At 45.2% G+C, this 57,671-nt stretch carries 44 protein-coding genes and 1 pseudogene (1 of these 45 running past the window's edge); 20 read left to right on the top strand and 25 right to left on the bottom strand.

Going from position 1 to position 57,671, the window contains the following annotated elements:
- The 10 genes and pseudogenes from BUB52_RS09840 to mutS all read left to right on the top strand — a co-directional run.
- On the top strand, positions 1–291 hold the end of the coding sequence (locus tag BUB52_RS09840; RefSeq protein ID WP_050792281.1) for a SusE domain-containing protein. It extends 1,164 nt beyond the left edge of the window; the window shows 291 of its 1,455 coding nt (coding positions 1,165–1,455); its start codon lies beyond the left edge, outside the window; it ends in the stop codon at positions 289–291.
- Between the two features lie 12 nt (positions 292–303).
- Positions 304–1,761 (top strand): hypothetical protein, encoded by a 1,458-nt coding sequence (locus BUB52_RS09835; protein WP_009121969.1) that lies wholly within the window; start codon positions 304–306, stop codon positions 1,759–1,761.
- A gap of 61 nt (positions 1,762–1,822) precedes the next feature.
- Positions 1,823–3,307, top strand: a complete 1,485-nt coding sequence (locus tag BUB52_RS09830; RefSeq protein WP_009121968.1) for an alpha-galactosidase — start codon at positions 1,823–1,825, stop codon at positions 3,305–3,307.
- A gap of 29 nt (positions 3,308–3,336) precedes the next feature.
- Positions 3,337–5,498, top strand: a pseudogene (locus BUB52_RS09825) (glycoside hydrolase family 97 protein).
- 3 nt (positions 5,499–5,501) lie between these two features.
- Positions 5,502–6,377, top strand: coding sequence for a FimB/Mfa2 family fimbrial subunit (locus BUB52_RS09820; protein WP_139259707.1), 876 nt, complete (start codon positions 5,502–5,504; stop codon positions 6,375–6,377).
- A 24-nt stretch (positions 6,378–6,401) separates the two neighbouring features.
- The gene (locus BUB52_RS09815; protein WP_009121964.1) at positions 6,402–8,039 is read left to right on the top strand and encodes a fimbrillin family protein; all 1,638 of its coding nucleotides are present in this window, start codon (positions 6,402–6,404) and stop codon (positions 8,037–8,039) included.
- A 281-nt stretch (positions 8,040–8,320) separates the two neighbouring features.
- Positions 8,321–10,495 carry a glycoside hydrolase family 97 protein gene (locus BUB52_RS09810; RefSeq protein ID WP_039950751.1) on the top strand — a complete coding sequence of 725 codons (2,175 nt, stop codon included), beginning with the start codon at positions 8,321–8,323 and terminating at the stop codon, positions 10,493–10,495.
- A 117-nt stretch (positions 10,496–10,612) separates the two neighbouring features.
- Positions 10,613–12,919: a glycoside hydrolase family 31 protein gene (locus BUB52_RS09805; RefSeq protein ID WP_254302474.1), complete on the top strand. Its 2,307-nt coding sequence runs from the start codon at positions 10,613–10,615 to the stop codon at positions 12,917–12,919.
- A gap of 244 nt (positions 12,920–13,163) precedes the next feature.
- The gene (locus BUB52_RS09800) at positions 13,164–13,589 is read left to right on the top strand and encodes a DUF3836 domain-containing protein (protein WP_009121961.1); all 426 of its coding nucleotides are present in this window, start codon (positions 13,164–13,166) and stop codon (positions 13,587–13,589) included.
- A gap of 274 nt (positions 13,590–13,863) precedes the next feature.
- Positions 13,864–16,479 carry a DNA mismatch repair protein MutS gene (gene mutS / locus BUB52_RS09795; protein WP_039950749.1) on the top strand — a complete coding sequence of 872 codons (2,616 nt, stop codon included), beginning with the start codon at positions 13,864–13,866 and terminating at the stop codon, positions 16,477–16,479.
- Positions 16,480–16,644: 165 nt separating this feature from the next.
- Here mutS and lgt read toward each other — a convergent pair whose 3' ends face one another.
- The 4 genes from lgt to BUB52_RS09775 form a co-directional block, all read right to left on the bottom strand.
- Complete coding sequence (gene lgt / locus BUB52_RS09790; RefSeq protein ID WP_039950833.1) at positions 16,645–17,499, bottom strand: prolipoprotein diacylglyceryl transferase; 855 nt, start codon at positions 17,497–17,499, stop codon at positions 16,645–16,647.
- 187 nt (positions 17,500–17,686) lie between these two features.
- The gene (locus tag BUB52_RS09785) at positions 17,687–18,631 is read right to left on the bottom strand and encodes a ketopantoate reductase family protein (RefSeq protein ID WP_039950747.1); all 945 of its coding nucleotides are present in this window, start codon (positions 18,629–18,631) and stop codon (positions 17,687–17,689) included.
- A gap of 28 nt (positions 18,632–18,659) precedes the next feature.
- The gene (ychF, locus tag BUB52_RS09780; protein ID WP_009121956.1) at positions 18,660–19,763 is read right to left on the bottom strand and encodes a redox-regulated ATPase YchF; all 1,104 of its coding nucleotides are present in this window, start codon (positions 19,761–19,763) and stop codon (positions 18,660–18,662) included.
- A 55-nt stretch (positions 19,764–19,818) separates the two neighbouring features.
- Positions 19,819–20,445, bottom strand: a complete 627-nt coding sequence (locus tag BUB52_RS09775) for an HD domain-containing protein (RefSeq protein WP_009121955.1) — start codon at positions 20,443–20,445, stop codon at positions 19,819–19,821.
- 366 nt (positions 20,446–20,811) lie between these two features.
- Between BUB52_RS09775 and BUB52_RS09770 the strand changes: the two genes are divergently transcribed.
- Positions 20,812–21,783: an alpha/beta hydrolase gene (locus tag BUB52_RS09770; protein WP_139259706.1), complete on the top strand. Its 972-nt coding sequence runs from the start codon at positions 20,812–20,814 to the stop codon at positions 21,781–21,783.
- Between the two features lie 243 nt (positions 21,784–22,026).
- On the opposite strand, the gene BUB52_RS09765 is transcribed toward BUB52_RS09770, so the two are convergent.
- A complete protein-coding gene (locus tag BUB52_RS09765) occupies positions 22,027–22,410 on the bottom strand; it encodes a DUF3836 domain-containing protein (protein ID WP_009121953.1) in 384 nt (127 codons plus the stop codon).
- A gap of 277 nt (positions 22,411–22,687) precedes the next feature.
- Entirely contained in the window at positions 22,688–25,546 is a 2,859-nt protein-coding gene (gene polA, locus BUB52_RS09760) for a DNA polymerase I (protein WP_009121952.1), read from the bottom strand.
- An 86-nt stretch (positions 25,547–25,632) separates the two neighbouring features.
- Between polA and BUB52_RS09755 the strand changes: the two genes are divergently transcribed.
- Positions 25,633–26,607, top strand: coding sequence for a polyprenyl synthetase family protein (locus tag BUB52_RS09755; RefSeq protein WP_009121951.1), 975 nt, complete (start codon positions 25,633–25,635; stop codon positions 26,605–26,607).
- Between the two features lie 73 nt (positions 26,608–26,680).
- Here BUB52_RS09755 and deoC read toward each other — a convergent pair whose 3' ends face one another.
- The 9 genes from deoC to BUB52_RS09710 all read right to left on the bottom strand — a co-directional run bounded on the left by deoC (position 26,681) and on the right by BUB52_RS09710 (position 36,041).
- Complete coding sequence (deoC, locus tag BUB52_RS09750) at positions 26,681–27,583, bottom strand: deoxyribose-phosphate aldolase (RefSeq protein WP_009121950.1); 903 nt, start codon at positions 27,581–27,583, stop codon at positions 26,681–26,683.
- Positions 27,573–27,908 carry a nucleotide pyrophosphohydrolase gene (locus BUB52_RS09745; RefSeq protein ID WP_009121949.1) on the bottom strand — a complete coding sequence of 112 codons (336 nt, stop codon included), beginning with the start codon at positions 27,906–27,908 and terminating at the stop codon, positions 27,573–27,575. Before BUB52_RS09745 ends, deoC begins: the two co-directional genes overlap by 11 nt.
- The gene (gene dtd, locus BUB52_RS09740) at positions 27,908–28,360 is read right to left on the bottom strand and encodes a D-aminoacyl-tRNA deacylase (protein WP_009121948.1); all 453 of its coding nucleotides are present in this window, start codon (positions 28,358–28,360) and stop codon (positions 27,908–27,910) included. The genes BUB52_RS09745 and dtd overlap by 1 nt, the downstream gene beginning before the upstream one ends.
- 92 nt (positions 28,361–28,452) lie before the next feature.
- The gene (gene uvrC, locus BUB52_RS09735; RefSeq protein WP_009121947.1) at positions 28,453–30,273 is read right to left on the bottom strand and encodes an excinuclease ABC subunit UvrC; all 1,821 of its coding nucleotides are present in this window, start codon (positions 30,271–30,273) and stop codon (positions 28,453–28,455) included.
- A 101-nt stretch (positions 30,274–30,374) separates the two neighbouring features.
- Positions 30,375–30,899 (bottom strand): adenine phosphoribosyltransferase, encoded by a 525-nt coding sequence (locus BUB52_RS09730; RefSeq protein ID WP_009121946.1) that lies wholly within the window; start codon positions 30,897–30,899, stop codon positions 30,375–30,377.
- A gap of 56 nt (positions 30,900–30,955) precedes the next feature.
- On the bottom strand, positions 30,956–32,830 hold the full coding sequence (mnmG, locus tag BUB52_RS09725; protein WP_009121945.1) for a tRNA uridine-5-carboxymethylaminomethyl(34) synthesis enzyme MnmG: 1,875 nt from the start codon (positions 32,828–32,830) through the stop codon (positions 30,956–30,958).
- A 414-nt stretch (positions 32,831–33,244) separates the two neighbouring features.
- Entirely contained in the window at positions 33,245–33,658 is a 414-nt protein-coding gene (ybeY, locus tag BUB52_RS09720) for an rRNA maturation RNase YbeY (RefSeq protein WP_009121944.1), read from the bottom strand.
- A 119-nt stretch (positions 33,659–33,777) separates the two neighbouring features.
- Positions 33,778–35,010, bottom strand: coding sequence for a nucleoside recognition domain-containing protein (locus BUB52_RS09715; RefSeq protein ID WP_009121943.1), 1,233 nt, complete (start codon positions 35,008–35,010; stop codon positions 33,778–33,780).
- A 26-nt stretch (positions 35,011–35,036) separates the two neighbouring features.
- Positions 35,037–36,041 carry a M20/M25/M40 family metallo-hydrolase gene (locus BUB52_RS09710; RefSeq protein WP_009121942.1) on the bottom strand — a complete coding sequence of 335 codons (1,005 nt, stop codon included), beginning with the start codon at positions 36,039–36,041 and terminating at the stop codon, positions 35,037–35,039.
- 131 nt (positions 36,042–36,172) lie between these two features.
- Between BUB52_RS09710 and BUB52_RS09705 the strand changes: the two genes are divergently transcribed.
- The 6 genes from BUB52_RS09705 to BUB52_RS09680 are packed head-to-tail and all read left to right on the top strand — an operon-like array spanning position 36,173 to position 44,326.
- On the top strand, positions 36,173–36,940 hold the full coding sequence (locus tag BUB52_RS09705; protein ID WP_009121941.1) for a DNA alkylation repair protein: 768 nt from the start codon (positions 36,173–36,175) through the stop codon (positions 36,938–36,940).
- 40 nt (positions 36,941–36,980) lie between these two features.
- Complete coding sequence (gene ruvB / locus BUB52_RS09700) at positions 36,981–38,015, top strand: Holliday junction branch migration DNA helicase RuvB (RefSeq protein WP_009121940.1); 1,035 nt, start codon at positions 36,981–36,983, stop codon at positions 38,013–38,015.
- A 49-nt stretch (positions 38,016–38,064) separates the two neighbouring features.
- Positions 38,065–39,249 (top strand): hypothetical protein, encoded by a 1,185-nt coding sequence (locus BUB52_RS09695; protein WP_009121939.1) that lies wholly within the window; start codon positions 38,065–38,067, stop codon positions 39,247–39,249.
- A gap of 58 nt (positions 39,250–39,307) precedes the next feature.
- Positions 39,308–40,753, top strand: coding sequence for a lipopolysaccharide biosynthesis protein (locus BUB52_RS09690; RefSeq protein WP_009121938.1), 1,446 nt, complete (start codon positions 39,308–39,310; stop codon positions 40,751–40,753).
- Between the two features lie 9 nt (positions 40,754–40,762).
- Complete coding sequence (locus BUB52_RS09685; RefSeq protein WP_009121937.1) at positions 40,763–42,133, top strand: TIGR00341 family protein; 1,371 nt, start codon at positions 40,763–40,765, stop codon at positions 42,131–42,133.
- Between the two features lie 51 nt (positions 42,134–42,184).
- Positions 42,185–44,326 carry a S46 family peptidase gene (locus tag BUB52_RS09680; RefSeq protein WP_039950832.1) on the top strand — a complete coding sequence of 714 codons (2,142 nt, stop codon included), beginning with the start codon at positions 42,185–42,187 and terminating at the stop codon, positions 44,324–44,326.
- A 4-nt stretch (positions 44,327–44,330) separates the two neighbouring features.
- Here the strand turns inward: BUB52_RS09680 and ahpF are convergent, their stop codons facing one another.
- The 3 genes from ahpF to BUB52_RS09665 all read right to left on the bottom strand — a co-directional run bounded on the left by ahpF (position 44,331) and on the right by BUB52_RS09665 (position 47,614).
- Positions 44,331–45,890, bottom strand: coding sequence for an alkyl hydroperoxide reductase subunit F (gene ahpF / locus BUB52_RS09675; protein ID WP_009121935.1), 1,560 nt, complete (start codon positions 45,888–45,890; stop codon positions 44,331–44,333).
- A 116-nt stretch (positions 45,891–46,006) separates the two neighbouring features.
- Complete coding sequence (ahpC, locus tag BUB52_RS09670; protein ID WP_022103286.1) at positions 46,007–46,573, bottom strand: alkyl hydroperoxide reductase subunit C; 567 nt, start codon at positions 46,571–46,573, stop codon at positions 46,007–46,009.
- Positions 46,574–46,687: 114 nt separating this feature from the next.
- Positions 46,688–47,614, bottom strand: coding sequence for a hydrogen peroxide-inducible genes activator (locus BUB52_RS09665; RefSeq protein WP_009121933.1), 927 nt, complete (start codon positions 47,612–47,614; stop codon positions 46,688–46,690).
- Between the two features lie 141 nt (positions 47,615–47,755).
- Between BUB52_RS09665 and BUB52_RS09660 the strand changes: the two genes are divergently transcribed.
- On the top strand, positions 47,756–48,244 hold the full coding sequence (locus BUB52_RS09660; RefSeq protein ID WP_009121932.1) for a Dps family protein: 489 nt from the start codon (positions 47,756–47,758) through the stop codon (positions 48,242–48,244).
- 92 nt (positions 48,245–48,336) lie between these two features.
- Here the strand turns inward: BUB52_RS09660 and BUB52_RS09655 are convergent, their stop codons facing one another.
- The 5 genes from BUB52_RS09655 to BUB52_RS09635 all read right to left on the bottom strand — a co-directional run bounded on the left by BUB52_RS09655 (position 48,337) and on the right by BUB52_RS09635 (position 54,001).
- Positions 48,337–49,203 (bottom strand): DMT family transporter, encoded by an 867-nt coding sequence (locus tag BUB52_RS09655; protein WP_009121931.1) that lies wholly within the window; start codon positions 49,201–49,203, stop codon positions 48,337–48,339.
- Positions 49,204–49,212: 9 nt separating this feature from the next.
- Positions 49,213–51,150 (bottom strand): DEAD/DEAH box helicase, encoded by a 1,938-nt coding sequence (locus tag BUB52_RS09650; RefSeq protein WP_009121930.1) that lies wholly within the window; start codon positions 51,148–51,150, stop codon positions 49,213–49,215.
- 143 nt (positions 51,151–51,293) lie between these two features.
- On the bottom strand, positions 51,294–52,355 hold the full coding sequence (locus tag BUB52_RS09645) for a tyrosine-protein phosphatase (RefSeq protein ID WP_009121929.1): 1,062 nt from the start codon (positions 52,353–52,355) through the stop codon (positions 51,294–51,296).
- 129 nt (positions 52,356–52,484) lie between these two features.
- On the bottom strand, positions 52,485–53,408 hold the full coding sequence (locus BUB52_RS09640) for a carbohydrate kinase family protein (RefSeq protein WP_022218566.1): 924 nt from the start codon (positions 53,406–53,408) through the stop codon (positions 52,485–52,487).
- Entirely contained in the window at positions 53,396–54,001 is a 606-nt protein-coding gene (locus tag BUB52_RS09635) for an SIS domain-containing protein (RefSeq protein WP_009121927.1), read from the bottom strand. Before BUB52_RS09635 ends, BUB52_RS09640 begins: the two co-directional genes overlap by 13 nt.
- Before the next feature lie 110 nt (positions 54,002–54,111).
- Here BUB52_RS09635 and BUB52_RS09630 point away from each other — a divergent pair, with 110 nt between their 5' ends.
- A complete protein-coding gene (locus BUB52_RS09630; RefSeq protein ID WP_009121926.1) occupies positions 54,112–55,359 on the top strand; it encodes a M16 family metallopeptidase in 1,248 nt (415 codons plus the stop codon).
- A 192-nt stretch (positions 55,360–55,551) separates the two neighbouring features.
- Here the strand turns inward: BUB52_RS09630 and BUB52_RS09625 are convergent, their stop codons facing one another.
- Positions 55,552–56,148: an epoxyqueuosine reductase QueH gene (locus BUB52_RS09625; RefSeq protein ID WP_022218564.1), complete on the bottom strand. Its 597-nt coding sequence runs from the start codon at positions 56,146–56,148 to the stop codon at positions 55,552–55,554.
- A 13-nt stretch (positions 56,149–56,161) separates the two neighbouring features.
- On the bottom strand, positions 56,162–57,346 hold the full coding sequence (locus BUB52_RS09620) for a DUF5009 domain-containing protein (RefSeq protein ID WP_039950745.1): 1,185 nt from the start codon (positions 57,344–57,346) through the stop codon (positions 56,162–56,164).
- Positions 57,347–57,671: the final 325 nt, after the last annotated feature.

Genomic DNA, 57,671 nt, shown 5'->3' with positions numbered 1-57,671 from the left:
ATAGCTTTCCTGTATAATCCGGATGAAAAGGAAGGTACGTTTGTATGGGAAGGACATCTCGACTCAGGAGAAATAAAATTTCCCCTGAGTAATACTGAAGGTTTTGAGTGTGATTATTTGATGCCTGAGGTAAATGGTACTTCAGTTACCAATGCCCTGAAAATGGTACGTAAAAATTATCCTGATAATACAGATGAGAACGACTATAAGTGGAGAGTGGATGAAGCCGGGAAATATAAGATATCTCTGAATGTGATAGATATGACAGTTAAATTTGAAAAACTACCGTAATACCAGGTAATTATGATAAAAATATTTATTATACAATTTTTATTGATTGTGGCATCCCTTTTTGGGGGATGCCAAGATGAAGGAACCGGATGGACGCCTGATATGATTCCTAACGAGAATTTGCCGTCTGATGATGATGATGACGATGAACAGGTGTATGCACCTATCAGTTTGAACGCTCCTTTATATTGGAGTGTATATGAGTATGCCTGGGTAGCCGAACAGGCCGGTAGTAATACGAATATGCCTGAAGTGACTTGGGATGCGAATATTGATTGGGTATCGGAGAATCTTCTGCCTTATGGTTACGGTATGATTTGTACGGACGGCTTTATGTCAATGACAAACGATCCCGGTATTGATCCGGGTGGGTATATGACCCATTATGCCGGTATAAAACTGACGGATTTAGTAGCTAAATGTAAGGCCAAAGGTTTGAAACTGGGTGTTTATGATAATCCGTTATGGGTACACTGCTCGTATGAAACGGTAGTAAAAGGTACGGAAGGTATTACAGTGGGGAGTTTAGTGTACAATTCCGCCAAAGATGATGTTCTTTATCCGGATAAAGGGGATGTCTTTACTTGGATAGTTCCCAGCCATAAAGGTGCTAAGGAGTTTATTGATGGCTTCTTTAAATATTATAAGAAAATAGGAGTAGAGTTTATCCGTATGGACTTCCTCTGTCTGTTTGAAACGGCAGATGGTGCCGGCGGAATGCCCGGTAGAGGATATGGACGTGAAGAATACGAACTCGCGCTGAAGTATATTTCCGAGGCCGCCACAAAGTATCAGGTATTCACTTCGCTTGTGATGCCCAATCTGAAAAATGATGCGGAGTTGGAGAAGAAATATGGTAATATGATTCGGGTAGATGCCGATACAATGAAAGGCGGGTGGCAACACTTTGCAAGCAATGGCCCTACATGGTTCAATCCCAATGGATGGCCGTCTACCTCTAATATGTTTACCGGCCTTATCAGTTGGTCGCACATTGCGGGAAGGGGAAAGGTAGTGCTGGATGCTGATTTTACCCGTTTGAATACATTTGATACGGAAGGTGAAAAACAGAGCGTGATTTCTTTGCAACTGATGGCGGGTGGTCCGATTGCCGTAGCCGATCAGTATAATACGATTGTCAGCGGTGATTTAAAGTTTTATCAGAATGAAGAATTGCTGGCTTTAAACAAAGACGGATTTGTAGGAAAACCTTTGTCGGATGATTTGTGGAATGCAAAAAATCAAATATGGTACGGACAGATGTCCGACGGAGACTATATCATAGGTTTTTTCAATAAAGAAGATAATGAATATGACCGTACACTCGATTTTTCTGAAATAGGCATTGAGGGCAAGGTAAAAGTGCGTGATTTGTGGAAACATCAGGATGAGGGGGAAGCTGAAACTTCTTTGAGTTATAAGATTCCCGGGCGTTCTTGCAAGATTGTACGTCTGACAAAATCTGAGTGATAATGAAAGTATAATAAAACAAGTATTGTCTTGTTTGAGAAATTCAGGTAAAAATAATGATATGATAAAGAATTTGAATATGAAACTGTTTTTGATGGCATTGACATTCTTTTTCGGAGGATGCGAGGATAAGGGTACAGGCTGGACACCGGATATGATTCCCGATGATCCCGTGATAACTCCCGGTGATGACGCTGATACGGAAGGAATACATACTTATAACGCCCCTCTCTATTGGAGTGTCTATGAATACTGTTGGAAATTGGAGCGCAGAAATGAAGAATTGGTCAATGCCGGTGGGCAAGGACAGGCTATTGATATGTCTGAAGGTTCCTGGCAGAATATAATCGACTATGTGGCGGAAAATCTGCTTCCTTATGGTTACAATATGATTTGTACGGATGGTTTTATGGCGATGGATGGTACTTCCGAGCCCGATCCTACGGGATATATGACGAAATACGGATCGGTAAAACTGAAGAAACTTTCGGAAATGTGCAAGGCTAAGGGACTGAAATTGGGTGTCTATGACAATCCTTTGTGGATACATGGTCCGGAAGAAACCATTATAGAGGGTACTGATAATATTACCTTCAAGGATTTGCGTTATAAGCAAGGTGAAGATAATGTACTTTATCCTGACGCCGACGATGGCTTCTGGTGGGTAGTAGCAAGTCATAAAGGCGCTGAGGAGTACATCGACGGCTTCTTTAAATATTATAAGAATCTTGGTGTGGACTTTATCCGTATGGACTTTCTTTGTTATTATGAAAACGGGTACGACCGCGGTATGAATGCCATAAAAGGTAAAGGGTACGGACGAGAGAATTATAAACTTGCTCTGCAATATATCTGTAAGGCTGCAAAGAAATACGGTGTATTTACTTCGTTGGTAATGCCCAATATGCATGAGGATGCGGCTCTGGAGCGTGAGTATGGTAATATGGCGCGTATCGTTGGTGATACGTGGAGCGGTGGCTGGCATCATGTGTCTAATTCCGATCGCGGCAAAGTATTTGAAGATTGGCCCAGTTGTGGCAATATGTTCGATGGCTTTACGCACTGGTCTAAATACTCCGGACGTGGTAAAATGATTATGGACGGTGACTTTATCCGCTTGAATACATTCGGTTCCGATGCGGAAAAGGAAAGTGTCATTTCTCTGCAACTCATGGCGGGCGGTCCGGTAGCGATTGCCGATGTGCCGGGAGATAGTTTTGCCAATTCAGATTTGAAGTTTTGCCAGAACGAAGAAATGCTGGCTTTGAATAAGGATGGTTTTGCCGGTAAACCTTTATCCGATGTTTTAAATAGTACGAACAGTCAGATATGGTATGGACAGATGACAAACGGTGACTGGGTGATAGGCTTGTTCAATCGCGAAGATTCCAAGCAGTTTCGTTCGGTGAAATTCTCCGATTTAGGTATTGAGGGTAAGATGAAAGTGCGTGACTTGTGGAAACATGCAGATGAAGGAGAAGCTGATAACTTGAATGTGGAACTTGAGGCGCATGCCTGCAAGATTGTGAGGTTGACCAAACTCTGATTGTCTCACTTATGAATAGATAGAGAAATATGAAAAATACAATTAATATAGTGTTATTTCTACTTCTGGCAGCAGTGGGGAAAGCGCAGAATCTTTCCTCACCGGACGGTAATTTATTACTGAAGACAGTAGTAGAAAGGGGAATTCCCTATTACGAACTTTCTTACAAAGGTAAAGCTGTGCTTGCACCGAGTCGTCTCGGATTGGATATTAAATATGAACGCGGATTAATGAACGATTTCAGTGTGAAATCGGTACAGACGGATTCATTGGACGAATCGTGGAAACCGGTATGGGGTGAGCAATCGCTTATCCGTAACCATTATAACGAAATGTTGCTTACCTTGGAACAAGGTTTCAGCGGGCGCACGTTGAATATACGTTTTCGTCTCTTTAATGATGGTTTGGGATTTCGTTATGAGTTTCCCGAACAACCTACTTTGAATAAGTTCGTTATCAATGAGGAACTGACTCAGTTCAATTTGGCGCATGATTATACGGCTTTTTGTATGCCGGGTGATTATGACACTAGTTTACTTACACCACAGCTCCTCTTTCTCAGATACGTGAAGAGATGCCTAAACAATCCGTGGCCATGAAGTCGTATGAAGCGAAATCGGCGGGTGATTTGATAGTACAGACGCCTCTGATGCTGAAAGGGAGCAACGGATTGTACATTAATATCCATGAAGCTGCTTTGGTGGATTACGCAGCTATGGAATTGAATGTAAATGATAAGTCTTTTTGTTTGACTGCCTGCTTAGTACCGGATAAAAACGGTGATAAAGGTTTCTTGCAAACCCCTTGCTTCTCGCCTTGGCGCACAGTGGTAGTAAGTGATGACGCAAGGAATATCCTTGCCAGTAAGCTGATTCTGAATCTGAATGAGCCTTGCGGATATGCAGATACATCTTGGATTAAGCCGATGAAATATATCGGTGTATGGTGGGAGATGTTTATCGGGACAGGGAAAGATTGGGCATACAGCAGTTATAATCGTGCAAAACCGGGAGTGACCGATTATAGCAAGCTGACTCCTAATGGGCGTCATGCGGCCAATACCGATAATGTAAAAAGATATATTGACTTTGCTGCCAAACATGGTTTTACCGCCGTATTGGTGGAGGGATGGAACGAAGGTTGGGAAGACTGGACGGCTTATACTAAAAATCGCCAGTTTAGTTTTACTTCTCCCTATCCGGATTTCGATGTAGATGAATTGCAGCGGTATGCTCATGAAAAGGGGGTGCGTGTAATGATGCATCATGAAACGTCTGCCAATGCCGCTGATTATGAACGACAATTGGATGATGCTTTCAAATTTATGGTGAATCATGGTTATAATGCAGTAAAAACGGGTTATGTAGGCCCTATAATTCCGCGTTGCGAATATCATGCTTCGCAATGGATGAATAATCATTATATACATGTGGCAAAGCGCGCAGCGGATTTTAATATTATGGTAAACAGTCACGAAGCTGTACGTCCTACGGGGTTGTGCCGTACTTATCCAAACTGGTTGGCGCAGGAATCTGCCCGTGGAACCGAATTTGAATCAATGGGCGGTAATCCGGTGGATCACACTACTATTTTACCTTTTACCCGTTTAATGGGCGGACCGATGGATTATACTCCGGGTATCTTTCAGGGAGATTTGAGTTATTACGAGAACGGTTATAAAAAGGATCAGCAGGCACGTACTACATTGGCCCGTCAATTGGCTTTGTATTGTACTATGTATAGTCCGCTTCAAATGGCTGCGGATTTGCCTGAGAATTACGAACGTTTTATAGATGCATTCCAGTTTATCAAGGATGTGGCGGTAGATTGGGATGAAAGCAGGTATTTGGAAGCCGAACCGGGTGATTATATCACTGTAGCACGACGTGCCAAAGGTACAAATAATTGGTTTGTAGGCTGTACGGCCGATGAGAATGGGCATGTATCCAATCTTAAACTTGATTTTTTGATTCCCGGTAAGAAGTATATCGCTACTGTTTATGCCGATGCAAAAGATGCCGATTGGAAGAAAAATCCGCAGGCTTATGTTATTCGCAAAGGGATTGCTACTTCCAAAACCAAACTGAAACTTAGGGCGGCTTCGGGTGGAGGCTATGCCATCAGTTTGATAGAAGTGCAAGATAAAGCAGAGTTAAGGAAAATGAAAAGTTTACCAACTAATATTTATTGAAAAATGAGACGAATAAGATTATGTAAATTCAATGCTTTACTTCTCTTGGCAGGACTATGCGTGATGGGCAGTTGTGCCGAAGACGAATTACCGGCACCGATGAAGAAAGCGCGGACTGTGGTAAAACTTACGGCAGATTGGTCGGAATGTTCTTCGGCAGCACCGGCGAAATATATGGTACGTATAGGCAATGAGACACAGGAAGTAACCGGTAATGTAAATAGTTTTTTATTGCTCTCCACAAGTGATTATGGCATGGTGGCGTATAATGAACCGCAAGGAGTTAGTGTTAACGGTAATATAGCTACCCTGAATACGGTAGCTACAAGGAGTGAGGGAAGTTCTGTCGTTACAGGTAATCCCGATGATTTGTTTTCTGTTTCGGAGGATTTAGTACAGGATGAACTACTTGCTTTGACAGGAGATACATTGCGGCTGACTGTAAAGATGCAACAGCGTACACGTCAAGTTAATATAACAATGGATACCGATGTGGAGAGTATTAAATCGGTGACAGGTATGCTGGATAATGTAGTTTCGAGTATAGACCTGACTACCGGTGAACTGCTGAGTGTGGCTAAAGCTTCTGTCAGTTTTACTGCGTCACCGGTAGCAGAAGGTGAGGCAAGTATGCGGCTCAAAGGCACTGTGCGTCTATTGGGGGTATCTCAAGAAAAAGCCCAGCGGCAGATAATGACGGTGGAGATAACTAAAGAAGATGAAACAACTGAGACAATAACTACCGACCTTACTGAAGTATTGTCTAAACTTGACGAAGGCGGTAATACGCCGTTGGATATAGAAGGAAAAGGTGGGTTCAACGGTAATGTCATAAATTGGATTGTGGAAGAAAAAGGAGATTTAGATTGGTTAAAATAATTAAGAACTTTAAAGACTTAAGCAATGAAAAAGAACACATGTTTTGTTATGCTGGCTGCTTTGATGATGGCAGGTTGCAGCAATGAAATAGACGAACAGGTAATGGATAGCAGACGGGTACCACTGCAAATAAATGGTGATATCAATATGCTTATGACACGTGCGGCAGATGACCATTGGGATGAGAAGGACGCTATCGGTGTGTATATGGTAAGTGCAGAAAATAGCATAGTAGGTGATGTAAGTAATTATCGTTATGTAGTAATTGATAAGAACAATGGTAATTTTTCTCCTGACGGGGAAACTAATACGGCTTATTTTCCCGAAAGTGATGATGTTGTGAATGTAGTGGCTTATTATCCGCAAGGAAATGTAGTTGAAAATAAATTATCGTTGGATTTAGCTAATCAGGATGAGCAGCCACGTATAGATTTAATGTCAGCAAAAGCAGAAGGTGCAAGTAAAAGTACTCCTATTATTAATCTTGGATTTAAACATCGTTTGACTAAACTTTTTTTTGAAATAGAAGGTGATGTCAATACCGATGGTATATATGCTGCAATAGGCAATCAATATACTGATATTCAGTATGATATTTTGAATGATAAGTTGTTGATTGCTGATGGGAGTGAAAAAAAAGACATAGTTATGAAATATTGGAATTTGAGTAATTATCGTTTTACAGAAGCTATTGTGTTACCCAATGAAGAAAACAATAGTGCAGAAGATCGTAAATTGACATTTCAATTGAATGAAAAAATATTTAATGCGACGATTAGTAACAGTACTACATTTGAAGCTGGTAAGAAGTATACTTATAAAGTTAAATTTGAAACAACTCCTTCAGGAAATATAAATGTAAGTATTACAGGAGTAAGCATTAAGAATTGGGACGATGGTGATATAAGTGATGATAATATAATAGTTCCTGGAACATTGAAATTTGATAGATTATACTTGGCAAGTGGTTTCACGGATTGGGGACGGCCGTATGAAATGATGAAAAGCACAGATGGGAAAACCTTTACTTGGACAGGAAATGTAAAAGATGATAACCAAGAAATGAAATTTGCTCTCCTTCAACAAAGTATTATTGGAGATGTACAATTAATGCCTAATATGAATGGAACAACTAATAAAGAAGTAGAATTAAATGTGGAAATGAATGCATATCCTGTGATATATTATGATAATGAATCCATTAAACGTGATAATAAGTGGGTGATAAAAGAAAAAGGTACATATACTGTCACTGTTAATGTGGAAACTATGAAAGTAGAAGTGAAAAAGTTAGATGTTGTTTATTTGGTTGGAAGTGTTTTATCAGTGGAAGAGGGTGAAAATCAAAACAATGGTTATGATTTGAAAAGAGCTCCCTATTTTACAAAGATAGATAACAATAAATATGAATTGATAATCAACTTGCATGAGGGTGACTTTAAAATACTCTCCAAAATAGAATATACTAATACTAATGATGATTATTATGCTCCTGAGGCAAATACTCCATTTGTAACAGGAAGTAACATGAATGTAGATTGTCGTCAGGAGAATGGTAAAGATTACAAATGGCAAGTAACTGAAGCCCAAACCGGTACTTATAAACTCACTCTGAATACTTCCGAATTGGAAAATGTAACATTAACCGCAGAGAAATTATAATCAGCAACAACTGAATCAACAGGGTGAAATAACAGTTTTCAGGATTTTATAAAAAGCTTATATCCTCATTCATAAATACATGTCTATATTAACGGAATAATCTATGAATGAGGATATTTTTTGTACTATTAAAAGCCTTTTAATAAAGGCTCATATAGTAAAGGGGCGGGGAGGTATAATCAAGGAATAGACATAGGTTATACAAACTGTCAGTTAGTGATATGAATTCAGATAAATCATACAGATTTATTTATTATTTACTTAAACAGGTACTTTTGAATATGAAACAAACTTTTCAAATGATAGTATTGGTAACTTGTGCGTTGTTTATGGCACTGACGGTGCAAGCGCAGAATGCTACCAAGGTTTACCAACAGGTTTCTCCGGACAATAATGTCCATCTTTCTTTTGAACTGCAAGAAAAAGGCAAACCCTCTTATTCTTTACAATACAAGAAATCTCAGGTTATCAATCCCAGTACCTTGGGCCTTGAACTGAACGGGCAGGAAAGCTTGCAGGAGGGATTTGAAGTAGTAAATACCTCTACATCTTCGTTCGATGAAACTTGGCAACCGGTGTGGGGAGAGAATAAGGATATACGTAATCATTATAACGAACTGCTGGTGGAACTGAAGCAAACATTGACCGGCCGTTTTATGAATCTTCGTTTCCGCGTGTACGACGATGGGATAGGCTTTCGTTACGAATTCCCTCAGCAGAGGAATTTAGTCTATTTCGTTGTCAGGGAGGAACATTCGCAGTTTGCCATGAGCGGTGACCATACTGCATGGTGGATTCCGGGAGATTATGATACACAAGAATATGATTATACGGAGTCTAAACTTTCCGAAATCCGCGGGTTGCTGCAAGGCGCTGTCAGCGGTAATGCTTCGCAGACTGTTTTCTCGCCTACCGGTGTGCAGACTTCCCTTCAGATGAAAACGGCCGAAGGACTTTATATCAATTTGCACGAGGCTGCGTTGGTTGATTATTCATGCATGCATCTTAATCTGGATGATAAGAATTTAATATTCGAATCATGGCTGACTCCGGATGCGGTAGGAAACAAAGCATATATGCAGAGTCCTTGCCATACTCCTTGGCGTACGGTGATGGTGAGTGACGACGCACGGAAGATATTGGCATCGAATCTTATTCTTAACCTGAATGAGCCTTGTAAATATGAAGATACTTCTTGGATTAAGCCGGTGAAGTACATCGGTGTGTGGTGGGAAATGATTGCCGGTGGAAAGCCATGGGCGTATACTTGGGATATTCCTTCGGTGAAACTCGATGAAACGGATTATACCGGGGTGAAACCCAACGGGGTCCATCCGGCTAACAATGCTAATGTAAAGAAGTATATTGATTTTGCCGCCGAACATGGCTTCGACCAAGTATTGGTGGAAGGCTGGAATATTGGTTGGGAAGATTGGTTTGGCAATTCTAAAGATTATGTTTTCGACTTCCAAACTCCTTATCCCGATTTTGATATTAAAATGCTGAATGAATATGCTCATTCAAAAGGGGTGAAACTGATGATGCACCACGAAACATCATCCTCTGTACGTAACTACGAACGGCATATGGAAGCGGCTTATCAGCTGATGAATAAATATGGATATAACTCGGTCAAGAGTGGTTATGTGGGGAATATGATTCCCCGCGGAGAACATCATTACGGACAGTGGCTTAATAATCATTATCTGTATGCTGTGACTGAAGCTGCGAAGCATCGTATCATGGTTAATGCCCATGAGGCAGTACGTCCTACGGGACTTTGCCGCACGTATCCAAACCTGATTGGTAATGAGTCTGCCAGAGGTACGGAATACGAGGCTTTTGCCGGTAACAAACCTTTTCATACCACTGTGCTTCCGTTTACTCGTCTGCAAGGCGGGCCGATGGATTATACCCCTGGTATTTTCGAAATGGATATGAATAAATTGAATCCCAACAGTCATTCTCATGTAAACTCCACCCTTGCGCGTCAACTGGCATTGTATGTCACTATGTATAGCCCTTTGCAAATGGCTGCCGACCTTCCGGAGAATTACGAACGTTTTATGGATGCTTTTCAGTTCATTAAGGATGTAGCGGTAGATTGGGATGAAAGCCGTTATCTTGAAGCCGAACCGGGACGTTATATTGTGGTTGCCCGTAAGGCTAAGGGAACGGATAATTGGTTTGTAGGCTGCACCAGTAACGAGGACGGTCATATTTCAGCATTGAAGTTGGACTTCCTTAATAAGGATAAGAAGTATATTGCCACTGTCTATGAAGACAGTAAGGATGCCCATTATCGAACTAATCCTCAAGCTTATACCATTCGGAAAGGAATTGTATCGGCCAAATCTGTATTGAAAATGAAAGCAGCGCCGGGTGGCGGTTATGCTATCAGTATCATGGAAGTTACGGATAAGGCTGCAATGAAAGGAGTGAAGAATCTGAAATAATATTTTAATTGAAACATTGAATGCCCAATGAATGGATTTAAGAAATCTTCTTCTCAAAAGAAACCCTTGTTGCAAGGGTTTCTTTTGAATTTTAAAAAGGGGAAAACAATTATTTGTTTGGTTGCCCTACTAATGCTGGCAACCGCAAAGACTTCAGCGTCCGATAATAATCCGGTTGCCAATCCTGAAGCGGTGGTGATTTGCGGAAAAGCGCGCTTCACTGTTCTTACACCGGAAATGATTCGTATTGAATACAGTGCTAAAGGTATATTTGAGGACCAAGCTACGTTTACCGTAACCAATCGTAGGCTGAAGGTGCCACGTTTCAGGAAGAGGGAAGACAATACGTATTTGTATATAGTTACCGATAAGGTAAGGTTGAAATATCGCAAAAGTACAAATCCGGTGACAACTCCTGCCTCTCCTGAAAATCTGACCATAACTATCGATAACAATGGATGTGAGTCTGTGTGGTATCCCGGTAAATCAGATTCGTTGAATCTTAAAGGTACCTGCCGCACTCTTGACGGAAGTAATGGAGATAATAAGCGTGCCGAAATGGAGAACGGATTGATATCACGTTCCGGATGGGCTGTCATAGACGATTCATGGGCTGCCATACGCTCTGACGGTGGGCGTTCTTATGCTCTCCGGCCCAATGCGGATATGGAGTTTGACTGGTGGGCGGAACGCTCCGATACGGATGCTCTTGACATCTATTATCTGGGTTATGGTAATGATTATAAGAAAGCTATTTCCGACTACACTAAAATTGCGGGTAAGATACCATTGCCGCCCGATTATGTATTCGGATATTGGTATAGCAAATACTCTGCTTATTCGGCAGATGACTACCGCCGGATTATGTCTGAAATCAAGGATAATAAGATTCCTGCCGATGTAATGATTCTGGATATGGATTGGCACTGGAACGTAGGAAATGGACAATCCGGAGATAAAGGTGGTTGGACAGGATGGTCGTGGAATACCAATCTGATTCCGAATCCTAAGGGCTTGCTCCGGGATATCCATGATAATAATTTTAAGATTGCCCTTAATCTTCATCCTGCCGACGGTATAAACAAGAATGAATCGCCTGTCTATTTCGCGGCAATGAACTCGGAACTTAACGGTAAGTATCTTAACGACAAAAAAGATAATATCTCTTGGAGCATTGACTATACGGACTTTACAAAATCATTCTTTAAAAATATCATCCGTAATCACGAAAGTGAGGGAGTTGACTTCTGGTGGATTGACTGGCAGCAACATCTTACAAGCAATGATACTTACGGATTGAGTGAAACATTCTGGTGCAATCATATATTCTTTAACGATATGGTGAGAAAACGTACAGACCGCAGACCTGTAATTTTCCACCGTTGGGGAGGCTTGGGCAGCCATCGTTATCAGATTGGTTTTTCGGGCGATGCTCTTATAAACTTTCAGACTCTTGGCTTCCAACCTTATTTTACGGCTACAGCTTCGAATGTAGGGTATGGTTATTGGGGGCACGATCTTGGCGGACATGCATTCACAGATGAGAGTATTGTAAATGATCCGGAACTTGTACTTCGTTGGATACAATTCGGAGTGTTTACACCGATTTTCCGTACACATGCGACAAACGATGCACGCATAGAACGTCGAATTTGGAAGTTTGATAATTTTCCGACGATGCTTGAGGCGGTACGGCTTCGCTACTCGCTTTTTCCCTATCTCTACACTATGGCCCGTAAAGCTTATGATACCGGTATATCTGTTTGCCGTCCTCTGTATTATGAATATCCGGAGAGTGAGGAAGCTTATGTTTATGAGAACGAGTATTTTTTCGGTGATGATATCCTTGTAGTTCCTATCACTGAAGCTGCTGTTGATGGTATCAGTGCCAAGGAAATCTGGTTTCCTGAAGGAAAATGGTGGAGCGTATCTACCAATGAACTTATTGAGGGACCGTGTAAAAAGGTTATGAATTTCACACACGAGCAAATACCCTATTTTTTCAGACAAGGGGCTATCATACCCTACAACCCTCCTACTGTAATGAATGTTACCGAACGTCCGGATAATCTAATCCTGAATATTGTAGCCGGTTCTGATGGTGAAAGTTCTTTATATGAAGACAGTGGAAATAATAGTGATTATGCCACTATGTACTCTACAACAGCTCTGAAACAAATAGCTGATGGAAATAGAGGTAAGTATATTATTTCTGCACGTCGGGGTAATTATAAGGGTGGCGTGTCTGTACGTTCATATACGTTGCGGATATTTGATACTGCCGCACCCGTATCCGTAAAGGTGAACGGTAATACTGCTGTATCGTATGTTTATGACAAAGATAAAAGATGTACTACGGTCGAGGTTCCTGCCATAAAATGCTCCACAGGAGTTAAAGTTGAAGTTATCTATTCGAAAGAATAGATAACTTCAAATCTGTTTTTGAATACGCTATTGTCGAAAGATATTTTTCGGCAGTTGCATTTTTTATAATGTTCGCTTTTGCGCGGACAGTTGTTCGGAAATGAACACAGCTTTGTTTTAAATAATCGTTGATTTTCAGTTGTTTATAAGTTTGGCACAGCAATTGACTATATATAGCCGAAGGCGCTCGGCAAAGAAAGCCTGAATAACTCAAACTAATAATAACAATAAAAACATAACGATTATGAAGACAAATGTAATTCTTAAGGCAGTGGTAATGGTAGCGGTAGTAATGGCAAGCGTATTAAACTTCTCTGCGAATGCAATGAATCCTACGGATTACGTAAAGAACGAGGAAATGAGCGGCGAACTGGTAACAGCCCGGACAATCTTCCGTAATGAGGATGGTTATTTATTCCGTCACCTGCGTTATACTTATGGCTATGACAATGAGAATCGTGTAATCAGCAAAGAAGCTTCCAAATGGGACAGTGTAAAAGAAGCATGGGTTCCTTACTTCAAGCTGGATATCGAATATACGGGTGATGAGGTTTCTTTGAGCTATGCCCGTTGGAACTCCAAGGACAATGCTTACAATGATAATATTGAAACCAGCGTTTACGAACTGAATCACAATGACGCTACTTTGATGCTGGCAAGTGTGAAATGAAACATACAGGCATAAAAAAAGGAGTACCGCTGTACTCCAACCTTTGTTAACCTTAAATCTAATACTATGAAAAACACATTGCAAAGGTACGGACTTTTGGGAAATCTCCAAATAAAACAAATAAAAAAGTGTGTTTTATAACACGTTTTAGCAAAAATATCCACTTTGTTAAGGCTTACTAAGGATTTAAACCCTCTACATACGTATTTTCTAAAAAAGGATTATCTTTGTCCTGCTTAATCAAATTACATTAAAACTCTAAACAGATACCGCTGTGAACGAAGATATTGTCCTTACTCCGATGATGAAACAGTTCCTTGACTTGAAGGCGAAACATCCCGATGCCGTCATGCTGTTTCGTTGTGGCGACTTCTATGAGACTTATTCCACCGATGCTATTGTAGCTTCTGAAATCTTAGGCATTACCCTGACAAAGCGTGCCAATGGCAAAGGGAAAACGATTGAAATGGCCGGTTTTCCTCATCATGCGCTCGATACGTATCTGCCCAAGCTGATACGTGCAGGCAAGCGCGTAGCCATTTGCGACCAGCTGGAAGACCCGAAGCTCACCAAGAAACTGGTGAAACGCGGTATCACCGAGTTGGTAACACCGGGCGTATCTATTAACGATAACGTACTGAATTACCGGGAAAACAACTTCCTTGCCGCCGTTCACTTCGGTAAAGGCGCTTGCGGCGTGGCATTTCTGGACATCTCTACGGGTGAGTTCCTGACCGCCGAAGGACCTTTCGAGTATGTGGACAAGCTGTTGAATAACTTTGCTCCGAAAGAAGTGCTTTTTGAACGTGGCCGTCGGGGAATGTTTGAGGGTAATTTCGGCAGCAAGTTCTTTACATTCGAGCTGGAAGACTGGGTATTTACGGAAACCACCGCCCGCGAGAAGCTGCTGAAACACTTTGAAGTAAAGAATTTGAAAGGATTCGGCGTGGAACACCTCAAGAACGGTATCATTGCTTCGGGGGCTGTCTTGCAGTACCTCATTCTGACGCAGCATACGCAGATAGGGCATATCACTTCGCTGGCGCGCATAGAAGAAGACAAATACGTCCGCCTGGATAAGTTTACGGTGCGCAGCCTGGAGCTGATGGGCAGTATGAACGACGGCGGCAGCAGCCTGTTGAACGTGATAGACAAAACTATCAGTCCGATGGGAGCCCGTCTGTTGAAGCGCTGGATGGTGTTCCCCCTGAAAGATGTGCAGCCCATTAATGAGCGATTGAACGTAGTGGAGTATTTCTTCCGCCAACCCGACTTCAAGGAACTGATTGAAGAGCAGCTGCATTTGATAGGTGACCTGGAACGTATCATCTCCAAAGTAGCCGTGGGGCGTGTCTCTCCTCGTGAGGTGGTTGCCTTGAAAGTAGCCTTGCAGGCAATCGAGCCTATTAAGGAAGCCTGTATGGATGCCGATAACGCCAGTCTGAACCACATTGGCGGGCAACTGGACATCTGCCGCGCCATTCGTGACCGCATCGATAAGGAAATCAACAACGATCCCCCGTTGCTCATCAATAAAGGCGGCGTGATAAAATCCGGCGTGAATGCCGAGCTGGACGAGTTGCGTCAGATAGCTTATTCCGGTAAGGACTATCTTTTGAAGGTACAGCAGCGGGAGAGCGAACAGACGGGGATTCCCAGCTTGAAGATAGGTTATAACAATGTGTTCGGTTACTATATCGAAGTGCGCAACGTGCACAAAGATAAAGTGCCGCAAGAATGGATTCGCAAGCAGACGCTGGTCAATGCCGAACGCTACATTACGCAGGAATTGAAAGAGTACGAAGAGAAGATACTCGGCGCCGAAGACAAAATACTGGTACTGGAAACACAGCTTTACACAGAGCTGGTACAATCGCTGAACGAGTTCATTTCCGCCATTCAGATTGACGCGAACCAGATAGCGCGTCTGGACTGTCTGCTTTCCTTTGCCACCGCGGCCCGCGAAAACAATTATATCCGTCCCGTAATCTCCGACGACGAGGTGCTGGAAATACGCCAGGGACGTCATCCGGTCATCGAGAAGCAACTTCCGATAGGCGAGAAGTACATAGCGAACGATGTAATGCTGGACAGCAGCACGCAGCAGATAATCATCATTACCGGTCCCAATATGGCGGGTAAGTCGGCGTTGCTCCGTCAGACCGCTTTGATTACGCTTATGGCGCAAATCGGCAGCTTCGTTCCGGCCGAAAGCGCGCATATCGGTTTGGTGGACAAGATATTTACCCGTGTGGGAGCTAGCGATAACATCTCCGTAGGCGAGTCTACGTTTATGGTGGAGATGAACGAGGCGGCGGACATATTGAACAACCTTTCTTCCCGCAGTCTGGTGCTCTTTGACGAATTGGGGCGCGGTACTTCTACTTACGACGGTATTTCCATTGCGTGGGCCATTGTGGAGTATATCCACGAACATCCGCGCGCCAAGGCGCGCACGCTCTTCGCCACGCACTACCATGAACTGAATGAGATGGAAAAGTCCTTCAAGCGCATCAAGAACTATAACGTGTCGGTGAAGGAAGTCGACAATAAGGTCATTTTCCTGCGCAAATTGGAACGCGGCGGCAGTGAGCACTCCTTCGGTATCCATGTAGCCAAAATGGCCGGTATGCCCAAAAGTATTGTGAAACGCGCCGACGATATCTTGAAGCAGCTTGAGACGGATAATCGTCAGCAAGGTATATCGGGCAAGCCGATGGCCGAGGTGGGAGAGACGCGCGGCGGTATGCAGCTTAGCTTCTTCCAGCTTGACGACCCGATATTATGCCAGATACGCGACGAAATACTGAATCTCGATGTCAACAACCTGACGCCGCTCGAAGCGTTGAATAAGCTGAATGACATTAAACGGATAGTCAAAGGAAAGTAGCCTGCGATATAGATTCTGTTTCAAAGGATGGAACGAAGTGTTCCCCTGTGGGGAACAAAGTGTTTCGCCCGGTGGAACAAGAAGTTTCAAGGCATGGAACTTTCAGTTTCCTCAGGTGGAACTGCCGGTTTCATGCCTTGAAACTTTTTTAGTGTTGCGGGGATGTTATTTTCCTGCCGTTTTCTTGCCGTAGAAGAACATGAAGTAAACTCCGATAAGTATGAACGGAATACTGAGCCATTGTCCCATATTCAGCGCCATTGTCCTTTCAAAATCCACCTGGTCTTCTTTCAGGAACTCGATGAAGAAGCGGAATACGAATATTTCTGTCAGGCAAAGGCCGAAGAAGAAGCCGCGGTGATAGGGTAGGGAAGCTTTCTCCCGCTTCTGCTGCCCGCGCTTGTATAGGTAGACCATGCCCAGGAAGAAGATGAAATAAGCGATTGCCTCGTAGAGCTGCGCCGGATGGCGGGGCAGCATGTCTACCCGCTCAAAGACGAACGCCCAGGGTACATCGGTCGGCTGGCCGATAATCTCGGAGTTCATCAGGTTGGCAAGGCGGATGAAGCAGGCGGTGATAGGCGTGGCCACGGCTATCATGTCCAGCACGTCCATATAGTGCATCTTTGTTTTGCGGCAGTACATCCAGAGGGCGATAATCAGTCCCAGCGTACCGCCGTGACTGGCAAGTCCTTCGTATCCCGTCCATTTCCAGCCGCCGTCCGGAAGGAACTTCACGGGGAGTATCATTTCCCAGAAATGGTTCAGGTAATAATCCGGCTGATAGAACAGGCAGTGTCCTAATCTCGCTCCTATCAGGATGCCGAAGAAGCAGTAGAAGAACAGCGGCTCGAATGTCTTTTCGTCGATTTTCCGGTCGCGGTATTGGCGGTGTACTATTACGTAGGCAAGAGCGATACCGACAACCCATAACAGGCCGTAATATCGGATTGGAAGGCTGCCGAAAAGGTTGAACAGTTCCGGGTTGGGATTCCAGTTGATGGAGAGGAGAGTCAGCATATTCATAAGTAGTAAAAATTAGTAAGTAAATGTTGAAATTCGGCTTATATCAAGGCTGTCTGTCATTCAGCGCGCAGCGAAGAACCTTTTTTCTTTTCTCCCGTTTCCCCTTACATCAGGAGAGGAGATTCCGCGCTACGCTCCGAGTGATAAAAACAGTATGGGATAATTAAGCGAAGGTATAAAATTATTTGAATTTCTCCGCTACCATTCTGTATGTGGGGATGTCAATTCCCTGTTCCTCGGCTGCCGTAATCATGTCGAAAAGTAACCCCTGCACTTCGCTTTGATGCCCGCGCGCCATGTCTTTTTGCATGGAAGCGGTGCTTTCGGGGGCAAGTTTGTCGATGACCTTGAGGTTGTACTCTACGATGTCTTCCTTGAAGTCAATGCCCAGTTTCCGTCCCAGTGCGGCGCTTTCCTGTGAAAGTCCGATGAAGGTGTCGCGTACTTTTCCGGGTTTCTGTACTTCGCCCATAGGCACGTCGTAATAAGCGCCGGTTACGGCCATAGCCGAGATGAAAGACCATTTTACGAAAGTGTCGCGGTTGATGTCGGGAGATATTTCCGCCTTGATGCCGCTTTCCTGTAAGTCTTGTTGAATGGCTTCCAATGTTTCACGGGAAACAACGGTGTCTTTGTGGGCTCCGTAAACCAAACGGAATATTTTTCCCATCTGTGTGATTTCGCCTTTGCCGGAAACGAATCCTACAATGTAGATGCAACCGTCCAGTACCGTAACGCCGGGAACCAGCCGCTGGATGCGAGGCCCTGTGCCGTAGACGTTCAGAATGGGGATTACCACCGTATCTTTGTGCGCGGCGCGTTTGATTAGTTCCGTAATGGAGTCTACGGAATAGCCTTTGACGCATACGAAGATAACGTCTGCCTTGCAGTCGGCTGACGAGGAAGCGAGAGCGGCGTATTCCTCCGCTGTATAAGCGGGTATCTTCAGGGTTTGCTCGCCTTTTAAGTCGGAATGTAACCGCAGGCCGTACTCGCGTATAGCGGCAAGGTGCTCGCCGCGTGCGATGCAAGTAACGTCTTTTCCTGCCAATGCGAGGAAACCTGCAATGCTTCCGCCCACGCCGCCTGTGCCTGCGATGAGGTACTTCAGATTGTTATTTGTCATTTGTAGTGTATTAGTGTGACTCATGTCTTTATACGTTGAATCGGAAGTGCATGATGTCTCCGTCCTGCACTACATATTCCTTGCCTTCCACACCCAGTTTTCCGGCTTCGCGCACGGCGGCTTCACTGCCGTATTTGATGTAGTCTTCGTACTTGATGACTTCCGCGCGGATAAAACCTTTCTCAAAGTCGGTGTGGATAACGCCGGCGCATTGCGGGGCTTTCCAGCCTTTGCGATAGGTCCATGCTTTTACTTCCATTTCGCCGGCGGTGATGAACGTTTCGAGGTTCAGCAGGCTGTAGATGGCTTTAATCAGTCTGTTGCAGCCGCTTTCTTTCAGGCCGAGGTCTTCGAGGAACATTTGCTTTTCTTCGTAAGTTTCCAGTTCGGCAATGTCGGCCTCGGTCTGTGCGGAGATGATGATGAGCTCGGCGTCTTCGCCTTTGATGGCTTCGCGCACTTGCTCTACGTATTGATTGCCGTCGGCGGCGCTGGTGTCGTCCACGTTGCAGACGTAGAGCACCGGTTTCGTTGTGAGCAGGAACATCTGCTTGGCGCACTGTTCTTCATCGTCGTTCTGAGGTATTACGGTGCGGGCGCTCTGTCCTTGTTCCAGCGCGTCTTTGTAGCGGAGCAGGAGTTCGTACTCTACCTTCGCCATTTTGTCTCCGCCTACTTTGGCTATCTTTTCCACGCGCTTGATGCGGTTTTCCACCGTATCGAGGTCTTTCAGCTGGAGCTCGGTATCGATGATTTCCTTGTCGCGTACAGGGTCTACGCTACCGTCCACGTGTACGATATTGCCGTTGTCGAAGCAGCGCAGTACGTGGATGATGGCGTCGCACTCGCGGATGTTGCCCAGAAACTGATTACCCAGTCCTTCACCTTTGCTGGCGCCTTTCACCAGTCCGGCAATATCGACAATATCGCATACGGCGGGCACGATACGTCCCGGATGAACGATTTCGGCGAGTTTGGTCAGTCGCTCGTCGGGTACGGATACCTGTCCCATTTGGGCGTCGATGGTACAAAAAGGAAAGTTTGCCGCCTGTGCTTTTGCGCTGGACAGGCAGTTGAAAAGAGTGGATTTCCCTACGTTGGGCAGTCCCACTATACCTGCTTTTAATGCCATAAGTATATCTTGTTTTTTAATTATTATTCAGCTAATTGGCTGCAAAGATAGTCTTTTATCTTTTCTCTTCTTCGAACATTTGGTGAAAAATGCTTCTTAGACGTATCTCATCCGCTATGATGGTTTGCAGCTCTTTCAGTCGTCCGGCGTTCTTTGAGTCGGGAAACCAGAGCTTCAGATAGCCGCCGGGAGCGTATTTCTCCATCAGATGTTTGTGGAAACGTTGGTAGTGCCATGCTTCGTCCGCCGTAGGATTTTGTTTCAATCCGTATTGTACGGTACGGCGCAGGGTGATGTCAGCGTCGATGATGCGGTCGGCTTCGGCTACGATTTTACCGTAGATGCTGCGTGGCTCATGGTCGGTGGATGCCCGGTGGTCTTCTACGGCTTCACGCATAATCTTTATCTCTGCTTTGTCGAACCATTGCAGAAGGTTGGCGTCTGCCGCTATGATTTCTCCCGAAACGAGGTGATGCGTGGCACGGTCGCGGCACAGTCCCGTGTCGTGATAGGCCGCTATGGTGTAGACAAGACGTTCGTCCGCTTGGGGGTAGAGTTTGGCGAGAGCGAGGCTTTCGTCGATGACTGTCTGTACGTGCGAGAGGTTATGAGCCTTGTCAAAGTGTTCATATCGGGGAATGATTTCTGTTTCGATGTAGCGGATAAGTGTCTGGGGTATCATGTTTCTATATTCTTGCTCAAGAATACAAAATTAGTGATTTATATGGATTCAGCCATAACCCGGATAGCAGATAATATAACCTCAACCACAGATTTACGGTAATCTTTCCTTCGAATATGTAATTTGGGTTATAATATCCGTAATTTATCTACCCTGCCATGATATGCTTTCCGCTACTTTTGTATTCAAAAGTCCAGCAGTCCCCGTCGTGGTGGCAATTCGGACACGCTTTGATAACATAAAATCCGACTAACAATGAATACCAAAATCTTCAAATCGGCAGTTATTACCTCCTTCATAAGTTCCTGTATGCTTATGGGATGTAATAGTAACAGAACAAACGATGAGACAAATTCTGCCAATCAAATGAATGCACTTAATCTGACTTCAGAATGGGACAAGACTTTTCCCAAAAGCGAGAAAGTAAACCATAGTAAGATAACTTTCCATAATCGTTATGGCATCACGCTGGCGGCAGACCTTTACACGCCCGTAAATGCTTCAGGGAAACTTCCGGCAATCGCTGTCAGCGGACCGTTCGGAGCTGTCAAAGAACAGTCTTCCGGATTGTATGCCCAACAGCTTGCCGAAAGAGGTTTCCTTACCATCGCTTTTGATCCCTCATATACCGGAGAAAGCGGAGGAGAACCGCGCTATGTGGCTTCTCCCGATATTAACACGGAAGATTTTAGCGCAGCCGTTGATTGCCTGATGAACCGTGAGGATGTAGATTCCGAAAAAATCGGTATCTTAGGTATCTGCGGTTGGGGAGGAATAGCTATACAGGCAGCTATCAACGACCCACGCATAAAAGCTACTGTGGCATCTACCATGTATGACATGACACGCGTAAATGCCAACGGATATTTTGACTCTGAAAACACGGCAGAACAACGTAATTTCAAACGTGCGGCCATGGTTGCGCAGCGTACCGAAGATTATAAGAGCGGCTTTTACAAATCGGGAGGTGGAGTTGTCAGTCCTCTCCCTGACGATGCGCCCCGGTTCGTGAAAGACTATTACGCTTACTACAAAACTCCACGTGGCTATCACAAACGTTCGCTCAATTCAAATAACGGCTGGAACGTTACCTCCAATCTTCCTTTTCTTAATTTCAAATTCTTTGACTATGCCGATGAATTGGAAAGCGCGGTGATGATTGTACATGGCGACAAAGCGCATTCGTTCTATTTCGGTAAAGATACGTATGCCCTTTTGAAAGGCGATAATAAGGAGTTTGTCGTTGTCGCAGGCGCAAACCATACAGATTTGTATGATGGACTTAGCGTAATCCCTTTCGATAAGATAGAAAGTTTCTTCAATGAAAATCTGAAATAAACCAAAGGGAGAAAATCGTTGTGCCGTACAAGACGGTATGCGGCGAATTTATCCTTTATTTATAGAGTGTGATGCACTTGTTATGGCACCATCATCCTAATTTCACAAAGCCTGCCGTTTCTCTCTTATGAAGGCGGAAATACAAAAAGAGCCGGAATACATTTGTATTCCGGCTCTTTAGTTTATAGAAAGGTTTTGGGTTATTGTTAGCAACTAAAGTGTATTTAAGAGAGAATGAATAGATTACATGTTAGGGTTGTCCATTGTCACCGTCATCTCAGGGATGAGGATGTATGTATTCTTTTTGTTGTTCCATTTATAATAGGTGGTGGTAACCGATTTACCCTGATAAGCATAACGGATACACATATCATTGGTCCATGTATTCTTTACGGCATTCCATTTCAGTGCCTCGTTTTCTGTCATGCGGTTCTGGTCGTCGTACTTATAATTGTACTTCATATAGTTGGCAAGCGTGCTGCCGTCCATCTTATAAACTGTTTCAGCAACCTTCACTCCATTCACTTCTTCCGAATTGTAAATAAGGTTACTTTTGTTGTCTGCCGATGCGCTCATTCCACACACAAAAAGAAAAGAGAATAAAATCAAAGTTTTTAAAGTTTTCATGGCTTTATGTTTTTAGAGTTGTACTTGCTATTTTCTATCAATATGTCATTGATTACGCTGCAAATGTACGTAATAAATTGACATAAATAAAATAATAGGGATTTATTTTATCAATATGTCAGATTATACGGATGGGATATGCTTTCTTTTTGGAAAGATTAATTAATAAAAAATATCCGGCAGTGAGGATGCCGGATATTCTGGTGAGCAAACTGTATTTTAAAGCGATTACTTCTGTTGCTTTCTGATTGTAAGTTAAATAAAGTTATAGACCGGATCAGTGTGCTTCCAACCAGTTCTTTCCCCAACCGCAATCGGCTTTCAGGGGTACCAGCATGCGATATGCCCGTTCCATCTCTTCGATTACAATTTTCTGTATAATCTCTTTTTCTGCCTCGGGAACGCTGAAATTCAGTTCGTCATGGACCTGTAAAATCATCTTTGCTTTCAGATTGTTACTTTGAAGGCGTTGACAGATGAGTGACATGGCTACTTTGATGATGTCGGCAGCGCTTCCCTGGATAGGAGCGTTGATGGCATTGCGCTCTGCATAACCGCGTACTACGGCATTGCGTGAGTTGATATCGGGCAGGAAGCGTTTGCGGTGGAAGATGGTTTCTACATATCCGTTTTCGCGTGCCACCTGTATGCTTCTGTCCATATATTCTTTGACTTGCGGATAAGTTTCGAAATATCCGTCTATCAGTTCTTTGGCTTCCTGGCGGGGAACGTTCATACGTTCCGCCAGACCGAATACGGAGATGCCGTAGATAATACCGAAGTTGGCGGTTTTGGCTTTACGGCGCATATCGGCCGTTACATCGTTAATATCCACCTTGTATATTTTAGCGGCCGTGGCTGCATGAATGTCGTAACCGCTGAGGAAAGCGTCAATCATATTCTTGTCTTGGCTCAGATGCGCCATAATGCGCAGTTCAATCTGTGAGTAGTCGGCGGAGAAGAATTCGCATCCGTCATCGGGAATGAAGGCTTTACGGATTTCTTTGCCGTCCTCGTCACGAATGGGGATATTCTGCAGGTTCGGATTGCTGGAACTGAGTCGTCCGGTAGCGGTCACCGCTTGATTGAAGGAGGTATGGATACGTCCCGTACGTGGGTTTATCAACTGAGGCAATGCATCGATATAGGTGCTTAACAGCTTCTTCAGTCCGCGGTACTCAAGTATCTTGCCAATGATTGCGTGCTTACTCCGGAGACTTTCAAGCACTTCTTCGGAGGTAACATATTGGCCTGTCTTGGTTTTTTTGGCTTTGTCTACGATTTTGAGTCTGTCAAACAATACTTCGCCTACTTGTTTGGGTGAGGCGATATTGAAGGTTTCGCCGCCTGCCAGCGCATAGATTTCTTTTTCAATTTCCTGCAGACGGAGCGTGAAATGTTCGGACGATTGCCTGAGAGCTTCTGTGTCGATGCGCACTCCATTGCTTTCGATATTGACGAGTACCGGTACAAGCGGCATTTCGATTTCATAAAAGAGATGCTCGGCGGACTGTTCTTTCAATTCTTTTTCAAGTACGTTCTTCAGTTTTAAGGTAACGTCCGCATCTTCGCAAGCGTAACGATAGACATCTTCCGCCGGAAGATCGCGCATATTCTTTTGGTTTTTGCCTCTGGCTCCGATGAGTTCATCAATGTGGATGGTTTGATATTGCAGGTAGATTTCGGCAAGGTAGTCCATGTTGTGCCGAAGTTCCGGTTGCAATACATAATGGGCGAGCATGGTGTCGAAGAGTTTCCCTTTTACTTGTACTCCGTAATTTTGGAGAACAATCATATCGTATTTGATATTTTGCCCTACTTTCATGGAATTTTCATTTTCGTAAAGAGGACGAAGCTCGTTTACGATTTTTAACGCCTCGTCACGATTTGCAGGAACAGGTACATAGTAAGCCCGGTTTTCGGCGTCACTGAAGCTCATTCCCACCAATTCGGCTTCCATTGGTTCGGTTCCGGTAGTTTCAGTATCTATTGAGAGAATTTCAGTTGTAAGTAACTTTTGAATAATTTCCTTTCTTTTTTCTTCTGTATCAATGAGTTGGTAGTCTACATCGAGCATTTCTAAGCGCGTGAGATTTGATTTTTTTGCGCCATCCGTCCCGTCGCCTGCAAAATTTGCAAACAAATCGCCTTGAACGGGACCGTTATTTTCGGGAGTTGCACTCCCGGTCGGTTGGGCAAACAGAGTTCCGGCATAAGGATCGGGTGCGGCGGAATTGGAAGAAGAGGGAAGGGGAGCATCCGTCTTTTTCAGAACACGGTTGATGAGCGTGCGAAATTCCAACTCTTCGAAAATCTTACGAAGTTCTTCTTCGTTCGGTTCTTCGCGGACGAGTGTATTCATGTCGAGCTTGATGGGCACATCCACTTTGATGGTCGCAAGAAATTTGGAGAAAGTAATCATTTCCCGGTTTGCCTCTACTTTGGTTTTAAGCGCGCCTTTCAATTGGTCGGTATGGGCAAGCAGGTTTTCGATGCTGCCGAATTCCGCTACCAGTTTCTGCGCGGTTTTCTCGCCCACGCCCGGACAGCCGGGGATATTGTCGGAAGAGTCTCCCATCAGTCCCAGCATATCGATGACTTGTTCTGTGGACTGGATATCGAATTTGGCTTTTATCTCCTCGATGCCCATGACTTCAAATCCGCCGCTATGTTTGGGACGGTACATAAACACGTTGTCCGATACCAGTTGGCCGTAGTCTTTATCGGGGGTCATCATATAGGTGGTGATACCTTGCTTTCCGGCTTCGGTGGCAAGGGTACCTATCACATCATCGGCTTCATAACCGGGGACTTCCAGGATGGGAATGCGGTAAGCGCGGATAATGTCTTTTATGATAGGTACGGAAAGGCGGATAGCTTCGGGAGTTTCTTCCCGTTGCGCCTTATATTGTTCGTAAGCTTCGTGGCGGAATGTCGGCCCCGAAGGATCAAAAGCTACTCCTATGTGCGTAGGATTCTCCTTTTTCAGTACTTCTTCGAGGGTATTTACAAACCCTAAAATGGCGGAAGTATTGAATCCTTTGGAGTTGATTCGCGGATTTTTGATGAATGCATAATAAGCACGATATATCAATGCGTAGGCATCAAGCAAGAAAAGTTTATCGGTTGAATTCATAGATTTATCCTTTTTTTCATGGTAAAAGTACAAAAAAATACCGTATTAACTGTTTTATTACTATTTTTGTGCTCAAATAGCGATGTATGGACAGTATATCCCTCATAAAATCCCCGATTTCTGCGGAGTTGGAAGACTTCAAAAAGCATTTTGACAGTTGCCTTTCCAGTTCTAATCTTTTGCTGAATAGCGTAATTGCGCATATACGGCAGAAGAATGGGAAGATGATGCGTCCGATTCTGGTTTTGCTTGCCGCGAAGCTGTATAATGAGATTTGTCCGGCAACGCTCCATGCCGCGGTTGCCTTGGAACTCCTGCATACGGCAAGTCTGGTGCATGATGATGTAGTGGATGAAAGCACCGAACGTCGGGGACAGCTCTCTGTAAATGCTATCTTTAATAATAAGGTGGCTGTGCTTACGGGGGATTATTTGCTGGCAACGGCTTTGGTGGAAGTAGGGATGACACGTAATTACGCCATTATAGATGTTGTTTCAAACTTGGGGCAGGACTTGGCGGAAGGGGAGCTGTTGCAGCTTTCCAATGTCAGTAATCCCGAATATTCCGAAGATATTTACTTTGACGTCATTCGCAAGAAGACGGCTGTACTGTTTGCAGCCTGTATGAAGGCAGGTGCGCTTTCGGTGGGAGCCAGCGATGAAAAGGCGGAATATGCACGTCTCTTTGGCGAATATATCGGTCTTTGCTTTCAGATTAAAGACGATATATTCGATTATTATGAAAGTAAGGAAATAGGTAAGCCTACCGGTAATGATATGCTGGAAGGAAAGCTGACCTTGCCTGCATTGTATGCCCTTAATTCAACGCATGATAAACAAGCAAAAGAGATTGCCGTAAAAGTGAAGAACGGAACGGCGACAACTGGTGAAATAGCCCGATTGATTGAGTTTACCAAAGAGCATGGCGGCATTGAATACGCTACGAAAGTCATGGTGGAATTCAAAGAAAAGGCACTTTCGTTATTGGCTTCCATGGAGGATACGGATGTCAAGAAAGCGCTTGTCTGTTATCTGGATTATGTAGTGGAACGTGAAAAATAATTTCATCCTGCCATTCAAAGCGGAGCGAAGAATGACAGGATGAGAAACTTATCTTTTTATTTGGTGGCGGTTCTTAAAAGAACTTCATTTCCTCGCCTTTGATTTCCGAAAGTAGAAGATTTGCCAAACGGCTTGTACCCAGGCGGAACAGTTCGTTATTCAGCCATTCCTCACCCAGCACTTCTTTTACAATGGTATAATAAATTAATGCGTCGTTTACGCAGTTGATACCACCTGCCGGTTTGAAACCTATCTTATTACCCGTCAGCGCATGGTATTCCTTGATAGCCTGACACATTACGTATGCTGCTTCCGGAGTGGCGGCAGGCTGCTGTTTTCCGGTAGAAGTTTTGATGAAATCGGCTCCTGCATACATGGATAGGATAGAGGCTTTCTTGATGTTGGCTGCCGTTTTCAAAGCTCCGGTTTCCAGGATTACTTTCAAGTGATGCTCCTTACAGGTAGCTTTCAGCTCTTGTATTTCATCACACATGGTTTCATAATCTCCGCTGAGGAACTTTCCTATGGAAATTACGATATCTATTTCATCGGCTCCTTCCATGATTGCCATGGCTGTTTCGGCTACCTTTACTTCTATAAAAGTCTGTGAAGAGGGGAACCCTGCCGATACGCAGGCTATCTTTACATCCTCCACTTCCAGCGTATCTTTTACTACTTCCGCAAAGTTGGGATATACACAAATAGCCGCCACGTTCTTCAAATCGGGAAATTCTTCGTCAAACTGGTTTACTTTCTGAGTAAACTTCATGACGCTTTCATCGCTGTCCGTACTGTTGAGAGTGGTAAGGTCGATGCAGTTGAACAGGAATTTCTTTACTTCCGGAGTGTTGTTGGCAGGCACTTTCTCTGCGATTATTTTAGCTACTTCCGCAGCTATTTCCGCATCGTTCAGATTGGTGTTGTACTTCGCCAAGGCGGCATCATACTTGCTCTGGGTGGATTCATTATTCTCCATGGTCAGATAATTTAGGGTTATTGATATGTCTTGTTTGGTCGCGTTTGGTCTTCTTCTCTATGCTGCGTGCAAAGGCCTCGGTGATATCAACCCCGGTCTGATTTGCAATGCAGAGAAGTACCCAAAGGACGTCTGCAATTTCTTCCTCAACGTTGTCTTCTTCTCCTTTCTTGAAAGACTGGTCGCCATATTTGCGTGCCATAACTCGTGCCAATTCACCTACTTCTTCGGTCAATATGGCCATATTGGTGAGCTCGCTAAAGTAACGTACTCCATATTTCTTGATCCAGAAATCTACCTCTTGTTGTGCTTCTTTTAATGTCATTATTCCTTATTTTTTGTATCCATACAGATGGTCACAGGGCCATCGTTCAATAATTCTACTTTCATATCGGCTCCAAATTCACCGGTACCTATTTCTTTACCTAATGCTAAACTCAATTCTTTGCAAAATTGTTCGTACAACGGAACAGAAATTTCCGGTTTCGCTGCCCGGATATAAGAGGGACGATTACCTTTCTTGGTTGATGCATGCAGCGTGAACTGGCTGATTACCAGTATGTCACCGTTGATGTCGAGTATGGATTTATTCATAACGCCATTCTCGTCGTCAAAGACACGCAGGTTGACAATCTTTTTACACAACCAGTCGATATCCTCCTTGTCGTCCGTTTCTTCTATGCCTACCAGTATCATAAATCCTTTTTGAATGGCAGACTTACAAGTTCCGTTGATAGTGACAGACGCATGTCCGGTACGTTGTATAACTACTCTCATGTTTTAGTTCTAAAAAATTAATTTTGCGGGTTGCAAAGTTACGAATAAATTCGTGATTGTCACGGTATAAGACCGGAATTTGTGTTGAAAGACTATTTACCTGTGAAATACTCCTTTATGATTTTTGCTTTTGTTTCGCCAACTACCTTGATAATCGCCTCCGCCGGTGCTTCTTTGATGCGTTTTACACTCTTGAATTCCTTTAGCAGGGCATTCTTGGTTTTGTCTCCGATCCCTTTTATCTCGTCTAAGGCCGAAGCTACCTGCCGTTTGCTGCGCTTGTCGCGATGGAAGGTAATGGCAAATCTGTGTACTTCGTCCTGTATCTGCGTCAGCAGGCGGAAAAGGGGGGAGTTTTGTTTGAGTCCGATTGTCTGCGGCGGGAAACCGTACAGCAGTTCTGATGTGCGATGTTTCCCGTCTTTGGCAAGCCCGGCAATAGGGATATCGAGGTTCAACTCATCAATAATCTCTTTTACGGCGCTCATTTGCCCTTTTCCTCCGTCGGTGATAAGAAGGTCGGGTAGAGGGGAGTTCTCTTCGATAGCGCGCTGATAACGCCGTTTGACAACCTCTTTCATGGACGCATAGTCGTCGGGCCCTTCCACAGTCTTGATATTATACTTCCGATAGTCTTTTTTAGACGGCTTTCCTTTAATAAAGACAACGCATGCCGCAACAGGATCAGAACCTTGAATGTTGGAGTTGTCAAAGCACTCTATCTGCATAGGCAACCTGTCGAGGTGCAATTCCTGCTGAATTTCTTTTAAAAGGCGTATTGTGCGTTGTTCCGGATTCAGCTTTTCCGCTTGTTTCAAACGGTCGGCTTTGTATTGTTTTACATTAAGGATGGAAAGCTCGAGCAGCTTTTTCTTGTCGCCGCGTTGCGGGATGGTAAATGTGACATCTTTAAGTTCCATATCCAACTCAAAAGGTACGATGATTTCGCGGGAAAGGCTCTTATACCGTTCGCGCATCTCAATAATACCCAATGAAAGAAGCTCCTCTTTTGTTTCGTTCAGCCGTTTCTTGTATTCGAAAGTGAAAGCTTGGTTGATCGCTCCGTTTGTAATATGCAGATAGTTGATGAATGCGGATTTTTCGTCATTGTCTTCTTCAATGGAGAATACGTCAATATTGTGCAATACGTTGCTTACCACCTCTGACTTAGAGCGGTAGTTCTCTAATAACAGGTATTTCTCTTTGATTTTCTGTGCCTCCTCAAACTTCATTTCCGCAGCAAGTTCCTGCATCTGCTGATATAGCATTCGCTCTATTTCTTGAGTGTTGCCTTTGAGTATTTCTTTTATTTCAGCGATGTTTTTAAGGTACTCTTCCTGATTTTGCTTGCCTATACATGGTCCTGCACAGTTTTTGATGTGGTATTCCAGACATACATTGAATTTCCCGGCCCGAATGTTTTCGGGAGAAAGATTCAGGTTGCAGGTGCGTAACGGGTACAAATGTTTAATAAGATCGAGTACTGCATACATGGATGGTATATGGCTGTATGGGCCATAGTAGGAAGAACCGTTACGTATAATTCTTCGTGTTTTGAATACGCGGGGGAAGTACTCGTTCTGCACGCAGATAGACGGATAGGTCTTATCATCTTTCAGCAATACATTATAGCGAGGTTTGTATTTCTTGATAAGATTGTTTTCCAGGAGCAAAGCATCCTCTTCCGTATTGACCACGATATACCGGATATCTGCAATCTTGCTAACCAATACACGCGTTTTTCCCGGTTCATGTTCTCTGTTGAAATAGGAAGATACCCGGCGTTTTAAGTTTTTCGCTTTCCCTACATATATAATCGTGCCCTCGGCGTTCAGATATTGATAAATACCGGGGCTTTCGGGAAGGTTCAGAACGATGCCTTTCAGATAATTATTTGTTTTTAGCTCTTCCATTGATAACAAAAGATGATAAGGTGATAAAGTGGTAAGGTGATAAAGGGGGCGGATGCAGCGACGCGGTGGTTGCCATTTTACCTCTTTATCACCCTATCCTTTTACAGAGTCAATACGGATTCTACATTTACATCTTTACTGAATAAGTCTTTTCCATGTAAGTCTTTCAATTCAATAATGAAGTTTACGTATATCTTTTGAGGATTCATCTTTTTCACCAATTTGCAGGCTGCTTCCATGGTTCCACCTGTAGCCAGGAGGTCGTCATGCAATAATACGACATCATCCGGTTCGATAGCATCTTTGTGTATCTGTACCGTATCTTTGCCGTATTCTTTATCGTAGCTTTCCTCGATTGTTTCTGCCGGTAGCTTTCCGGGTTTACGCATGGGAACGAATCCGGCACCTAAACGGGTAGCAAGAATGGGCCCCATGATAAAACCTCTGGATTCTATACCTACTACTTTGGTTATTCCTTTATCCTTGTACATTTCATACAAGGTATCCGAAAGTTCTTGCAGTGCAGACGGGTTTTTAAACAGTGTAGTTACGTCGTAGAATAAAATTCCGGGGATTGGAAAGTCAGGAATTTCCCGAATGTTCTTGGCAAGTGTTTCTTTGCTCATAATCAATTTATTTAATACGTTTATTGAATTCTTTGTTTCACGTGGAACGTTAGCGCTTATCTCCCGCAAAGTACCAGTAATACGTTGATGTCACTCGGCGATACTCCCGGAATTCGGCTTGCTTGGGCTATTGTCTCCGGGTCGATCTTAACTAACTTCTGTCGGGCTTCGGTAGAAAGGGATTGAATGGAATTATAATCAAACTTCCCTTTAATTTTTATACTTTCCAATCGTGCCAGCTTATCTGCTATGATTCGTTCACGTCCGATGTAGCCCTCGTACTTTATAAGTATTTCTGCCGCTTCGATAATTTCATCTTTTCTGTCCGTAATTTTATCCAGTTCCCGACGGAAAGCGCTGACATGCTCTGCCATATTTTCCAAAGTTACTTGCGGACGATTTATTAGGTCTATCAATTTGCATCCCTGACGGAGTGGAGTAGTACCGAGTTGTTCCAATACCGGGTTTATTAGTGTCGGTTTCATCGAATAATTCCGGGTAAACTCTATAATGTTTGTAACGGCTTCACGTTTACTTCTTAATAATTCGTAGCGGTCTTTTTGGGCAAGCCCCAGTTTCCAGGCTCTTTCGGTAAGTCTCATATCGGCATCATCCATACGGAGAAGGATGCGATATTCCGCACGTGAAGTAAACATGCGGTAAGGTTCATCAACGCCTTTGGTTACCAAATCGTCGATTAATACGCCTATATATGCTTCGTCGCGTGCAAGTGTAAAAGGTTCGCCGCCATGACAGTTGATATGTGCGTTGATACCCGCAATGATTCCTTGTCCGGCTGCTTCTTCATAACCGGTCGTTCCGTTTACTTGTCCGGCAAAGAAAAGGTTTTTGATTTTCTTCGTTTCCAACGTGTGTTTTAGTTGTGTAGGGTCGAAGAAGTCATATTCTATGGCGTAGCCGGGACGGTAAATAACGAGATCGCGGAATGCGGGAATCTTTTTCAGCGCTTCAATCTGTATGTTCATCGGCAAGGAAGAAGAAAAGCCGTTCAGGTAAAGTTCCTGTGTCGTTTCACCTTCCGGTTCCAGGAAAAGCTGGTGCTGTTCTTTGTCGGGGAAGGTTACGATTTTGGTTTCTATGCTGGGGCAATAACGGGGGCCTATACTTTGAATCTGTCCGTTGAAAAGGGGAGAGTCCGGCAATCCTTCACGAAGGATACGATGCGCTTCCTCGTTGGTAAAACAAGTCCAGCATGGGAGTTGCTTCAAATGGCGTACGCCGTTGTTCATAAAGGAGAACTTGTGGAAGTCGTTTTCCCCGTCTTGAATGTCCATATCTTCGTAGTGTACGCTCCGTCCGTCGATGCGTACGGGAGTTCCCGTTTTCATTCGTCCGTATGTGATGCCATGTCGGGCGATGGATTCGGTCAGTTGATATGATGCGGGTTCTGCCATACGCCCACCCGGAAGCATGGTGTGTCCTACGTGCATCAATCCGTTCAGGAAAGTTCCGGCAGTCAGTACAACGCATTTGGAGCGGAAAGTTACTCCCCAAAGGGTGGTGAGCCCAACTACCTCACCGTTTTCAACGAGAATTTCGCATATGGTGTCTTGCCAGATGTGCAGGTTGGGAGTATTCTCCAGGATTTCACGCCATGCCCAAATGAATTTGTTACGGTCGCATTGAGCACGCGGGCTCCACATGGCAGGGCCTTTGGAACGGTTTAATATGCGGAACTGGATAGCTGTTTTATCGGTAACCAATCCCATATATCCGCCTAAAGCGTCTATTTCGCGTACAATCTGTCCTTTGGCAATGCCGCCGACGGCAGGGTTACAACTCATTTGACCTATCTTATTCATGTCCATTGTGATAAGACAGGTCTTTGAGCCCAGATTTGCGGCAGCGGCAGCGGCTTCACAGCCGGCATGCCCGGCGCCGATTACAATAACGTCATACTTAAACTCCATTCGTTCAATCTCTTTTAAAACCTTGCAAAGGTACTAAAAAGTTATTTTATAGCCGCAATTTCCCTCTTTTCCTTGTGAATTCTTAGGAAATACTTCCTTTGAAACCTTCCGTATTCCTTGTGTGTAATGCAGACTCGCAGCTTATAGAACCTCTCTTCCTTCTAAAGAATATAATAAAGGAGGATTATGTATAGGATAAAACAATGAATTGAAAGAAGGGGTATTATGTTTATTTTGGATGTAATATTAAGGAAGTATGGAGCTTTTTGTAAGATAGTAGTGCATTTTTACTTATTAATGCTAATATACTGGTTGTATTTCTAATACTTTTTACTCGAAAGGTGTTAGAAATATATTATTTGTATTAGGTTTAATATATTGATTAATAATATGTTATGTTTTGCTTCTTATCCTTTATCGCATAGCGAGCGCTTTGTTTTCGGCTGCTTCCATAATCTCCCGCTCTCCCGGACCTTTATCATTGATGCCGCATAGGTGCAGGATGCCGTGAATGATGACACGATATAGTTCCCGTTCATAATCATTACCGGCAAACTGTTCGGCATTGGTACGTACCGTGTCGAGGCTGATAAAAAGATCACCGCTCAGGCGATTACCTTCGCAATAGTCAAAGGTGATGATGTCCGTGTAATAATCGTGTTGGAGATACCGGCGGTTTACTTCAAGGATTTTCTCGTCCGAGCAGAAGATATAGGCGATTTCACCGACTCTTTTTTCATAAGTGGCGGCCACGGCTTTAATCCATTCCGTAGTTTCACGTTTCTTGATTGCGGGCATTTCAACACCGTCTGTCTGATAACTTATCATATTGTTGCATTTATTTATATTGAATACAGAACTGCAAAGATATCGAGATACGGAAAAACTCCTTCGCTTTTTTCAATTTTCTTCCCTGTATCTTTGTGCCCCTTTTCAATTTCCTGTTTTTAAAAGAAGAACATATAACTGATGATAATAGCGGCAATGATACCGGAAAAGTCCGCTATCAGGCCGCAGGTAACAGCATTACGGGTTTTTGTGATACCTACACTGCCGAAATAAACGGCAAGGATGTAGAAAGTAGTATCCGAAGCGCCGCGTGCCACGCAACTCATACGGCCGACAAAAGAATCGGCGCCGTATTGTTTCATTGTGTCGATCATCAATCCGTTGGCTCCGCTGCCGCTTAATGATTTCATCAATGCGGTAGGCAGCGCACCTACAAAGCTGGTATCCGCTCCGAATAATCCGACGACGTAACCGATGCCGTTTACTATTATATCCATTGCCCCCGAAGTACGGAAAACGGCGATTCCAACGAGGAAAGCTACCAGATAGGGGATGATACGTATGGCGGTTGTAAATCCTTCTTTGGCTCCTTCTATAAAAGCGTCGTACACATTAATCTTCTTCCATAATCCCCACAAGATAAAAAGAAGGATGATGGAAAAGAGTATGATGTTGGCAACCAGCGTGGAGTAAATCCCCATTTCTTCGCGGCTTATTTGGGTAAATAAGTAAATAAGTCCGGAAAAGAACAGACTGATGCAACCGATCAGAATAAGAATAGGTTTGTTCAGTAGGTTTATCCGTTGTGCAATGCTGACGGCGGCTACACCGACAATAGTAGAGATAGCGGTCGTAATCAGTGTGGGAATGAAAATGTCCGTAGGCTGTGCGGCGCCCATTTGCGAGCGGTACATCATGATGCTGACGGGTATCAGTATCAGTCCGGACGTGTTCATTACAAGAAACATAATCATCGGGTTGGTAGCGGTGTCTTTCTTCGGATTCAGTTCTTGAAGTTCTTTCATGGCTTTCAATCCCATGGGAGTGGCGGCGTTGTCCAATCCCAGCATGTTGGCGGAAAGATTCATGAAGATAGAACCCATGGCAGGGTGCCCTTTGGGTATTTCCGGAAAAAGACGGCAGAACACAGGGCTCAACCAGCGTGAAAGCGCGTTTATCATACCGCTGTTTTCACCGATTTTCATGATACCCAGCCATAAGGACAGAATACCGGTCAGTCCTAACGATATTTCGAATGCTGTCTTGGAGGAGTCGAATGTAGAGTTGACAAGTTCCGTAAATATATCCGTATCTCCCATGAACAGGAGCTTGCAGAGTGCTACAATGAAAGCGACTACGAAAAATGCTACCCAGATGTAATTTAAAACCATGTGTCCTTACCCTTTTTTCTTAAATGTTAATAGTTACTTTCGTTGGCAAGATTCCATGCATTGAGGAAGGATGCCTTGGTTATTTCTACAATTTTCTCCCAGTTTAGCGATGCGGCATGGTCCGATGGCTGATGATAGTCGGGATGACCGTCGGTATGATACCAGATAATAGGAATGCCGGACAGGGCGAACGAGGCATTGTCACTTCCGCTCACAGGATTGTCCCAAGAACGGTAGTCGGGCTGCAGTTGCAAGTTGTAACGGGCGATATCCTGTTTAAGCCAATCGCCGAAAGTGGGATGGGCGGCTGTGTAGAAGTAGACCACATGCTGCGGTTGTTCAGGCTTGTTGTTACGTCCTATCATGTCAAAGTTGAGATAACTCTTTACCTGTTTAAGGAACGGACAATGCTGTACGAAATATTTTGAGCCGAGTAATCCCTTTTCTTCTCCGTCCCAAAAAGCGAAGATGACGTTTCTCAGTGGCTTTTGTCCGCTGAGGATAAACGCATGTGCTATCTGTAATACGGCGGAAACTCCGGAGGCATTATCGTCTGCACCGTTATATATCTTGTCATTAGCCAACGTTTCGTCCACACCTAAGTGGTCGAAGTGAGCGCCTATAATGACATATTCATCGCTGCGTCTGCCGGGAATGTATGCCAGCACATTATTCATTTTCAGCGAACGGTGTGTGCCTTGCTTGAGGATTGCAACGGAGTCAAGGTGTACCTGCCAGCGCCCGCGTTGTTGTCTTTCTTTGCTGCATGCCTCAAAAGACTGGTAATAGCCGTTTTCATCCAAAGGGCGGATGCCGTCTTGTTTCAGACGGGATACGATATAGCGGGCCGCCACTCGCGAACCGTGCATACCTGCTTCACGTCCTTGCAGTTCATCATCGGCCAGAAATTCCACGATTGCTTCTGCGGAAGTACGGTTGATGCTTTGCAATCCTTTTTCAAGCGGGGATTGCGCATGCAAAGACAGTATGGAAAAAAGGAGGCAGGCGGTTCCTAAAGACACTTTATGCATATTGTTCCGTTTTTAATAACTAAGCATATCTGTTGCAAAATTAAAGATAACTTTTCATAGTTTCTATAGATTTGTCGTATTTTTGTCCGTTGGCAAAGCAATTCAAGTACATGTAAATCAAAGGTAGAGTAATGAGAAAAAGGAAAATCCTATCGGAAGATGCATTGCAAAATAATCCGATTTCAACGGAAGAAGTAGCGGTTACTGTTGCAGATATCCGGAGAGAATTGGAGGCGTATGCCGATCCGGTGAAAAGAGAATATCTTCCCCGTTTTTTTAAGACGGGAAAGGGGCAGTACGGTGAGGGGGATAAATTTCTGGGTGTAGTGGTTCCGAATACCCGTACGGTGGCAAAACAATACAAGGACGCTCCTTTTGATGTGATGGCGGAGCTGTTGCAAAGTCAGTGGCACGAGTGTCGGCTTTGCGCTTTGCTGATGTTGGTAGAGCGCTTCAGGAAAGGCGATGACAAGGACAGAAAACTTATTTATGATTTCTATCTGTCGCAGACGGACCGTATCAATAATTGGGATTTGGTAGACTTGTCTGCCCCGGGCATTGTGGGGGAATATCTGAAAGATAAATCCCGAGAAGACCTTTATCGCTTGGCGGACAGTGGATTGCTTTGGGAGCAACGTATTGCGGTGGTTTCTACTTACACGCTTATCAAGAACGGTGATTTCGCCGATATTCTGGCCCTTTCGGAGCGGTTGCTGCATCATTCGCACGATTTGATGCGGAAAGCGGTAGGTTGGATGCTGCGTGAAATGGGAAAGAGAGATAAGGACTTGCTGGTGCAGTTTCTCGAGAAACATTGTAAGGTGATGCCACGTACGATGTTGCGCTATGCCATAGAGAAATTCCCGGAAGAAGAAAGGAAGGAGTTTATGAAACGTTGAAAGATTTCTTTATCTTTGTCGCTATATATACTGATTTTGAATGGAACAAGAAGATTTTAACATACGCGAGCATCAGCTGACCAGCAAAGAGCGTGACTTTGAGAATGCTCTCCGCCCTCTGAACTTTGAGGATTTCAGCGGACAGGATAAGGTCGTTGATAATTTGCGTATTTTCGTGAAGGCCGCCCGTCTCAGAGGAGAAGCCTTGGATCATGTATTGCTGCATGGCCCTCCCGGATTGGGAAAAACTACGCTTTCCAACATTATAGCCAACGAATTGGGGGTGGGTTTCAAGATTACTTCCGGTCCGGTACTCGACAAGCCGGGCGATTTGGCGGGTGTCCTCACCAGTCTGGAACCGAACGATGTGCTTTTCATTGATGAAATACATCGGCTGAGCCCCGTAGTGGAAGAGTATCTGTACTCGGCTATGGAAGATTACCGTATTGATATCATGATAGATAAAGGTCCGTCGGCACGAAGCATACAGATTGATTTGAATCCGTTTACTTTGGTGGGCGCTACCACTCGTAGCGGTTTGCTGACAGCTCCGCTACGTGCCCGTTTCGGTATCAATCTTCATTTGGAATATTATGACGATGATGTGTTGGGCGGCATCATCCGCCGTTCGGCAAACATATTGGACGTACCCTGCTCCACAAGGGCTGCTTCGGAAATCGCAGGCCGAAGCCGGGGTACGCCGCGTATTGCCAATGCTTTGCTGCGTCGTGTAAGAGACTTTGCGCAAGTGAAAGGTTCGGGCAGTATCGATACGGAAATCGCTAATTTTGCGCTCGAGGCGCTCAACATTGACAAGTACGGTTTGGATGAGATAGACAATAAGATACTTTGTACGATTATCGATAAATTCAAAGGCGGTCCGGTAGGCCTGACGACTATTGCTACGGCTTTGGGTGAAGATGCAGGCACCATCGAAGAGGTTTATGAACCGTTCCTGATAAAGGAAGGTTTCCTGAAGCGTACTCCTCGTGGCCGTGAAGTAACGGAACTGGCCTATAAACATTTGGGGCGCAGCCTTTACAGCAGCCAAAAGACGTTATTTGATAATGAGTGAGAAAGAAAGCTAAGATATTTACGTTTCTTAGGTAATTGATATATTATATATGGCGAACGTTAGGATTTGGAGAGTATTGGGGATACTTTTGGGGCTGGTTGTCTGTTCATCCTGTGGGGACGATAATGAATATCCTGTATTTAAGTTCGGTGAAGACGGGACATGCTATTACCCGTCCGTAAGCGCCATTTCCCAAGAGAGTTTTGAGGAAACTGTGGTAGGTTACGGTTGGAAGCATGTAAGTACTCATGAAATAAAGGAAAATGGCGAATGCCTGAAAGAGGAATACTATGCCGGTTTGGACGGGGCAGGCCCTTCTTATTATTATTTCGAGAGTGCGGCCTCGCTTAAGACTTTCATGCATGTGGACGCCTATCCTGTCAACGGATTCAGAACTTCCGCATATAAGTATATCGATGCGAATCGCGTGGTTGTTAATAATCAGCACATGATATGGCAGATATTGTCTGTGGACAAGGGTTTACTGAAAGCTGTGGAGTATCTGGGTGTACGTGCAGATGGAATCAAGGTTTACGGATATGTCACTTACAAGAGAATGACGGAACAAGAGTTGGCAGAGTGCCGGGAGTCTTATCCGGTAGATTTATCGAACTTGAAAGATTTGGTAATTTCGGTAACCGAAGAAAATGTATTTGTCAATGGCAAAGAGTTTGAATTTGATGTATTGGAAAGTAACGGAGCGTATATTGTCAAAGCCTTAAATGAGGGGACATGCAGTATTACATATGATGATAACCACGTAAAAGTGAAGCTGCTGAAAAGCAGCGCTACGATAACCGTATCCGATATATTGAAACATAGAAGATTCTGGCTTTTTTCCACAGATGAAGAATTGGAGCCGACAGGAACAGATATCTACGACTTTACTTATACAGAGCTGATACTCGATAAGAGCAAAGAACTTGTGGCTCCCGACGGATACGTGCTGAATTACAAGTCTGCACGTATGGAAACAAAGGCTCGTGAAGAATATTATGGCAGTATATTGAGTAAGTACAATCCTTCCGGGCTGGCAGTGGTGGATACCGACAAACAGGTACGCTTTTTTCGGTTGAATAGGGGTGAAATCTACCTGAACGAGCTGCTTCCACCAACAGTACTTGATGAGCTGGCAGAGGCGGGTGAAGGACATGCGATAGAATATAAACTGGAATTGGTGAATGCTGCCGGAGCGGTATTTCAGGTACTTCCGTTTAAAGTTGTTTATAAATGACAAGTAGTTCATCCGGGTTTTTCCGTAATGTACTGCTTGCCATAAAATAAAGAATAACGTGGCTGGATTAAAATCATTGGCAAAAGAAACTGCCATTTATGGGTTGAGCAGTATTGTGGGGCGTTTCCTTAACTACTTGTTAGTACCCGTATATACTATGGCCTTGTCTGCGCAGTCGGGAGGCTATGGAGTCGTGACGAATATTTATGCATGGGTGGCTTTGTTGCTGGTGCTGCTGACGTGCGGTATGGAAACGGGCTTTTTCCGCTTTGCCAATAAAGGAGAAGATGACCCGATGCGCGTGTATTCCACTACCTTACTCAGTGTGGGTATCGGTGCGCTGACATTCCTTGCTCTGGGGCTGTTGTTTCTCCAACCTATCGCCAACTGGCTGGAGTACGGAGAACATCCCTGGTATGTGGGAATGATGATGATTGTAGTGGCAATGGATGCCATTCAAAGTATTCCTTTCGCTTATTTGCGTTATAAGAAACGTCCCATTAAGTTTGCGGCGCTCAAGCTGTTGTTCATTTTCCTGAACATAGCCTTGAACTTGATTTATTATGTCTGGATGAAAGGCGATGATGTAGCATATGCTTTCCTTTTCAACCTTGTATGCACCTCTACCATTATGCTTTGCATGATACCCGAATTGCGTGGCTTCGCTTATGTGCTGGACAAAAAGCTGTTGCGGCGGATGCTTGCTTACAGCTTGCCGCTGCTGGTGTTGGGCATTGCGGGTATTCTGAATCAGGTGGCGGACAAGATTATCTTTCCTTTTGTGTATCCTGACGAGGCGGAAGCCACCGTACAGCTCGGTATTTATGGAGCCGCCAGTAAGATTGCAATGGTGATGGCGATGCTGACACAGGCTTTCCGTTATGCCTACGAGCCTTTTGTGTTCGGTAAAAGTCGTGATAAGGATAATAAGCAGGTGTATGCGCAAGCCATGAAGTTCTTTATTATCTTTACGCTGGTCGCTTTTCTGTCGGTGATGTTCTATCTGGATATTCTCCGGCACATTATCGGGCGTGACTATTGGCCCGGTTTACGTGTTGTGCCTATCGTAATGGCTGCGGAAATCTTTATGGGAATTTATTTTAATCTCTCTTTCTGGTATAAGCTGATTGATGAAACGCGTTGGGGGGCTTATTTCTCCTTGATAGGTTGCACGATTTTGGTGGTGATGAATATCCTTTTAATTCCGAGGTTCAGTTATATGGCTTGTGCATGGGCAGGGTTTACGGGCTACGGTGTCGCAATGCTGCTCTCTTATTTTGTCGGTCAGAAGAAGTACCCTATTCAATATGATTTAAAGTCGATAGGGCGTTACGTGTTGTTGGCTGCGGCGCTTTATGTAGCTGCGGAATATGTGGCTATTGAAAATATTTACCTGCGTATGGCGTTCCGTACGCTGTTATTATGTGTGTTTATAGCTTATATTGTAAAGCGTGATTTACCGCTTAATCAAATACCTGTTATCAATCGTTTTATCCGAAAATAAATTTATCTTATGGAACGGCCGGTCAATCCTAACAGAAACACATTCGCCATCAAGAACTTTCTGAAAGAGTATCTCGATTTACGCAAAGATAAAGACAACGAACTCGAAACGGTGGATTCCATCCGTAAGGGTGTTGAATTTAAGGGAGCCAATTTGTGGATTCTGATATTTGCCATCTTTATGGCTTCACTCGGTCTGAATGTCAATTCTACCGCTGTAATTATCGGTGCGATGCTTATCTCGCCGTTGATGGGACCTATCATGGGTGTGGGACTTTCAGTCGGTCTGAATGACTTCGAACTGATGAAACGCTCACTGAAAAGCTTCTTGATAACTACGCTGTTCAGTGTCACCACAGCTACCGTCTTCTTCTTGGTCAGCCCTGTTGCCGAAGGGCAGTCGGAGTTGCTGGCGCGTACTTCACCTACGATTTATGACGTATTCATCGCATTAATGGGTGGTCTTGCGGGGGTAGTGGCGCTCTCCACAAAAGAGAAGGGCAATGTAATTCCGGGTGTTGCCATTGCTACGGCGTTGATGCCGCCGCTGTGTACGGCAGGTTATGGGCTGGCAACGGGTAACCTGATTTATTTCCTCGGTGCATTCTACCTTTATTTCATTAACTCCGTATTTATCAGTTTGGCTACTTTTATCGGCGTACGGGTAATGCACTTCCAGCGCAAAGAGTTTGTAGACAAGAACCGTGAAAAGAAGGTACGGAAATATATTGTGCTGATAGCCGTTCTTACGATGTGTCCCGCTGTGTACCTTACGGTAGGGATTATTCAGGACACTTTCTTTGAAAGCGCAGCCAACCGTTTTGTCAACGAACAGCTTGCCTTTGAGAATACACAGGTATTGGATAAGAAAATCCACCATGAAGGTAAGCATCATGAGATACGCGTGGTCTTGATAGGTCAGGAAGTGCCGGAAGCTTCTATTGCCATAGCCCGTAGTAAAATGAAAGAGTATAAGTTGGAAAACACCAAACTGGTTGTGCTTCAAGGTATGAATAACGAGGCGGTAGACATTTCTTCTATCCGCGCCATGGTGATGGAAGATTTCTATAAGAACAGCGAACAACGTCTGGTGGAGCAGAAACAACAAATATCTTCGCTGGAAAAAAATCTGGAACAGTACCGGAAATACGATGAATTGGGTAAGAAGATTATCCCTGAGTTGAAGGTGCTTTATCCTTCCGTTAAGTCGGTTTCTATTTCTCATGCGCTTGAACTGACGGTCGATTCGGTACGGATAGATACCGTTACACTTGCTGTCTTGAGATTCGGCAGGCATCCGGATACTCATGAAAAGGAGAAAATAACCGAATGGCTGAAAGCGCGCACCGGTTCCAAGCAGTTGAGGCTGATTGCCGAATAATATCCGGATAACTGAATGACAGACTGCAAAAATAATAAAGTAAAGAATAAAATGAGATTGAGATTCGTAATTATAACCGTTTGTTGCTTTCTCACATTGGCTGTACAGGCAGATGAGGGCATGTGGATGTTGGGTAATCTGAATAAGCAGACACGCCGTACGATGAAAGAGCTCGGTTTGCAAATGCCGGCGGATAAGCTGTACAGTTCCAAACGTCCCTCGTTGAAGGATGCCGTAGTCAGTTTCGGCGGTTTTTGTTCGGGAGTGGTCGTGTCGGAAGACGGATTGGTATTTACGAATCATCATTGCGGTTTCAGCTGTGTCCAGCAACATTCTTCTGTGGAGCATGATTATCTGAAAGACGGCTTTGTTGCGCATAACCGCAGCGAGGAATTGCCGAATCCGGAACTTTATGTTCGTTTTTTGTTGCGGACGGAAGATGTTACGAAGCGGGTGCTTGGTGCGGTAAAGCCTGAGATGACCGAATCGGAACGTGCTGGTGCGGTGGATTCGGTGATGTTTGCCATCAGTGAAGAAGTGGCGCATAAAGACTCTACTCTGGTAGGAATCGTAGATGCGTACTATGGCGGCAACGAATTCTGGTTATCCACTTATCGCGACTATAACGATGTCCGGCTGGTGTTTGCGCCGCCTTCTTCGGTAGGTAAATTCGGTTGGGACACGGATAATTGGGTATGGCCCCGTCATACGGGCGATTTCTGCGTATTTCGTATCTATGCCGATAAGAATAACCGCCCGGCGGATTATTCGCCGGAAAATGTCCCTTATCATCCCGAATACGTAGCACCGATTTCTCTGGACGGATATAAAGAAGGTTCTTTCTGCATGACATTGGGCTATCCGGGCAGAACGGAGCGTTATCTCTCTTCGTTTGGTATCGAAGAGATGATGAATAATGATAATCAGGCGCAAATAGATGTCCGGGGCATCAAGCAGGCTATTTGGAAACGCGAAATGGATAGGAGAGACAGTATCCGCATAAAGTATGCTTCCAAATATGACGAGAGTTCCAATTATTGGAAGAACAGCATCGGAGTGAACCGGGCTATCCGGAAACTGCATATTTTGGAAAAGAAACGTGCAATGGAGCAGGAACTGCGCCGTTGGATACAACAGACGCCTGAAGAGCGTGAGAAACTGTTGCGGTTGTTTCCTGATTTGGAACTGGACTATAAAAATGCCCGTGAAGCCAATCATGCACTGGCTTATTTTGCCGAATCTTTCCTGAATGGTCCCGAGCTGGTACAATTGGCGTTATCCATTTTGAATTTTGATTTCGAAGGGGAACAGAAAACAGTTGTAGCCAATCTGAAAGCGATTGTGGAAAAATATGCCAATCTGGATTTGGAAATAGACAAGGAGGTTTTTACGGCTATGCTGAAAGAATATCGTTCCAAAGTAGATTCCACCTATTTACCGGAGTTTTACGGTACGATTGCCACCCGGTACGGCGGTAATGACAAGGCTTATGTAGATAGTCTGTACGCCGCTTCGGAATTGACTACCCCTCGCGGATTAAAACGCTTTTTGGAGCGGGATACCACGTATCACATCTATGACGACCCTGCCATAAGCCTGGGTATCGACTTGATTGGCAAGATGTTTGAAATCAACATGCAGACGAGAGAGCCATCCATGAATATTGCCCGTAATGAACGTTTGCTGAATGCCGCCGTACGTAGAATGTATTCGTCCCGTAATTTCTATCCGGACGCCAATTCTACCATGCGTTTAAGCTTCGGTACGGTATGCGGATATACTCCGTTTGACGGTGCTGAATACGATTATTATACAACGACCAAAGGTATTCTTGAAAAGGCGAAGGCCCATGCGGGCGATGTGGATTTTGAGGTGCAGCCGGAACTTCTTTCTTTGCTCTCCAATCGTGATTTTGGCAGATATGCCGATGAAAAAGGAGAAATGAATGTTTGCTTTATCTCCAATAACGATATAACCGGCGGAAATTCGGGAAGCGCCATGTTCAATGCGAAAGGCGAACTTCTCGGACTGGCTTTTGACGGCAATTGGGAAGCGATGAGCAGTGATATACTCTATGAACCGAAGATGCAGCGTTGCATCGGAGTCGATGTACGCTACATCTTGTTCATGATAGAGAAATACGGTAAAGCCGGAAATTTGATACGGGAGCTGAAAATAGCTTCCGGGAAATAGCCGGTTATGCTATCCCCCTGATGCGGTCGTCAAAGGCGGACAATGCCGCTTTGGCTCCTTCACCCATGGCTATGACAATCTGTTTGTAGGGTACGTCGGACACGTCTCCGGCTGCATAAACACCCGGGAGTGCAGTACGGCAGAACGAGTCTGTCTTGATTTCACCGATCGGCGTCGTTTCCAATGCGTCCCGGAAAGGTGCGCTGTTGGCTGCCAGACCGATTTGTACGAAGATGCCGTCCAAAGGATAGTCTCGTTCTTCGTCGGTGACGCGGTCTTTAACGCGGATACCGGTTACTTTCTCTCCGTCGCCTAATACCTGGGTAGTCTGTGAAGAAGTGAATATCTCCACGTTGGGAAGACCTCCGGCTTTTTCCTGCAACACCTGGTCGGCTTTTAGCGTATCGGCAAACTCGAAAACGGTAACTTTCCTGCAGATTCCCGCCAGGTCGATAGCGGCCTCTATGCCGGAGTTTCCGCCACCTATGACGGCTACATGCTTACCTTGGTAGAAAGGACCGTCACAATGCGGACAAAAGGCTACACCGCGTCCGATGTATTCGGCTTCCCCCTCTACATTCAGTTTGCGCCAGCTTGCGCCTGTGGCAATGATTACCGCAGGAGCTGTGAACGTTTCTCCGCCACCGGAGAAAACCTTTTTCTTTTTACCTTGAAGTTCTGCTTTCTCAATTTTCCGGTCTTCAAAAATCTCTATCGGATAATGTCCCATATGTGTCCTGAGTGCATCGGCAAGCTGTGAACCTGTTGTCTGAGGTACGGAGATAAGATTCTCGATACCTACGGTTTCTTTTATCTGTCCGCCTATTCTCTCGGCGATAATGGCTACGCGCAATCCTTTGCGGGCGGAATAAATGGCTGCTGAAACTCCGGCGGGACCTCCGCCCAAGACCAGCGTATCGAACTCCCTTAAGGTGGGCGCTGCATTATCTTGCGGCAGGCTTCCGAAAGTATCTTCCAGCTTTTTCAGTAGTTCCCCTAAAGAGCCGCGTCCCACATGAAACGGTTTCCCATTGGCGTAAACGGACGGTACGGCTTGTATTTTCAGCGTATCCGCTTCTTCCTGAAAGACGGCTCCGTCTATTGTATCATGGGTGATATGGGGATTCAGCAGCGCTACGACATTGAGTGCCTGCACGATGTCCGGACAGTTGGTACAGGTCAGCGATACATAGGTTTGCAGACGGATTGGTCCCTGCAAGGCCTTGATGCGTCGGCTGATACCTTCATCCGGAAGATTTTTGCCCTTTCCATCGGCGTTTAGTACGGCAAGAAGAAGAGAGCTGAACTCATGTCCACCCGGAATAGCACGGAATTTTATCCCGGTTTCCTTTTCCTCTTTCAGGAGCGTAAACTCCAGTTTGGGCTCGTCGGTTTCGGTCACCTCACAGGACAGCTTGTCGGAACAACTCGCTATGTCATTCAGAAAATCAATCATTTCACCGGCCTGCTCATGTTCCGGGTTACAAGTGATGTGAAAAGTATAGCGGGCTTCCAATGGCTGGAAAATGCTCCGCACTTGGTCTAATATATTTGCTTCTAACATGATAATGCGGGTTTTAAATGTTGGAGTATAAAAAAGACTATCTCATTTCTTTTACTTTTGCAAGGAAGAAATAGAGATAGTCTTTATATGGCAATGTCTATCGTATGGGGGTACGATTAAATCTTACCGACTAAATCGATGCTTGGCTTCAGCGTTGCACCGCCTTTCTTCCATTTGGCCGGACAGACTTCACCGTCGTGAGTGGCTACGAATTGCGCAGCTTCCACTTTACGAAGCAGTTCATCCGCATTACGTCCGATGTTGTTGTCCTGAATTTCGGCAATCTTGATTTTTCCTTCGGGATTTACGAGGAATGTACCGCGATAAGCCATACCTTCTTCTTCAATCATCACACCGAATGCACGGCTCAATGTACCTGTCGGGTCTGCCAACATCGGATATTTAATCTTGCGGATGCTTTCGGAAGCATCGTGCCACGCTTTATGTACAAAGTGAGAGTCTGTGCTTACAGAATAAACCTCTACACCCATGGCTTGGAATTGGTCGTATTTTTCTGCAATATCTACCAGTTCGGTAGGACATACAAACGTAAAGTCTGCCGGATAGAAGAAGAAAATGGCCCATTTGCCTTTTACATCTTCGTTAGTCACTGTTTTGAAACTTCCGTTTTGGAAAGCCTGAACTTTGAATTCAGGGAGTTGGGAGTTGATAATCGGTTCCATAATCATACTTTTTAAAAGGTTTGGTTTTTTGTTTTATAGATGCAAAAATATAGCATTTTTCTCCGGTAGAACAAAAAATCCGATTGAAAAGTTTTATGAGCCGATAGACAAAATCTATACGAGTACCTGGGTGGCTTTCAGGGAGAGCATTTCTTTAGGTACTGCGGCTGTTATCTCTTGGGTAATTGTTTTTAAAAGCGTGTTACGGATAAAACTACGGTTGGTCAGCATGATAATTTGCCGGGTAGGACAGGGAATGGCAAAAGGGCGTACCAGCTCTTTTTGCGTGCCGTCCAGTTGCAAGACAGCCAGTTCGGGAATGAAAGTGATGCCCTTACCGCTTTCTACCATGCGCATAAAGGTTTCCATGCTGCCCAGATGATAGGCTAACTGACTGGCACGGGCTGCCTTCAGCTGGCAGAAACGCTCCAACTGGTCGCGAAAGCAGTGTCCCTCATCCAGCAGCCAAAGCTGTTCTCCCGTTAAGTCGGAAGTCCGTATTACTTCATTGCTGAAAAGGCGGTTCTCCCGCGCAATATAAGTGTAGAACTGCTCGTAGAATAGCGGTGTTTGTTGGAATTCTTCCATTCCCGCCAGGCCGGCTACGATTCCGGCATCTATATCTCCCGTTTGCAGCGCCTTTTTAATATCGTTTGTCTTCATCTCGACCACTCTGATGTCGAGCTGCGGATATTTTTTCATTAGTTGTGGAAAGAAGCGCGGCAATAGGTAGGGAGCTATGGTGGGAAGGATGCCCAGTTTGAAAACTCCGCAGAGTGAATGTTTTTCTTCTTCTATGATGTTTTTTATGCGATTTGTCTGAACTAACACATTCTGAGCTTGTTCTATGATGTGAACGCCGATGGGAGTAGGGCATACAGGTTGCTGGCTGCGGTCAAAAATCTTAGTGTCCAGCTCTTCTTCCAGCTTTTGAATCATGGCGCTCAAGGTGGGTTGTGTAACCCGGCAATATTCGGCGGCTTTGGCGAAATGACGGAACTGATTGACGGCGAGTATATATTCCAGTTGTTGTAAAGTCATGGTAAACAGGGCTTTTGAATGTTATATATAGAATCGTTCTATGCAAAGATAGAAATTATCTGTTTGACAAGCATTTATTTGCCGCTTATCTTTGCAACGGAAACAAAGAAAAATAGTATGAACTTTTAAAATAGAAAGATTATGAAGACTTTAGATTACTTACATTTGAATGAAAATAAGGTTGCTGACGTAGTATCGGCATTACATCGGTTATTGGCGGACTTCCAGGTACATTACACCAACTTACGCGGTTTCCATTGGGATATTAAAGGACATGGATTCTTCGTGTTGCACGGCAAATTTGAAGATATGTACAATGATGCCGCGGAGAAAGTGGACGAAATCGCAGAACGTATCCTGATGTTAGGAGGTACGCCCGAAAACAAATTCAGCGAATATCTCAAGGTTGCCAAGGTGAAGGAAATCTCCGGTATTACTTGTGGCGGTGAGGCTGTTGACCATATCCTCGAAACTTACGGCTATCTTATCGGTGAAGAAAGAAAAGTGATTGAACTGGCCAATGAAGCCGGTGATGATGCCACTGCCGACTTAATGACCGGTTACTTGAAAGAGCAGGAAAAAATGGTTTGGATGCTCGTTGCTTTCAGCACTAAGAGCTGTGCGAAATAAGAGATAAAAAGTAATAAGACGATAGGGTGATAAGGTGATGACACATTGCTTTATCACCCTATAATTTTACCATTTTATCGCTCTGTCACTTATCACCTTTTCAGAATAATGACGGTTACGGCTGAGATAATGAGCAGAATACCCAGTGCTATGCTTCGGGTAAGCGGCTCTCCGAAAATGGTAATGCCGACGCATACCGCCGTTACAGGCTCCATGGCCCCCAATACGGATGTCAGTGTGGAGCCTATGTTTTTGATGGCGCGTACCAGTGCGAGATTGGATATTACGGTAGGTACCAATGCCAGCATCACCAGATTGCCTAATGTGGTGCGGTCCGGAATGGCCTGCAATCCTATGCCGGAAGCTTCTGTCCCTATGAACAGCAGGATACCGCCGAATAAAAAGACGTAAAACGTCATTTTAAGCCCTTTCATTTCAAGATTTTTCAGTTGGCTTACCGTTACCAGGTACAGCGCATATCCCAGCGCAGAAAGCAAAACAATGAATATGCCGAGCCCGGTGACACTTCCTGTACTATCTCCGCCGGACAGGAAGAATACACCGGCTACCGCAAGCGCGATAGCCGCCATGCGCCACAAAGACTTTTTCTCATGGAAGAAAATCATCATGATGAGCGTGGTCAGCACCGGATACATGAAATGAAGGGTGGTAGCCACACCGCTTGACATGAACTGATATCCCCAAAAGAGGAAAACGGCGGAACTGTCGTAAAGGCACGCCAGCAACAGAAGCGGTAATATCTCTTTACGGCGGATGCGGAAAGATTGCTTGTCGAGCAGCAATATGCCCGCCAATGCCAGCATGGCGAAAAGAAAGCGGTATAGCAGGATAGACCAGAAACCCATTCCTTGCTGCATGGCAGGAATCGTGAACAACGGAATCAATCCGAAGCTCGCGGAAGATAACAGCCCGTATAAAAAACCGTTGACCTTATTCACGCCGCTTATCTATTTCTTTTTGGGTGTCCGCCTTGCCCAGCCTTCTTCGCTGAAGTCGGGTTCTGAATCCTTAAACTCGTTATTGCCCTGGAAGAACTGTTTCCAATCGTCTTTTTTGCCGCGCGCCTTGGTGTACCCGCGCTCTTCGCGACTGGGCTTGTCCTTTTTCTTCTTGTCGGTAGCTGCATATTCGGCTTTGTCCTTGCGCTTGCCGGCAGGTTCGCTGCGGCGGTCATCCTTATAGCCGCGTTTTTTGCTGTCAAACTCTTTTTTGCCATAGTTGCCGCCTTCGGCTCTGCGTTTTCCCTTGGGAGCGTCCTTTCCTTCCTCTCCCGCAATTTCTACGGAAACCTTACGGCCGTTCCAGTTGGCACGGTTCAAGGCTTTCACGACGTTGTTGGCTTCTTTTTCTTCCACCTCGAAGAAAGAGAACTTTTGCATCAGGTCGATACGCCCCAGTTCGACGCGTCCGCGGGTATTGCTGTTTAGAAGGCTGATCAGCTCATTCGGGAAGAAATTGTCCATTTTGCCGAGATTGATGAACAGGCGTTTAAAGCCCGGCGCTGCCTGACGGGCGCTGCTACCGCGTTCGCCGCTTTTTACGCTGCGTTCGCTGCCGGTGGCGATCTCTATTTCCTCACGGTCGCGATAGTAGTCCAAAAAACGATTGAATTCGAGAGAAACCATGCGTTTAATCAGGTCTTCTTTACTCAACCAGTCCAGCTTGCGGTAAATGTCGGGCATGAAATCACAGATTTCATCCTCATTTACTTTTACTTTCTCAAGTTCGTCAATAACCTTCAAAAGCTGCTTCTCACAGATTTGCTTGCCGGTAGGCATTTCTCCCTGAATGAATTTCTTGCCGATAATGCGTTCTATTTCACGCATCTTGCCTTTTTCACGCAGGTTGATGATGGCGATGGATGTACCTGTTTTTCCGGCGCGTCCCGTACGTCCGCTGCGGTGCGTGTAGCTTTCCGTATCATCGGGCAGGCCGTAATTGATGACATGGGTAAGGTCGTCAACGTCCAAGCCGCGTGCGGCTACATCGGTGGCTACCAACAGCTGCAGGTTGCGTATGCGGAACTTCTGCATGACGGCATCGCGCTGCGCCTGGCTCAGTTCGCCGTGCAAAGCGTCGGCGTTGTAACCTTCCTGCATCAGTTTGTCGGCGATTTCCTGTGTTTCCTTACGGGTACGGCAGAAAATGATACCGTATATCTGCGGGTAATAATCCACGATACGTTTCAGAGCGGCGTATTTATCTTTGGCATGAACGGTGAAAACCACGTGTTTCACGTTGTTTGTGCCTTCATTCTTGCGTCCGATGGTGATTTCCTTGGCGTTGTGCAGGTATTTTTTGGAGATACGTGCTATTTCAGGGCTCATGGTAGCGGAAAACAGCAGCGTGTTGCGCTCTTGGGGCACGTCTGCCAGAATGGCGTTGATGCTGTCCGTGAATCCCATGTTCAGCATCTCGTCCGCTTCGTCCATAACTACATTCTGTATGGTGGAGAGGGAGACGGTTTTGCGCTCCATAAGGTCGAGCAGGCGTCCGGGAGTGGCTACGATGATATGTACTCCCCGTTTCAGGGCGCGTATCTGGCTCTCGATGGATGAGCCTCCGTATACGGGCAGTACCCGCAGGCCGTCGATGTATTTGGAATAATCATTCAAGTCGCCCGCAATCTGCAAACAAAGTTCGCGGGTAGGGCAAAGAATGAGTGATTGGGGAATTCTGTTGTTAACGTTAATTTGCTGTATAAGCGGCAGACCGAACGCCGCGGTCTTTCCTGTTCCTGTTTGTGCCAGTGCTACTACATCATTATTTTCTCCCAAAAGGTAAGGGATTACTTCCTCTTGTACCGGCATGGGACACGCATATCCCATTTCTTCAATGGCGCGGCGTATCTCCGGCGACACACCGAGCTCTTCAAATGTCTTCATTAAATCTTTGTATATCTTTATATTTCGGTGCAAAGATAATGCAAGCCGGGAGCAGAATAAAATAAACTTGTTTATTTTTTATGCCGAGGCGCAGCTTATCTTCGCATTCGGTGCAAAGATAAGAGTTTTTTGGCGATTAATCACTAATCACTGAGCAAAATACTCCGTAGTCTCTTTATTTCGTCCTTGCTCAGTCCGATGCCTTTTTGCAGATAAGTATCCATGTCGCCGTATTTCCGCTCCGCTTCGTCTTTGGCGGCATTCAGGAAGTCTTCACGCGCCGAGAACAGGGTGGTGATGGCTTCCTGCGAGCGCGTAGGCAGTCGATAGGCGTATTTCGAGGCTCTCGGAATGTTGAAATAGTCATTGCTCAGCCGGTAATCTTCCATGATTATGTCCTCGTTGACACCCAGTGCGGCGAGTACCAGTGCGGAGACGATACCTGTACGTCCTTTACCCGAAGAGCAGTGGATAACTACCGGATAGTTGGTTTTATCCAATAAAATATCGAATATCTGCCGGTATTCTTTGGTATATTTGTCTATCAATGTACGGTTCATCCGTTCCACCATACGATAGACGGTATCGCATTTTATCTTTTCTTCCCGTATTCCTTGCAGTATATCTTCCATGTCTCCGGTAGCAAGCGGAATATGCACGACATTGAATCCTTTCTGCAGCGGGGACTGTCTGCCTATCTCCGAAGGAGTCCGCAGGTCGATAAGTGTTTTGATTCCGAGATTCTTGAGTTCCCTGCGTGAGCAATATTCAAGGCTGTCTATCTCCGCCGAGCGGTAAATCATTCCCCAGCGCATCTGTTTTTTGCCGGGGTAGGAAGGATAACCGCCTAAATCGCGGAAGTTCTGTATGCCGGGGATATTGACGTTGCGCGTGGCAATCTTTACACGATATTTATCTCCGAACAAAAGGGTGTAATAGTAACGTTTGGTAGGGTCGTTTGTGATGATGGTCATTTTCAAGTCCGAGATATCGGCTACGGCCACGGGAGTGTCTTCCGGTATGAAATCAGGATCGGTCGAAGCATATACTTTCACATTTCCTTTGATGAGGGGAGCCATTTCCCACTTAACGATACAGTTCCCTACGTTGTTTTCTTCGCATACAACGGATATATGTGGAGCTGTGCCGCCGCAAGAAGGGAGCAACACTGCCAGCGCAAGCAAGTTCAACAGATTCTTGTACATAATTCGTAAACTCTCTAAATGTCGTTTACAGCAAATATATAGTTTTTCGCCGCAGATTATACAGCGTGCAGGAAGCTTTTATAATTTTTAAATGATAATTTATTTTTAGGTACGGATCGGAGAGAACCGTCAATACTTATATCTCTCCGCAAACTCGCGCGACACCGAATTACTGTAACTTTTGCAGACTTCCGCGGCGAATTCCATACCGTAACGGATAATCTTGTCCCATCCGGTTTCGCTGACCGTGTTCAAGTCGTCGTAACGGACGTCATATTTCAGCAAGCCGTAGATGATGCCCGCATTGAAGTTGTCACCCGCTCCGATGGTACTCACGGCTTTCAGCGGCGGTATGTCGTATTCTTTGGAGACGGAAGCGGTGCGGAGCGTTATCTTTTCCGCTCCTGCCGTACACAGAAAATTGGGACAATAGAATTTTATCTTGTCCCTGTATATTTTGTCCGCGTCGCGCAAATTGTACATATAGAAGAAATCTTCCTGCGAACCGCGTACAATGTCGGCGTATTCCAGATTTTCAATGATGGTCGGCGCCAGCTTTATAGCTTCTTCCTTGTGGGAAGAACGGAAATTGGGATCGTAATAAACGATGGCTTTCTTTTCGCGTGCCCGGTCGAGCAACTCCAACACTTTCTCGCGCAGCACCGGATTCAACGCGTAGTAAGAACCGATGACGACGATATCGTCTTCTTCCAGTTCGGGGTAGATGACATCCAGCCGTTGTTTGGGATAATTCTTATAGAAAATATATTCAGCGTCGCTGTTATCATTCAGGAAAGCGAGCGATACGGGAGATTTCCCGTCGGGAAATACGTTGACGTGGTCTGTGGAAATATGATTGTCGCGCATGAACCGGAGAATGATATCGCCCACATGGTCGTTGCCTGTCTCACTGATGAAACAGACGGGAACGCCGGTACGGCTCAATGAAACGATTCCATTGAATACGGAACCGCCCGGAACGGCAGCCGAAGGTTGCTCATTACGGAAAATGACGTCCAATATCGTTTCTCCGATGCCGATTACTTTACGCATAATGATCTTGATTTTTCTCCGAGGTAACCGCCGTGATGGCGCTTGGAGTAGTCTTCAATGGTAAATCCGGTTCTCTGCATGGTCTGCACGACCAGAATATCGCCTATAACGGTCATTACCGTTGTGGAAGTGGTAGGAGTCATGCCCAGTGTGCAGACCTCCTTGGGGCTTCCCGTGCTGAGGCATACATCCGATTCCTGCGCCAGCGGACTGTCCGGATTGCCCGTAATAACGATAAACTTCAGCCGGGGATTCAGGTTGTGCGCCAATTGTGTCAACTCGACAATTTCGCGCGTCTTGCCCGAATTGGAAATGAGCAGCAACAGGTCGTTTTCCTGCAGAATACCCAAGTCTCCGTGTTGTGCCTCGCTGGGATGCAGAAAGACGGAGGGAATGCCGGTCGAACAAAAGGTAGTAGCAATATTCATAGCTATTTGCCCTGCCTTGCCCATGCCGGAAGTTACCAGTTTCCCTTTTTTGCGGTGTACTTGTTCTACGATGAGTTCTACCGCTTTTTCGTATGCGTCCGTTACGGGGATATTCAATACGGCTTGCGCTTCTTTCTGCAAAAGCTCTTGAATGGATGCTATCATTGTTTCAATTTTGATTTATGAATTATAAGTCCGCAAATATCCGTAATTTTCCATAAACGGCAATAAGTTTTATTGTATTTTTGTGCCCGCAAATTGTTTGTAACGTAAGAATGAAGAATTTAACAGAAGAAATACAGCCTCGCTATCATCTGCATACATTGCCGAATGGCCTGCGCATCATCCACGAACCGTCTTTGTCGAAGGTGGCTTATTGTGGTTTTGCGGTAGATGCCGGAACGCGCGATGAACTCGAAAACGAGCAGGGCATGGCGCATTTTGTGGAGCATCTTATTTTTAAAGGCACCAAGAAGCGTAAAGCGTGGCATATTCTGAACCGCATGGAGAATGTGGGCGGCGATTTGAACGCTTATACCAATAAGGAAGAAACCGTAATTTATTCCGCGTTCCTTACCGAACACTTCGGACGCGCTTTCGAGCTGCTGACGGATATCGTGTTCCACTCCACGTTTCCGCAACGGGAGATTGAGAAGGAGACAGAGGTCATTATAGACGAAATCCAGTCGTATGAGGATAATCCTTCGGAACTGATTTTTGATGATTTTGAAGATTTAATCTTTCGCGGACACCCTCTGGGACGCAATATTCTCGGTAATCCGGAGCAGCTGAAGAAATTCCGCAGCGAAGATGCGGCCGCCTTTACTTCCCGCTTTTATCATCCTGGCAATATGGTGTTCTTTGTGTTGGGTAATATGGATTTCAGGCAAGTGGTGCGCTGGGCGGAGAAACTGTTGGCTGATATTCCGGCTGTGGCTGTCGATACCCGTCGTACGCCTCCGCCTTTGTATGTTCCGAAAAATCTGGTTTTGCATAAAGATACCCACCAGGCGCACGTCATGATAGGCAGCCGGGGATACAATGCCTACGAAGACAAGCGTACGGCGCTCTACCTGCTGAACAACATTCTCGGCGGTCCGGGCATGAACAGCCGGTTGAATGTGGCCTTGCGCGAACGGCGCGGTTTGGTCTATAATGTAGAGTCCAACCTGACTTCCTACACCGATACCGGAACTTTCTGCATTTATTTCGGCTGCGATCCTGAGGACGCGGCGCTCTGTACCCGCCTTGTGTATAAAGAACTGAAACGCCTGCGTGATACCCGGATGACTTCTTCCCAGCTTGCCGCCGCCAAAAAGCAGCTTATCGGCCAGATAGGCGTGGCTTCGGACAATAACGAGAATAATGCCCTCGGTATGGCGAAGACCTTCCTGCACTACAATAAATATGAAACAGCCGGAGCTGTGTTCCGGCGTATCGAGCAACTTACTCCCGAGATTCTGTTGGAAGTGGCGAACGAGATGTTTGCAGAAGATTACTTATCGACCCTTGTTTACGATTGACAGCCTTCTCAGCCGCTGAACTTAGGTATTGAGGCGGGGATTGTTATGCCGGGCCCTTATTGAATTTAATTCGTCAGACGGATGTTTCCCTTTCGTTAGACAGCCGTCTAACGAAAGGATGACAACTGTCTAACGAATTAGGATTGGTGGTTCGGCTACTTGTTTTTGGAATGCTCCTTTGCTAAAAATGCCTTATTCCCGCTTATTCTCTTCAGGTTGTTCCAACCGCTTCCTGCTGAATTCGCAACCGCAGTACAGTTGGTTATAGAAATCATACTCTTTGAGGAGCTGGTTGCGGCGGTCTTGCAATCCGCCTTTCCGCCAGTTCTGCTCCCAAAAGATTGTACCGGGATAAAGGGCGGCTGCCCGTTTTCCCGCTTCGTTTATCTGGTCGAGGCTCTTCCAGCGCGAAGACGCGAGGGTAGTGGTAAAGACAGAGAAGCCGTGTTCGGAAGCATAGCGTGCCGTTTCCGTCAGGCGTAATGTAAAGCATTTCAGGCAACGGCCGCCGCGTTCCGGTTCGTCTTCCAGTCCCAGCATTGTGTTCCGCCAATGGGTGTAGTCGTAATCTGCATCGATGAAATCGAGGTTTTGAGACGTTACAAAGCGAATGGCTTCCTGTTTTCTTATTTCATACTCCTCTTGCGGATAGATGTTGGGATTACAGTAAAACACAGTCGGGCGGATGCCGTTTGCCAACATGCATTCTATGATGGCAGAGGAACAGGGAGCGCAACAGGAGTGTAGCAAAACTCTGTTTTCACCGTTGGGAGTTTGAATTTTCAGCATAGCGATGAGTACTTTAAACTTTCAGTTTTATCTTGCCTTTCACCAGCAGTCCGGTCAACTGTACGATGACGATGGAGAAGACAAGCGATTTGAGCAGTCCCGGTACGCCGCTTCCCAATACTTCCGGATAAGTCCAGCCTGCTAATTGCTGAACGGAGTACCATATATAGGGAAGAATGTAGCAAGTGAGCGTTGCCGTTCCTGCGGGTTTGATTATATCGAACCGGCTTGTATTGCCCTTTACGTCGGTCAGCCAATAGAAGAAGCCGAATAACGGGAAGAAAGCGGTAAGGCAATAAAACAGCCAGGACGGGGTAGCCTGTATCTTGGAGATAATCCAGTATGGATGCGAAACCAGTGCAAGGATGAGCATGCCGACGCCGAGAATGCAGAGCATACCGATGAATTTGCCGGGGTGTTCGCGATCGGCGTAGCGTTGCATGAGTAAGGAGGTCAGTAATCCCGACATTCCGAATGCATGCAGCGTCCAGTCACTGGGAATGAAAGGAAGCAGCAGGATACGGCTGCCGTACTCTTCCGGGATAAGGCCGGAATGGCTGATTACGGCGAGTGCTATCACTGCAAACCATGCAATCGCGTTTTTACGCAGGCTCTCGCGGGTAAACAGGTAGATGCCGGCACATACGGCATACGTCCAACCGATAAGACCGAGGATTCCCCACCAGCCCGTATGGAACGGTTTTCCGTTGAGGTCTTTATAAATAACCAAAGCTGCGAGCAATACCACGCCTGCCACTTTCATTACGGTGAAAAGGGCTTTTTTTGTGCCTTCGGCTTTGGGATATACTCCCCATGTCAGGAAGAAACCGATTACCATAAGGATAGTAAACCAGGAATGGGAAAGGCCGCCTTCGATGCCGCCGCTGTTAAGCGAAAACAGTCCCATGGCGATGAGCGCTACCGTACGCCAGAATATATGCGCGATGACCTGTGTGGTAGTATCACCCTTTTTATAACGGTTCTGTATGGCAAAAGATACCGACATGCCCATGCAGAATAGGAAAGCCGGGAAGATGGTATCGGAAAATCCCAGCATGTCTTCATTGATATCGGCGTGCATCAGCCAGTGGGGGACATTCTTCAATCCGGGAATGTCGTTTACAAAGAGCATGAGGAACATGGTGAGTGCGCGGAATACATCTACTGCGGCAACTCGTTGGAGTGCTAAGTTTTTCATAACAAATCTGTTTTGGGGGTTAGGGCACAAATATAGGAAAGAATTTTTCAATATGGGAATATCAGGCTGTAAAAAAAGAATTCTGCCATTCAGAGGAGCTTGCGATGAAGAATCTCCTCTCTTATATGTTAAGGAGAAGAGATTCTTCACTCTCTTCAGAATGACAGAATGATATGTCAATTAGAGTGTTGGTACTTCCTCTTTGGACAAGTGTCCTTTAAGAGTGTCCTTATTCAAACAATGATTTGGCAATTCCCATTTCCAGTCCTCTCAGTTCCGCCAGTCCTCTCAGACGACCGATGCAGGAGTAGCCCGGATTGGTTTT

It is taken from the genome of Bacteroides clarus YIT 12056, from assembly GCF_900129655.1.
In the GTDB taxonomy this organism is placed as follows: Bacteria; Bacteroidota; Bacteroidia; order Bacteroidales; family Bacteroidaceae; genus Bacteroides; species Bacteroides clarus.
The sequence above is the reverse complement of the archived record's forward strand: the minus strand, read 5'-3'. Positions and strand labels throughout refer to the sequence as shown.

What these genes read in the sequence shown, in the direction of transcription:
- BUB52_RS09835 (WP_009121969.1), top strand. Translation starts at nt 304, where the DNA reads ATGATAAAAATATTTATTATACAATTTTTATTGATTGTGGCATCCCTT.
- BUB52_RS09830 (WP_009121968.1), top strand. Translation starts at nt 1,823, where the DNA reads ATGATAAAGAATTTGAATATGAAACTGTTTTTGATGGCATTGACATTC.
- BUB52_RS09820 (WP_139259707.1), top strand. Translation starts at nt 5,502, where the DNA reads ATGAGACGAATAAGATTATGTAAATTCAATGCTTTACTTCTCTTGGCA.
- BUB52_RS09815 (WP_009121964.1), top strand. Translation starts at nt 6,402, where the DNA reads ATGAAAAAGAACACATGTTTTGTTATGCTGGCTGCTTTGATGATGGCA.
- BUB52_RS09810 (WP_039950751.1), top strand. Translation starts at nt 8,321, where the DNA reads ATGAAACAAACTTTTCAAATGATAGTATTGGTAACTTGTGCGTTGTTT.
- BUB52_RS09800 (WP_009121961.1), top strand. Translation starts at nt 13,164, where the DNA reads ATGAAGACAAATGTAATTCTTAAGGCAGTGGTAATGGTAGCGGTAGTA.
- lgt (WP_039950833.1), bottom strand. Translation starts at nt 17,499, where the DNA reads ATGCTGACTCTCCTCTCCATCAACTGGAATCCCAACCCGGAACTGTTC.
- BUB52_RS09785 (WP_039950747.1), bottom strand. Translation starts at nt 18,631, where the DNA reads ATGACAAATAACAATCTGAAGTACCTCATCGCAGGCACAGGCGGCGTG.
- ychF (WP_009121956.1), bottom strand. Translation starts at nt 19,763, where the DNA reads ATGGCATTAAAAGCAGGTATAGTGGGACTGCCCAACGTAGGGAAATCC.
- BUB52_RS09775 (WP_009121955.1), bottom strand. Translation starts at nt 20,445, where the DNA reads ATGATACCCCAGACACTTATCCGCTACATCGAAACAGAAATCATTCCC.
- BUB52_RS09770 (WP_139259706.1), top strand. Translation starts at nt 20,812, where the DNA reads ATGAATGCACTTAATCTGACTTCAGAATGGGACAAGACTTTTCCCAAA.
- BUB52_RS09765 (WP_009121953.1), bottom strand. Translation starts at nt 22,410, where the DNA reads ATGAAAACTTTAAAAACTTTGATTTTATTCTCTTTTCTTTTTGTGTGT.
- polA (WP_009121952.1), bottom strand. Translation starts at nt 25,546, where the DNA reads ATGAATTCAACCGATAAACTTTTCTTGCTTGATGCCTACGCATTGATA.
- BUB52_RS09755 (WP_009121951.1), top strand. Translation starts at nt 25,633, where the DNA reads ATGGACAGTATATCCCTCATAAAATCCCCGATTTCTGCGGAGTTGGAA.
- deoC (WP_009121950.1), bottom strand. Translation starts at nt 27,583, where the DNA reads ATGGAGAATAATGAATCCACCCAGAGCAAGTATGATGCCGCCTTGGCG.
- BUB52_RS09745 (WP_009121949.1), bottom strand. Translation starts at nt 27,908, where the DNA reads ATGACATTAAAAGAAGCACAACAAGAGGTAGATTTCTGGATCAAGAAA.
- dtd (WP_009121948.1), bottom strand. Translation starts at nt 28,360, where the DNA reads ATGAGAGTAGTTATACAACGTACCGGACATGCGTCTGTCACTATCAAC.
- uvrC (WP_009121947.1), bottom strand. Translation starts at nt 30,273, where the DNA reads ATGGAAGAGCTAAAAACAAATAATTATCTGAAAGGCATCGTTCTGAAC.
- BUB52_RS09730 (WP_009121946.1), bottom strand. Translation starts at nt 30,899, where the DNA reads ATGAGCAAAGAAACACTTGCCAAGAACATTCGGGAAATTCCTGACTTT.
- mnmG (WP_009121945.1), bottom strand. Translation starts at nt 32,830, where the DNA reads ATGGAGTTTAAGTATGACGTTATTGTAATCGGCGCCGGGCATGCCGGC.
- ybeY (WP_009121944.1), bottom strand. Translation starts at nt 33,658, where the DNA reads ATGATAAGTTATCAGACAGACGGTGTTGAAATGCCCGCAATCAAGAAA.
- BUB52_RS09715 (WP_009121943.1), bottom strand. Translation starts at nt 35,010, where the DNA reads ATGGTTTTAAATTACATCTGGGTAGCATTTTTCGTAGTCGCTTTCATT.
- BUB52_RS09710 (WP_009121942.1), bottom strand. Translation starts at nt 36,041, where the DNA reads ATGCATAAAGTGTCTTTAGGAACCGCCTGCCTCCTTTTTTCCATACTG.
- BUB52_RS09705 (WP_009121941.1), top strand. Translation starts at nt 36,173, where the DNA reads ATGAGAAAAAGGAAAATCCTATCGGAAGATGCATTGCAAAATAATCCG.
- ruvB (WP_009121940.1), top strand. Translation starts at nt 36,981, where the DNA reads ATGGAACAAGAAGATTTTAACATACGCGAGCATCAGCTGACCAGCAAA.
- BUB52_RS09695 (WP_009121939.1), top strand. Translation starts at nt 38,065, where the DNA reads ATGGCGAACGTTAGGATTTGGAGAGTATTGGGGATACTTTTGGGGCTG.
- BUB52_RS09685 (WP_009121937.1), top strand. Translation starts at nt 40,763, where the DNA reads ATGGAACGGCCGGTCAATCCTAACAGAAACACATTCGCCATCAAGAAC.
- BUB52_RS09680 (WP_039950832.1), top strand. Translation starts at nt 42,185, where the DNA reads ATGAGATTGAGATTCGTAATTATAACCGTTTGTTGCTTTCTCACATTG.
- ahpF (WP_009121935.1), bottom strand. Translation starts at nt 45,890, where the DNA reads ATGTTAGAAGCAAATATATTAGACCAAGTGCGGAGCATTTTCCAGCCA.
- ahpC (WP_022103286.1), bottom strand. Translation starts at nt 46,573, where the DNA reads ATGGAACCGATTATCAACTCCCAACTCCCTGAATTCAAAGTTCAGGCT.
- BUB52_RS09665 (WP_009121933.1), bottom strand. Translation starts at nt 47,614, where the DNA reads ATGACTTTACAACAACTGGAATATATACTCGCCGTCAATCAGTTCCGT.
- BUB52_RS09660 (WP_009121932.1), top strand. Translation starts at nt 47,756, where the DNA reads ATGAAGACTTTAGATTACTTACATTTGAATGAAAATAAGGTTGCTGAC.
- BUB52_RS09650 (WP_009121930.1), bottom strand. Translation starts at nt 51,150, where the DNA reads ATGAAGACATTTGAAGAGCTCGGTGTGTCGCCGGAGATACGCCGCGCC.
- BUB52_RS09645 (WP_009121929.1), bottom strand. Translation starts at nt 52,355, where the DNA reads ATGTACAAGAATCTGTTGAACTTGCTTGCGCTGGCAGTGTTGCTCCCT.
- BUB52_RS09640 (WP_022218566.1), bottom strand. Translation starts at nt 53,408, where the DNA reads ATGCGTAAAGTAATCGGCATCGGAGAAACGATATTGGACGTCATTTTC.
- BUB52_RS09635 (WP_009121927.1), bottom strand. Translation starts at nt 54,001, where the DNA reads ATGATAGCATCCATTCAAGAGCTTTTGCAGAAAGAAGCGCAAGCCGTA.
- BUB52_RS09630 (WP_009121926.1), top strand. Translation starts at nt 54,112, where the DNA reads ATGAAGAATTTAACAGAAGAAATACAGCCTCGCTATCATCTGCATACA.
- BUB52_RS09625 (WP_022218564.1), bottom strand. Translation starts at nt 56,148, where the DNA reads ATGCTGAAAATTCAAACTCCCAACGGTGAAAACAGAGTTTTGCTACAC.
- BUB52_RS09620 (WP_039950745.1), bottom strand. Translation starts at nt 57,346, where the DNA reads ATGAAAAACTTAGCACTCCAACGAGTTGCCGCAGTAGATGTATTCCGC.